Source organism: Phascolarctobacterium sp. (genome assembly GCF_030531065.1).
GTDB lineage: Bacteria > Bacillota > Negativicutes > Acidaminococcales > Acidaminococcaceae > Phascolarctobacterium_A.
This window is the reverse complement of record NZ_JAUNOQ010000005.1, coordinates 57672-115342: the sequence shown is the minus strand read 5'-3', so window position 1 is coordinate 115342 and position 57671 is coordinate 57672. Positions and strand designations below refer to the sequence as shown.

Sequence of the window (57671 nt, the reverse complement as noted above, 5' to 3'; positions counted from 1 at the left end):
CGGAAAATGAAAACGGCAAAGCTTCTTTGAGCAGCGAAGCGTTCCGCTTGAATAAACCAGACGGTGACAGCAGCGTCAACACCGTTTTAATTAACAACGACGGTACTGCCCGCTTCGGCGCTTTGACCGGAGAAAACGTGCGCATAGAAAACGGCGTGCTGACTGTCAACAGCGCATCTGAAAATGGCGAAATGACAATTTCTTCCGCAGGCATTGAAGCTGTAGGTTATGTTAATGCCGCTACTTACAACGATGTAACGCTTGCAAAAGATGACGATGCAAATATTCTGGTCGGCGGTATCAATCTCACTGCTATAGAGACGAATACTGCGGGTATTGTTCGCACCGGCGACGAAGAAAGCGGTTACGTGACTACTATCGAAGGCAACACCGCCATTTCCCAAGACGGCGTTAAGATAAGTGATGCTAACGGCTTTACTACAATTAACGGCGGCAAGATTACTACCGGTACGACTACTATTACCGGCGACAGCATTACTACCGATACGCTGAACGTAGACAAAATAGTTTTAGGCGATAAGATTACTGATGAGGATGGTAATGACGTCGGCAATTTGAATATCGGCGCGGACGGTTCCGTTAAACTGGTTGACAGCAAAGGTGTTACTACTTTTGAAGCGACTACGGAAAAGTTCAGTACGCATTACGGCAGCTATGAGCTGGATATGGACGCGGCAAACGGATTTAGCTTGGGCTACACCAACAGCGCTAAATTAACATTGACTGAAGCGGGATATGATTTCAGCGGCGCTTTGAATTTGGGAGCAGACGATTCATTAATCAGCTTTACGCATAACACCAGCAATCATAACGACGGCGTAGGGCGCATTTCTCTTGTCGATTCTACTGGCAGCTTAACCCTGCAAACATTGGTGGATAAGGTAGAAGAGCTGGATTACAGGACGCAGGGCATCAGCTATGACGGCGATACCGGTAGCACTACTATTGCCAGTGGCGACAGTATGCTGACGGTCGACAGTAACGGTACAACCTTCACTAACGGCGAAGTTAATGGCACTACCAATATCAACGGCGGCGTTATCAACGCCGACAGAAGCGAAATCGGCAATATGGTTCCGGGAGCTTCCGGCAGCGGCAGCAGCGTGATAGACGGCAGCGGAGTTGTCAGCGACGCCGACGCGCAGCAGGGGCACTTTGAGAAAAATGTTGACGGCGTAGTATCAAGCAGCTTTGAATTTACTGCGAACGCCGACGGTTATGTAAGCAACGCTCAAAGTACTGAAAATGATGTTACTTATACCAGCAATGTTACTAACAGTGCAAAGGAAAATTCTGTTTCCATGACCGACGGTAGCAGCTCCAGCCTGCGCGAGCAAACGGCAACTAGCATTACCGGTTCCGTAATCGAGGGCGATAAGGAAAACAGCTTTACGCAAACTGTCGACAGCACCATAAGCGGTATAAGCGACGGCACGAATACTAATACGCTGACGCAGACTGCTACGAATACGACTAGCAGCGTAAGCGACGGCACTAATACCAACACGCTGACGCAAAGCGCAACGGAAACTTCGAACAGCATCAGCGACGGCACGAATACTTACAGCAGCAGCCAGACTGCTACCGGATCGGTAACGAAGATAAGCGACGGTACGAACAGCAGCACCTTCGAGCAAAGCGCAACCGGTCATGTAATAACTACCACGGGCGAGGACGGAACCGAATATTCCGCCGTTATTACCGGTCAGGACGTAGTGATTAACCAAGGTACGGAAAGCGAAGTAAGCCTGGCTACTACCGAAAACAGGGTAACGAATCTGGAGGGCGAGGTAGCCGATTTGAACCGTCGCGTCGATAAGCTGGACGATCGCATCGATAAAGTGGGCGCTATGGCCGCGGCTATCGCTAACCTGCGCACCATGGGCTACGACCCGACAGCGCCGACGGAATTCGCTATTGGCATCGGCCAGTATAGAAGCGATACCGGCGTGGCTTTGGGCCTCTTCCATTATCCTAACCGCGACTTTATGCTGAGCCTGTCCGTATCCACCAGCGGCGACGAGGTGATGGGCGGCATCGGCGCTACCTGGAAATTCGGGCGTAAGAAACAACCCGTCGACCAGGCTAAAGTGAATAAAGCCGAAGAATTAAAGCTGGCAGCGCAAAAGGAAAAATAAATTTTTAGCCGCTGCGGCACATTAAAAACAGTAAAGGCGGGAGCGTCCCGCCTTTACTTGCCTATTTACGATATACGAGAAAGGAAACGAACATGAAAAAATATCTTTTGATACTGACGGCAATCTTCACCATGGCGTTCAGCGGTTGGGCATCGGCTGCCGACGGCGGCGATTTGAATAAGCAGCAGGCCGCGGCGCAAGTCTTTATCAACGCTTTCGGCGCGAGCGCTTCCGCTTATACCGACGTGACCCGCGGCTTCGGCGACGAATTGAAGAGCAAGGTGAACGCGGACGTTTACGCGCAACTGCAACAGCAGGTCGACGAACGTTTCGGCACTTTGCAGGAAAGTAAATTTTATTCTTTCCAGCGCTTCGACAATATGGACCAGGTTACCTATATTGCTTCCTTCAGCAAAGAAAAGCTGGTTTCTATCGTTATGGCCTTCGATAAGAAGAACAAGCTGACGGATTTCGCCTTGACGCCTATCCATCAGCAGGAAGAAAAGAAATAAGACGCGCTTATGAAACTGAAAAATTTATTGGCGGCGGTCGCCGCGGTCGCTATGTGCGTACTGCCGCTGCCCGTCTGGGCGCGCCAGCCCATCGAAGCCGGGCGGACGGATTGCGGCGTGCTATATATCGAACCTGATAGCGTCGACACGGTGAAGAAGGATGGGAAATATTATTTGGTGCTCATGGCGGAGGAACGTTATACTGACGAACAGTTCCTCAAAATTTTGCGGCAGGGAGAGCAGACCGCTAAGGCGGCTTCAATGCTGTACCTATATATGTTTAATACTTACGGTAGCGAATACTGCATCGGCGCAAGCTATTTGCTGGACGACGAGGGGCGGGTCTGCGCCGACTTGGGCAGCAGGCTGGAGCCGCAGGCCGTGGGCGGCAATAAAACCTTGCAGAACGCTTATACGTTGGCGTTAAAAATTTTAGAAAGAAAAAGCCAAAGCGCGAGCAATGGCTGATTGTCGCAGGCGTCCGCCCTTTGGGGCGGGCGTTTTTTACGTTTACGAATCGATTGCGTTGTAGTTTGTGTGTTTCGGCGCATGAAAAAAGCAGCCCGCGAGTGCGGACTGCGAATAAGCGGTGGTGGAGATAAGCGGGATCGAACCGCTGTAGTTTGGATGGTTAAGCGCATGAAAAAAGCAGCCCGCAAGTGCGGACTGCGAATAAGCGGTGGTGTAGATAAGCGGGATCGAACCGCTGTAGTTTGGATGGTTAAGCACATGAAAAAAGCAGCCCGTGAGTACGGACTGCGAATAAGCGGTGGTGGAGATAAGCGGGATCGAACCGCTGACCTCTTGAATGCCATTCAAGCGCTCTCCCAGCTGAGCTATACCCCCAAAATTATATTACTAATTATAAAGGCTGTCGCTCATTTTGTCAACAAAAAATTTGTGACTACTTTTGCACATATCCTTCTATTTTCGGCTCTTGCCATCGAAGGGATTTTTTCATACCCAATTTGCTGCGTGTATGATATAATATAATGATAATTTATCTATACGAGGTAAGCATGATAAAACGCTTTTTACGCTACTATTTTCCTTACAAAAAAATATTAGCCCTGACGCTGACGGGAGCGGTGCTTTCGGCCTTGGCCGAGCTGTTCTTCCCGATGTACTTGCGTTACCTTATGGACGAAGTGCTGCCCTTGGGCGATATTCCTTTGCTGCTGCGAGCCGCAGCAGTGCTTCTATTGCTGTACCTGCTGAACTGCTATATAAATTATCAGGTGATGTGCCATGGGCGCATGATTGGCGCGCGCATCGAGCAGGATATGCGGCGGGAGCTGTTCCGCCATGTGCAGTCCATGAGCTTCCGCTTTTTTGATAATCAGCGCGTGGGCCAGCTGGTGTCGCGCATTGTGGGCGATGTGGGCGAAATACGCGAGCTGATTTTTCTAGGGCCTAATTACCTGCTGGTATGCACAATTTTTATGCTGGGTACCGTGGGTATATTATTTTATATCAATTGGCAGCTGGCGTTGCTGGTTAATTTTTTGCTGCTGGCCAAGGCTTACGATTCCGTTACTATCAACCGCAAGCTGAAGCGGGCAGGGCGAGAGGCCCGCTCGCAGGTGGGCAACATGACGGCGCAGACGACGGAAAGCCTGAGCGCTGTGCGTTTGGTGCAGTCCTTTCATAATGAAGAATTGGAATGCGGCAAGCTGGACGCTGTGGCTGCTAAGCTGCTGGCGGCGCGCAAGAAATCCTTTTATCTTTTAGGTCATTCCAACACCAGCATGGTTTTCTTTTCCAATATTACTAATCTGGTGATTGTCGTGGCCGGCGGCGTGCTGATAACACTGGGGCGTATGCAAATCAGCGATTTGATCGCTTTTTTGCTGTATGTTTCTATTTTTGTGCGGCCTGTTTTGCGTTTGAACGCTTTGGCGGAAAACTATCAGAAGGGTATCGCCAGCTATCAGCGTTTTGAACAGTTGCTGCAAATCAAGCCAGAGATTGCCGACGCGGAAAACGCTGTGGACGCAGGCTGTTTAAAGGGCGATATTACCTTTGAAAACGTGACCTTCGCTTACGATGGCAAGGAGCCTGTGGTGCGCGATTTTTCGCTGCATATTAAAGCGGGCGAATCCGTGGCCTTTGTGGGCAGCACTGGCGTGGGCAAGAGTACCCTGTGCAATTTGCTGCCGCGTTTTTACGAGCTGCAGCAGGGCCGCATTTTAATCGATGGACGCGATATCAGAAGTATGACGCTGGCGTCCCTGCGCCGTAATATCGGCATTGTGCAGCAGGATATTTTTCTCTTTTCCGATTCTGTTACCAGCAATATTGCTTATGGCAGGCCGGAGGCCGGTGCGGCGGCAATCGAACGGGCGGCGAAGCTGGCGGAGGCCGACCGCTTTATCGAACAGCTGCCCCAGGGCTATGCTACGCCTTTGGGCGAGCGGGGCGTCAAGCTGAGCGGCGGTCAGAAGCAGCGTATCGCTATTGCCCGCGTCTTTTTGAAGAATCCGCCGATTTTGATTCTGGACGAGGCGACTTCGTCGCTGGATAACGAAACGGAGAAGAATATTCAGGGCGCGTTAAACGAGCTGTCCCATAACAGAACGACGCTGGTAGTCGCTCACCGTCTGGCGACGATCCGCCATGTGGATAGGATTATTGTGCTGTCCCGCAGCGGCGTGGTGGAGCAGGGCTCCCATGAATCGCTGATGGCGGCTAAGGGCGAATATTACAGATTATATATGGCGCAGTTTGATAAAAAGGACGGCGCTGATAATTGATGGATTAGGAGAATATCATGAAGATAGGTGAACGCTTGGAAACAATAGGCCGCCTGGTGCCTGCGGGCAGTGTGCTGGCTGACATCGGCACGGACCACGCTTACCTGCCGGTATGGCTGCTGCAGCAGGGGCGCATCAGCCGGGCGGTGGCCGGCGACATTGCGGCAGGTCCGTGCGAGGCAGCACGTACTACCATAGCCATGCACGGCTTGCAGGACAGGGTGGAGGTGCGCCAGGGCAGCGGGCTGGAGGTTTTGCAGCCGGGCGAGGCGGACTGTATTGTGATAGCCGGTATGGGCGGCAGTACGATCAGCAGTATTTTGGCTGCCGCGCCGGAAATTGCCCGTTCTGCCAAGCTGCTGGTGCTGCAGCCCATGGCGGGGGCCGCCGGGCTGCGCCAATGGCTGACGACCAACGGCTGGCAGCTGACGGACGAGGAGCTGGTGGACGATCCGCCGCATTTTTACGAAATTATCTGCGCTAAGCCGGGGCAGGACAAGGCTTATTCCGCCGCAGAGTACGCGGTGGGGCCGGTGCTGCTGCGCAAGGGGCACCGCCTGCTGGCACAGCAATTAGCAAGGCAGATTAATGGCTGCCGCTTGCTTTTACACAATATGGGGCGCAGCGAAAAAGCGCGCGCCAGCGCTAAATATCAGGAGCTGCAGGCTTTATTAGCCGCATTGGAGGTGCTGCAAAGGTGAAAACACAGGTTACGGTCAAGGATATGGTCAAGCTTCTGGAGGAAATAGCTCCGCCGCAGCTGGCCGATGATTGGGATAATATAGGCTTGATGCTGGGGCGCAGCGACAGGCCGGTGCGCAGGCTGCTGCTGGCTTTGGATATGACGGAGGAAACGGTGAAGCAGGCTGTCGAGTATAAAGCCGATATGCTGCTGACCCATCATCCGGCGATTTTCCATAAGCTGGGGCGCATTACGGACGCCGGTTGGCAGCAGGAGCTGCTTTTGCAGCTGGCGGAAAAGGGCGTTGCCGTGTACAGCGCGCATACCAATCTGGACTGCGTGGCGCAGGGCGTCAACGATTCGTTGGTTAAGCGTCTGCACATTGCCGACGACGACGTGCTGGACACTAATACCGGCTTGGGGCGGATAGGCGGCGTGGAGCCCTGCGGACTGAGCGAGTTCGCAGCCTTTGTCAAAGCGGCGCTGCGGGCCGATTACGTAGTCGTGGGCGACGCGGGGCGCACCGTTAAACGGGTGGCCGTCTGCGGCGGCGCGGGAGCGGATTTGGCGGAGTTGGCTTTGGCTAAGGGCGCCGATACGCTGGTAACGGGCGACGTTAAATATCATACGGCTCAGCAGGCTGTTTTCAGCGGACTGAATATTATCGACGCGGGGCACCAAGCTACGGAATGGCCGGTGCTGGAGGATTTGGCCGACAGGCTTTCGCTGCGCTTTGCGGAAAAGAATTGGAACGTAGTTTTAAAGGTGGCGCAGGAAACGCTGCTGCTGCGGCATGTTTAAGAATATAGAAGGTGAAGCAAGTGATAAGTAATTTTAAAGCAGGCACGAAAATCTGCCAGGCTGTTTTGGTGCGGGTACAGAAGGTGGGTAATTCCTCTAACGGCGGCGTATTTGCCCGCGGCCTGCTGGAGGACAACAGCGGGCGCATTCCCTTTATCTGCTTTGACGCCGTGCTGGTGGATAAAATGCGCGATTTGGAGGGGCCGGCCGCGTTTATGATAGGCGGCGCGGTGGATATCAATAAATTTGCCAACGATATGAGCTTGCAGGTTATTGTGCAGCGGTTGGAAAATCTGGTGCCGGAGGACGATATCAGCAATTTGCTGCCCCACGGCGATTTTGACGTGCAGGCTTATAAAAATAAGCTGGCCAATTATATTAAGGCGGTGCGTACTCCCGGACTGCGCATACTGCTGGAAACTATTTTCAGCGGCAATACCTACGAGGCCTTTGTCAACAATCCGGCAGGCACGCGCCTGCACCACGCTTATATCGGCGGCTTGCTGCAGCATTCCGTGGATGTTGCTGACTTGGCTGTAGCCTTGGCCGGGCAAATCGAAGGCGTGGATAAGGATTTGATTATTGCCGGAGCGCTGCTGCACGATTTAGGCAAGATCAGGGAGATTTCCTCGCAGATAGGCTTTCCTTATACCAACGAAGGACGCTTTATGGGGCATATAGCAATGACCAGCCTGATGGTGCAGGAGGCGGCGGCTAAGCTGCGTATTCCTGCCAGCCGTTTGGAGCAGCTACAGCATATTTTGCTGTCCCATCACGGCGATAACGAAAAGGGTTCGCCTGTAGCCTGCGCTACCCGCGAGGCATTTATCGTCCACTATGCCGACGAGATCAACGCCGTTATGAATCAGTTTGAGCAGCGCGAGGGCAAGGGCGCGTGGGAATACAACCGTATGCTGGGCCGTAACCTGCTGATGGAGAAGCTGTGAGCAGAATATATAAAGAAGAACGGGTAGGGCTGGCAGAATTTGCCGTGCTGGTGCAGTATAAGGACGTTAAAAATCTGACGCTGCGGCTGAAGCCTGACGGCAGCGTTTGCTTGTCGGTGCCTGCGGCTATTGACAAGCGTTCGGTTAAACGCTTTTTGGAGGAGCATCTGCCCTGGCTGCGGGAAAAGACCCAGGCTATGGAAGGTACGCCGCGCAGGCCGCCGCGCTATGATATGTCGCTGCCCTTTGACGGCGCTTCCCTGTATTTATGGGGGCGGCGTCTGCCGGTAAGGTTCATTGAGGATGCAGGGGCGCGAAGGATGCAGGTGCTGCCGGACAGAGTTAATTTATATGTGCGCCGTTCCTTGGACGGCGGGCAGCAGGCAGCGACGGTCAAGGACTTGTACAAGCGCTTAACGGAGCAGGCGGCGCTGCCGCTGCTGCATCAATGGCAGCAGCGTATGGGCGTGCGGTGTACGGAACTGCGCCTGCGCCAGATGAAAAGCCTGTGGGGCAGCTGCAACGTGCGGACGGGAGCGGTTACTCTGAATAGTTTGCTGGCCTGCTGGCCGCAGCCCTGTCTGGAGCTGATTGTGGTGCACGAGCTGGCGCATCTTTTAGTGCCCAATCACAGCCCGGCCTTTAAAAGGACGCTGGACGCCTACTTGCCTGACTGGAAGCGGCGCGAGCAGCTATTAAAAAGCTTTCGGCCCGTATTTTAATGGACAAAACTCATTCTTGACGTGAATTTTGATAAAATAGCCATATTTGTGTAAATCTTTTGTGAACGTGACTAAAGCTTACATCATTTTGTGTTATAATAAATAACAACATCATGTGGATGTCAGGAGTGATGATTATGGCAAAGCAAAAGATTTTAATTGCTGATGATGAAGCGCAGATCAGGGAGATCCTGCGCATATATTTTGAGAAGGAAGGCTTTGAGGTTATTGAAGCCGAGGACGGCGCCGCCGCTATATTGAAGGTGCAGTCTGAAAAGCCGGATATTCTGCTTTTAGATATTATGATGCCCGTTCTGGACGGTATCGAGGTGTGCAAGCAGGTGCGCAAAATGAGCGAGCTGCCGATCATTATGGTAACGGCCAAGGACGAGGACGACGACCGCATCGCCGGTTTGGAAATCGGCGCGGACGATTATATTACCAAGCCCTTTAACTCCCGCGAGGTAGTGGCCCGTGTGAAGGCCGTGCTGCGCCGCACCGGCACCCAGGAAAAGAACGGCGACGTTTCGCGCATTACTTACGACGGCTTGATTATCGACATGGACCAATATCAGGTTACTGCCTTTGGCAATAAGATGACATTTACCACGAAAGAAATGGAACTTTTATGGTGTCTGGCCTCCAATCCCGGCAAAGCCTTTTCCCGTAATCAGCTGCTGGAAACTATCTGGGGCTATTCCTACTACGGCGATACGCGCACGGTGGATACCCATATTAAACGCATCAGGCAAAAGTTGAACATTCCCCCAGATTCCACGTGGGACATTACCACTATTTGGGGCGTAGGCTATAAATTCGAGATCAAGGACAAATAGTTCATGAGCAAGTCACTTAGTACCCGCCTGATGTATAGCTTTATGGTTATCATCGTTATCATCGTTGTCGGTGTTACGGCAGGTATATCCTATCTGGTCGCAGATTATTTCTTTGAGATCAAGGAGCAGGAGCTGGCCGAAAAAGGTCACGAAATGGGCGAGACCATCGAGGCCTTTATCCGCATGGATGATAAGAATATGCTGTACCGCTATATTATTGCCGTCGACCGTCTGGTAGGCGCGCGTATTTGGCTGTATAATGATAAGTACGAGCTGATTGCCGCCTCCTATTACGACGGGCCGGAAAAGGCTGACGAAACCGATCCCCTGCGGCAGTATCTGAAATACGGTGCGCCGTCGGAAAGCGAATTGAAGCACAGCGCTATTAAGCTGGACCAGGATATTAAAGGCAGCAACATTTCTTATCGGGTAAAAATTATTCTGCACGATATTTATGCAGGAAAATCCTTTCAGTCGCAGATTTATCATCCCTATTACAAGGAGCAGGTTATTTTGGTAGGCGTCCCCTACAGAACCCCCGCGGGAAATGCGGGCGCTATTTTAATGATCGAGCCCTTGAGCGGCTTTGAAAAATTTCTGCGCAATGTTTATGTTTATATAATGATCGTGGGTATTATGGCGATTCTGCTGAGCCTGTTCCTCGTGAAGAAATTCTCGGAAAAAATTATCAAGCCGGTGCTGGAAATGAAGGACTGCGCTACGGCTATGGCTCTGGGCGATTATTCCCGCCGCCTTGTAGTGAAGGGCGAGGATGAAATCGCCGATTTAGCGAAGGCTCTGAACTCCTTAGGCAAGGATTTAAGCGATTATATCGCCAAAATGGAGCGCACAGAAAAAATCCGCCGCGACTTTGTCGCTAACGTATCCCACGAGCTGCGGACGCCGATTACGATTATCCGCGGCTATAACGAAGCTATCAGCGACGGTATGGTGACGGCGCCGGAGGTTTTGCAGCGTTACCGGGCGCTGATAAATGAAGAAACAGTGCGTCTGGAGCGCATGGTGCGAGAGCTGCTGGATATCAGCCGCCTGGAGTCCAGCGATCCGCTGACGACTAATAATATGGAGGAGCTGCCGTTGGCGGTTATCATCCGCAATGTCGCCGAAAAATTGAGCGTTAAGGCTATGAAGAAGCATGTGATTTTTAACATTCATGCCGACGAAAATATAAAAATTTTGGGCGACGGCGATCAAATGGTACAGTTAATTATGATTTTAGGCGATAATGCCTTGAAATATTCGCCAGAAAATGGTACTGTATCAATAGGAGCGAATAAGCTTGAGGATGGCAGTGTGCTGCTGACCGTTAAGGACCAGGGCAAGGGAATCCCCGAAGCCGATATTCCCTTTATTTGGGAAAGGTTTTATAAGGTGGAAAAATCCCATTGCCGCAGTACTCCGGGAACGGGGCTTGGCTTGGCCATCGCTAAGGAGATTATCCGCGTCCACGGCGCCAGCGCCGAAGTAATCAGCAAATGCGGGTCTGGTGCCGCATTTGAAATAAAATTTCCAAAGGATAAGGTAGTATGATTTTAGAGTATGTATGTCCAGATTACAGAGTAAAAAGTTTATTTGACATTTCTCCCAAATGGCTGAAGCGCAACGGCTATTTGAAAATTGTTGTCGATATTGACAACACTTTGCTGCCGCGCGACAAGAATTTAGTTGGCCCGCGCGCCATGACCTGGATTCGCCAGCTGCATCAAATGGGTATTAACGTGGCGTTGATTTCCAATAACGGCGGCGACCGTATTAAGGGTATTACCCGCCAGACCGGCCTGGGAACGATTATGCGCGCGGCTAAGCCGATGCCTATGGCCTATAAGCAGATTAGCAAGGCTATGGGCGGCGGCAAGATCCTGTTTATCGGCGATCAGCTGATGACGGACGTTTTAGGCGCTAAGATTGCCGGACATCCGGTTGTTTGGGTGGAATCCTTAGGCGGCAAAGAGCATTTTATCACGCGCTGCACACGCAAGCTGGAAAAATTCTTCGCAGGCCGTTTGCAAAGCAATAAAATGATGCCCAAGGAGCGCGTATTATGAAAATCGCCCTGCTGCAGCTAGAAATTCTGGAAAAGAATAAAGCGGCCAATGTGGCCCATGGCTTGCAGCTGGCGCATAGCGCTGCGACCGATCACGATCTGCTGGTGCTGCCGGAGGTATGGACAACCGGCTACAGCCTTGGCCATCTGGCGGAGGAGGCGGAGGAGCCTGCTTCTCCCGTTATCGGGGAGCTGCAGCGGCTGGCTGCGGAAAAGCAGTGCGCTATTATCGCCGGTTCGGTGCCCATGCGCCGCGGCGGTAAGATTTATAATACCTCCGTTGCCATTGCTAAGGATGGCGGCATTGTTAATATGTACGATAAGGCGCATCTTTTCGGGCTTTTTAACGAGGAAAGATTTTTTGCGCCCGGCAGTAATTTCCAGACTTTCGAGCTGGACGGGTTATGCTGCGGTTCGACGATTTGCTATGATTTGCGTTTCCCTGAGCTGTACCGCCATTTGGCGCTGCAGGGAGCGCAGCTCATCTTCTGCCCTGCGGAATGGCCCGAAGCCCGCGGCGATATCTGGCGTCTTTTAGCCCAGGCTAGGGCGGCGGAAAACCATATCTTTGTGGCTGCCGTAAACTGCGCCGGGTCCTTCAAGGGCGCGCCTTTTTACGGGCATTCCATGGTTATCGCTCCCAGCGGCAAAATCCTTGCGGAAGCGGGGATGGAGGAGGAAGTACTTTCCTGCACCATCGATTTGGCAGATATAGCCAAGGTGCGCGGCAGGCTGAACGCTTTAGCCGATGTACGCAAGGAGTTGATCCAATAATGAAGCTGAAATATTTTTTGACCGGTCTTGCCGCCGGTCTGCTTTTGTATGCCCAAACGGACTGCCTTAATGCGTCGGCTGCCGTGCCGCCGGATGCGCCCAAGGATGTGAAGCATATTCTGGGCTTTTATTACGGAAACGGCGAAAATATTTTGATTCGTGAAAACGAGGGCCGTCTGGAGCTGTTGTACCGCTTTTCCAGAAGCGATAAAGCATTTGGCGGCGCTAATATTTATCCGCTGGCTAAAGAGCATTTTGATTCCTACCTAATGACGGAGGCCGGGCCTATGAGCGGCACGGAAGCCAATGTGCGCTTTGAACGCGATCAGGACGGCTATGGCATTGCCTGCCGCGTAGGCGGTCATATTTACAGCCGTTACTTTTTCGGCCAGGGGACGGGCGAGCGCCCTAAGGAGTTCCGCTTTCCTGCCCATACGGACGAAGAGTGGCAGCAGCTGCGTGCGGAGGCCGCCGCTGCGGTGATGCCGGAAGCCCTGGCTGCGGGGCAGCAGGCAGCACTGGTGGACGCTGCGACGATTAAGGGCCTTAAGGTGGAATCGCGTTACGGCACAGCCGATAATTGCTTTGGCGCACCTCTGTACACTACGGATAAGCTGTGGCTGGGGCGGGAGGCCGCCGCCGCTTTGAGCAAGGTGCAGCAGCACTTGGCTGCTTACGGCTACGGCCTGGCGCTGTGGGATGCCTACCGGCCCTGGGCCGTGAGCAAGCTGGCGCATTTAGCATTGCCCGCCGACCAAAAGCAAATGCTGGAGGACCCGGATACCAAGGGCAGCGTTCATAATACGGGCAACGCTGTGGACGTCGGCTTATATAAGCTGGATACAGGCGAAACCGTGGAAATGATCAGCGGCTTTGACGAGCCGTCCGTGCGCCAGTTCGCCAGCTATGCCGGAGGCACTTCGCGTCAGCGCTATTTGCGCGCGCTGCTGCGGGACAGCATGGAGCTGTACGGCTTTCAGGGCATCGAGATGGAATGGTGGCATTTTGATTATCAGCCGTCCACCGCCTGGGCTCATTTAAACGTGCCTGTGCAGTGATGTGCCGAATTTAAAAAGAATAAAACGAGATTATTTTACGAGGTGACAAATAATGAACGTATATGATAACGCTAACGAGCTGGCCAAAGCTATGCGCGAAAGCCACGAGTTCAAAAAATTGAAGGAAGCTACCGCCGCTTTGGCTAAGGATGAAAACGCTAAGAAAATGGTGGATGAGTTTTTGCAGCTGAATCAGGAGGCGGAAATCGCTAAATATCAGGGCAAGGAGCCTGCTAAGGAAACTACGGAAAAAATCCAGAAGCTGTACGGCGTCCTTTCTTTAAACAGCGACGCTATGCAGTATCTTAATTCCTTTATGCGCTTTCAGATGATGCTGTCCGATATTACCAATTCCATTCAGGATGTGGTTAAGGAAGCAATGGGAGAAAAATAATGCCGGATTTGCAGGAGATTTTTGCAGGCTGTACGCAAAAGCCCTTGCTGCTGGCAGAGCCGATGAGCAGGCATACCTCCTTTCGCATTGGCGGGCCTGCCGACGCGCTGGCGCTGCCGCAGACGGAGGGCGAGCTGCAGGCTCTTCTGCTCAAAGCCAAAGCTTCTCAAACGCCGGTAACGCTGATTGGCAACGGCTCTAATCTGCTGGTGCGGGATAAGGGGATTCGCGGACTGGTCATTAAGCTGGGTAATATGCTGAACGATATAGAGGTAAAGGGCAGCAGCATTACCTTTGGCAGCGGCGTGTCCCTGGCGCTGGCGTCAAAAAAAGCTGCGTCTCTGGGGTTGAGCGGTCTGGAATTTGCCGTCGGCATTCCCGGCAGCATCGGCGGCGCAGTGTATATGAACGCCGGAGCCTATGACGGAGAAATGTCGAAGGTGGTAGCTGCGGTGCGCGTGATGAACGCGGCAGGCGAGAGCAAAACGCTGAACGCAGAGCAGCTGGACTTTTCCTACCGCCATACTGCCCTGCAGGGCAGCGGTTGGTTGGTAACGTCCGTAACGGTTGCCTTGCAGCCCGGCGAGCAGGAAGCGATAGACGCGAAAATGGCGGATTTCAGCCGACGGCGCATCAGCAAGCAGCCCTTGGAGCTGCCCAGCGCCGGCAGTATGTTCAAGCGCCCGCCGGGATATTTTGCCGGTACGCTGATCGACCAGACGGGGCTGAAGGGCTATACCGTGGGCGGCGCGCAGGTGTCGCGCAAGCATGCGGGCTTTGTGGTTAATATTGGCGGCGCGACGGCTGCCGACGTTTTGCAGCTGATTGCCGACGTGCAGGAGAAGGTATATGCGGCTCATGGAGTGCGTTTAGAGCCGGAGGTTTTGGTTTTAGGCGAGGAGTAAGGCTAAGGAAGTAGGTTGTGACAGTGGAAGATTTAATGAACGACCAGGAATTGCACCGGCTAGGTTTACAGGCTTTGGCGCCCTGGCTGGAAAGCCATAATTTTACGATTGATTTTATGCAGGAGGATAAGTATGTGGTGCCGCATATCTTTGCTCTGAGCGGTAAAATTATGACGGTCATCGTAGCGGCTTCAGATATGTATCCCAACAGAGGCGTAGTCAGCGAGAGCGATAAGGCCGCCGCGCTGAAGATTGCCGGCGAGCTGCACGCTTTGTGCGCCGTGGCTTCCATCGGGCTGGTGAATATCGACGTGCTGGAAACCGGTGACAAGGAATTGATGAGCAAACCTTTAAAGAGCGGTCATTATAAGGCCGATTTTCGCGGACTGGAATATATCCAATTTGAGGACTGAGGTGTTATTATGGATTTGTTAAAGGTTGATACTGACAAATGCCTGCGTTGCGGTATTTGTGTGGACTGCTGTCCTTCCTGTATCCTGAATTTGGGTGAAAACGGGCCCGAATGCCATTTTGACCGCGGCTGTATGAGCTGCGGCCAGTGCGTAGCTATTTGCCCTGTGGGCGCGTTGGATAATAAATATGCGCCGCTGGCGGAGCAGCGCCCTGTGACCATGCCCGTGCTGAAGCCGGAAACGGCGTATGAGTTTTTGCGTATGCGCCGCAGCGTGCGTAATTTCAAGCCCGTACCGCCGACTGACGAAGACCTTACGCAGCTGCTGGACGCGGCGCGGTACGCGCCTACGGCAGGCAATTCCCAGGGGCTGTACTATGTTGTTATTCGCGATGCGGAGAAGATTAAAGCCATTGCCGAGGCCGTGGCTGACTGGATGGAGGACGAGGTGGCCGCCGGTACGGAAAACAAGCGCTATTTTATGACGGTGCTGCGCGCTTACCGCGAGCGCGGGCAGGACATTATTGCCCGTCATGCGCCCTGCCTGGTATTCGCTTTGGCGCGCCGTTTGAACATTACCGGCGTCAGCAACGCGGAGCAAAGCTGGGCTTACGCCGAGCTGTTTGCGCCGACCATCGGCTTGGGTACGACTATTGCCGGCTTTATTCAAAGCTGCGGTATTGCGGGCTATCAGCCGCTGCTGGATTTAGTGGGCGTACCTGCCAAGCAGAATATCGTGGGTACGCTGATGGTGGGTTATCCTAAATATAAATACAAGCGGATGCCTGAACGCCAGCATTTAAAAATTGAATTCAGATAAGTTTTAGGGCGAATTTTATACAGTGAAGAACCAGAGTAACATGACGTTGCTCTGGTTTTATTTTTTATGCGAATGGGTCTTGTGGGGGGGTACAAGTATGATACAATAACGATATAGTGATGAAGTGCAGGTACAGACGTGGGTTTTATTGGGGTGTTCTACCAAAGGGCTTAATACTCCCTCAGTCTGCTCGCAAGCTCGCAGCCAGCTCCCTCTGAGAGGGAGCAAAATAGTAAAGCTTATGTTTGTGCCCCCTCTAAGAGGGGGCTGTCACCGAAGGTGGCTGGGGGAGTTTAATTATCTTTGCGGCAGCAGGCCGCACATATAAAAATTTTTATAATGAAAGGATTGGGTGTAAATGCAACGGAAACAAATTTTAGCGAAAGCGATTACTTTGGGCTTGCTGCTGGCGATGCCGTGCAGCGCATGGGCAGCGGAAGCTTTGAATAATGATTATACTTTAACTGGGGCAGAATCTTATAGTGATGGCTTAGTTGTGAATAGTGGAGTTACGTTGAATGGCGATGGAAATAATTTAGTTGTTACTGGAACTGCTGAAACTAAAAATGTTAAATTGTCTACTAATATATTTGAACAAGAAAGTGCAATACCTTTTGGTATTGTAAATAATGGCTCAATAAATAATGTTCTAAAACTAGAAGCAACAGCAATTTATAATACAGGAAAACTGGAAGTAGAAGATATAAAATTAACTTCACAAAAGCCGGATAATTTTCCTGGACGTTACGCTGTTTTGTGTAATTCAGGTGAGAATGCAGAGATTACATTAACAGGTAGCATTAGTGACGGAACTCTTTGGGGAAGTGTAATCAATACCGATAAAGCCGTATTAAATTTGAATGGCGTTGATTCAGAAATTTTGGTGGCAGAGAATGACGATGGTGCTATTCGTAGTTTCTTTGTTAATGTGAATGGTGCTGTTACTAATGTAAATGCAAACACTATATTCGGAAAACCAGTAAGTAATAGTAATGCTATTATAAAAGTTAAGGAAGGAGTTGCTTTAAAAGGATTTAGCTTTTCTAATGCCAATAGTGAATTTCATCTAGATGGTAATTTAGAAGCGGGTTTGTTTAGTCTATATAATTCTACTTTATATGTTGGAAATAATGCAACTATAAAAAGCAATAATAATGACAGATCAAATCCATTTGACAGTAGAGGTTCTACAATTTATGCAGCTACAGGAATTCTTAATATTGAATCTTTCGGAGTTCGTTTATCTGAAAATACAACTCTCAAAACAAATGAAACAGATAATTTAAAACAGCTTAACATAATTTCTGGTCAATTAGAGAATGATATAAATTTGATTGTAAATGATCAAATATCAGCAGACAGTATAACTAATACAAATGTTCTTGAAACTAACAATTTGATAATTAAGAAAGGTGGAATTGACGAGTCTGGGGATGAGATTCTTTCTGGGAATTCAGGCAATTTAATAGTGCATGACACACTGACTTTAGAGTCTGATGCTACTCTTGAAAATCTAGGTAATATTTTGCTTGACAACGATAATGCTTTAATTAAAGGACAAGGCTCCATAACGAATTACGTCCTTGCCTATGATGATTATCAATTTTTTGGTATTATTGCTAAAAGCGTAAAAGAGGATGGCAGTATTGAAAAGATAGAAAAATTAACTATCGAAGGCACATTGAATAACGAAAGTATTATTGCTGTTAAAACTTTAGATGTGGCCAATGGTGAAGATAATAGTGCGATTGAGGGAGTTAAAACTTTCGACGTTGATAATCTCAACATTCTTGATGAAGGCAGTTTTACTTTGAACGGCAGCAAGTATGAATTTACCAGTGTCGGCGTGGGAGAAAAAGCCACCTTTTATGCTGCCAATAGTGAAGTCACCGTTGAAGAAACCATTACTTTAGACAACACCGCAAGCTTTACGGCAAAAGATGTCAGCGGTACGGAAGCTGTCGCTTTAGGTGCAGCTGCTGTCTTTGACGCTGCTTCCCTGGCTATGGCCGAAGGCGGTGCGGTAGTCAGCAACGGCGGTTCTTTGACCGCTGATAAAATGAACGGCGAAGGCCTGACCTTTGACTTACAATCCAACAAGGAAAGACAGATTGACGTTGCCCAATTTACCGGTAATGATTTAAAAATCAATGTAACTTCGTTGACGCCGGAGCAGGTGGTTATTGACACAATGAACGGCAGCGGCGTGACCGTTACCGGCGACAGCCAGCTGACGGACACCTTTGAGGTTGATAATGTGGAAGCAGGCTTGCAGGCCTTGGCTTATACGGCATCTGTGAACAGCACGCAGAACGGCCAGCGCAAAACCGTTATTGCGCCTGCCGGTAAAATTTTGGGTGATTTGTACGGCGAAACCGACGGTGCTAACCATATTATTACTGCCAGCGTAAAAGAGGGCGTTAATAATTTCAACCAGGGCATCAGCGAGATGGCCAGCATCGCGCTCATGACCTGGCGGCAGGAAAACAACGATATGAATAAGCGCTTGGGCGAACTGCGCGACAGCGCAGGCGAGCACGGCGTGTGGGTGCGCATGACGCGCGGCGAAGCTAAGTACGGCAACCAGAATATCAAGAACCAGTACAACGCTTACCAGCTGGGCTACGATGAAAAATTGAGCGTTGATAAGCACTGGACCGTAGGCGCAGCGCTGACCTATACGGACGCAGAAAGCAGCTTTAGTTACGGCAAGGGCGAAAATAAGCACAAGGGTCTGGCTCTTTACGGCAGCCGTTTGAACGACGACGGCAGCTTTATCGATTTGATTGCCCGTTATGCGCGTCTGGAGCATGACTATGAAGTATACGGCGGCGCGGGCAAAGGCGACTTCGACACCAACGGCTACAGCCTGAGCGCGGAATACGGCAAACGCTTTACGCAAAAGAGCGGCTTGTGGATTGAGCCGCAGGTAGAGCTGACTTACGGCAGAGTAAGCAGCGGCGAGTATCTTACGAATAACGGCGTCAGAGTGCGGCAGGAGGGCATGGACAGCGTGGTAGGCCGATTGGGCTTCGCTTTAGGCAAAAATTTGGCGCAAGGCAAGGGCAACGTGTACCTGCGCGCGTCGTACCTGTACGATTTCGACGGCGAGACGGACGTGCGTTACAGCTATGGCATACAGAACAAACGCTTTGAGCAAGACCTCGGCGGCGGCTGGTGGGAGGTCGGCGTCGGTACGAACATCAACTTCAGCGAAGCGGCGCACTTGTATTTTGATATAGAAAAAACCTACGGCGGCAATGTGGCAACGCCGTGGCAATGGAACGCTGGCGTGCGCTGGAGTTTCTAAAGTTAGGGTTTTTCGTTTCCTTGTGAACAAATAAATATGTATAACCCGCGTTAGTCTTTCGCTTGACCGCAGCTGGCGGCCATGCAGGCTGACGCGGGTTCTTTATTGCAGGCGCGGCTTTCTGTTCAGACAATATTAAGGCTATAAGCGTATAGTAATAACCAAGTAAACCGGGCAGCGTATCAACGCTGCTCGCAGGAAAGAAGGGAAAAGCTTAACGTAGCGCTTATAACTGAATAACAGCAGCCTTGAATAAATTTTGTAAAATCTTTGTGAAAAGTATTATGATGAGGAAGCTTCTTGTGATATAATAATGCAGAATAAGAAAACTGCTTATAAATTAAGCAGCTTGCAAAATTTTATAGGGTTTCTCGAAAGCTTTTGTATATAAGTAGCCGTTGATGGTAGTTGCCTGTAAGAGCAAAAATCAGCGGCATTTATATAGCCATTTGAGTACGAAAGATAATCGCGGCTGGCTTTAAGCCAGATGAGGAAAGTCCGAGCTCCACAGGGCAGGATGCCGGATAACGTCCGGCGAGGGTAACCTCAGGGATAGTGCCACAGAAATGCGTACCGCCTGCTGCGGCAGGTAAGGGTGGAACGGTGCGGTAAGAGCGCACCAGCAGTCTGGCAACAGGCTGGCTAGGTAAACCCCATCCGGAGCAAGACCAAATAGGGGAGGGATGAAGCTGCCCGCTGAGCCTTCCGGGTTGTGTCGCTTGAGCTTGCAGGCAACTGTAAGCCTAGATAAATGATTATCGCCGCTTTGCGGAACAGAACTCGGCTTATTGAGTACTCAAACCTGATAGTTAGGCTGCCCTGGAGGCAGCCTTTTCTCATTAAAACGAACATAGTGGTGAACGAGATGCAGAAAATATCTATAGTTGTGCCTGTTTTTAACGAACAGGAGAATTTATGTGAATTTTATAAACGCGTAACGGCCGTAATGAGCGCGGAGACTTACGATTATAACATTATTTTCGTCGACGACGGCTCCAGCGATAGCAGCGCCGTGATTTTAAACGAGTTGTCCAAAAAAGACGGCCGCGTGGAGGCTTACCTGCTGAGCCGCAATTATGGGCACCAGATGGCGCTGACCTGCGGTTTGGATAACGCCGACGGGGACGCTGTGATTACCATGGACGGCGATTTGCAGCATCCGCCGGAGCTGCTGCCGCAGCTGCTGCGCTTGTGGGAGCAGGGGAACGAGATTGTTCAGACCAAAAGGCTGGCTACGCAGGACGCAGGCTTTTTTAAAAAATTTACCTCCAATGCCTATTATAAATTGATAAACGCTTTATCAGAGGTGGAAATCACTCCCGGCGGCAGCGACTTTCGCTTGATGGACCGCATTGCCGTGGACGCCTTTAAGCAGTACCGTGAGCGGGCCCGTTTTATCCGCGGCTTAGTGAATACCCTAGGCTTTAGGGTGACGGTACTGGAATTTGTGGCGCCGCCGCGCTTTGCCGGTCATTCCAAATTTAATCTGCATAAGATGCTGCACTTCGCATTGGACGGCATTACGGCCTTTTCTAATCTTCCGCTGCGCTGGGCTTTTTATGTAGGGTTGGTTTTTGGCGTCAGCAGTATTTTGCTTTTAGGCCATGTGTTTTACGTTAAATTTATCATCGACGACGCTGTGCCTGGTTGGGCTACTATGACTGTCAGCGTTTTATTTTTAGGCGGCATCCAGCTAGTGGGTATAGGCATTTTAGGCGAATACATAGGCCGCATTTTTGAAGAAATTAAGCATCGACCGCTATATTTAGTAGCGCGACGTATAAAAACGGACAAAAGCTTGGGAAATAAATAAAAAATAATGCCGATTTCACAATTTCAGCGGCTAATACGTTTTACAGATGAGGTAATTTGTGCTATAATAATTTTGTACTTAAATAAGGAAAGGATGTAGATGCTTTTGGTAAAACGAAGAATTCTTATATTTTGTCTTACCGTCATGTTTAGCCTGGCGGGTACAACGATAGCCTTTGCTTCCTTTCAACGCGGCGATGATGGGCAAGAAGTTTTAGCCATTCAAAAACGGCTTGTTGAATTGAGTTATAATATCGGTACTATAGACGGCGAATTTGGCCCTGCTACCGAAAGCGCGGTGAAGCGTTTTCAGGCGGATACCGGGCTGGAGGTAGACGGCGTTGTCGGCGAAGCTACCTATAAAGCGCTGATGAATAAAGAAATGCCACCTAACCGTAGTAATTCTATTGCGCGTAACGTAATGCGCGCAGCTTACAGCGTGATCGGCACACCGTATGTTTTTGGCGGCACTTCTCCTTACGGTTTTGATTGTTCCGGATTTACGCAGTATGCGTTCGCTCGTGCGGGAATTTCCCTGCCGCGTATGGCGGACAGCCAGTTTTATGCTGGCCGGAAAATTTCGATGAGCCAGCTGCGTCCCGGAGATTTGATTTTCTTTACGACTTATGAGCCGGGCGCTTCCCATGTAGGTATTTATGTGGGCAACGGCAATTTCATTCACGCTGGTACGAGTACGGGCGTAACCGTATCTTCCGCTTTTACTGGCTATTGGGGCGCACGCTATTACGGCGCTTGCAGAGTTTTGTAATTAAATAAGAGCTTTTAGGCAGACAGGCTTAGCTTGTCTGCCTTTTGTATATATTTGGCAAAAGCGGTTTTGCCTGCTGATTTTACCTCGCTTTTACATAGCCATAATATTTCCTTAACAATCCTCGTATATACTAATTGCAGAACCACAAAGATGGTTACTTGAAGGAGGAATAGTTAAGATGAAATTGAATAAGCTTGCATGCGTAGGTTTGGCTGCAGTTGTCGCTTTGGGCGCTATGGGTTGCGGCAGTGATAAAAAAGACGAGGGTAAGGCTGCTAGCGGCGGCAAAATCGTCGTAGTATCCCGCGAAGACGGCAGCGGTACCCGCGGCGCCTTCATTGAACTGTTCGGCATCGAGCAAAAGCAGGGCGACAAGAAGGTTGATATGACTACCGAAAGCGCTTCTATTACTAACAGCACCGCCGTTATGATGACTACGGTAGCAGGCAATAAGGATGCTATCGGCTATATTTCCCTGGGCTCTCTGAACGATACCGTTAAGGGTTTGAAAATCGACGGCGCAGAAGCTACCGCAGCTAATGTTAAGAGCGGCGCTTATAAAATCTCCCGTCCTTTTAATATCGTAACTAAAGGCGAACCCAACGCTATTACTAAAGACTTTATCAACTTTATCCTGTCCAAGCAGGGCCAGGAGGTAGTAAGCAAGGCCGGCTATATCGGCAACGAACAAGCCGCTAATTACGCAGCTAATAAGAAATCCGGCAAGATTGTTGTAGCAGGCTCTTCTTCCGTTACTCCCGCAATGGAAAAACTGAAAGAAGCTTACCAAAAGCTGAACCCCGACGTTAATATCGAGGTACAGCAAAGCGATTCCACTACCGGCGTAAAATCCGCTATCAGCGGCATCTGCAATATCGGTATGGCTTCCCGCGAACTGAAAAAGAGCGAGCTGGACGCAGGCGTTAAGGCTACTGTTATCGCTACCGACGGCATCGCAGTTATCGTCAATAAGGACAACAAGCTGGGCAATATGACTAAAGCCCAGGTTGCCGATATCTTTACCGGTAAGGTTACTTCCTGGGATAAATTAGCAAAATAAGCTGGGGCAGCGCTGCGGCGCGCGCTAAGCTAGTCGAAGGCCCGCTTTAACGGCGCGGCTTTAGCGGCGGAGAGGGCTTGCAGGCTGAACGCCTGGTTAAGCCCCTCTTTTTTATATAAAGGAATTGAAGAGATGGAGAATAAGAAAGAAGAAATTATGCAGCTGGTCTTTTTGGCGGCGGCCTGCGCGTCCATCGCTTTAGTAGCGATGATCTGCATCTTTTTGTTTGGCAGCGGCCTGCCGACCATTGCGCAGCTGGGCGTAAGCGATTTTCTGCTGGGAACCAAATGGCGGCCCAATAACGATATTTACGGCATTCTGCCGATGATTTTAGGCAGTATCTATGTTACCCTGGGCGCTATTCTTACAGGCGTTCCTATCGGCATCTTAACGGCTATTTTTATGGCGCGCTTTTGCCCCGCCGCAGCCTATAAGGCGCTGAAACCGGCGGTGGAGCTGCTGGCCGGTATACCGTCCGTTATTTACGGTTTTTTTGGCCTGGTGGTTTTGGTGCCCTTTATCCGCGAAACCTTCGGCGGTACCGGCAGCAGCATGCTGACGGCGTCGCTGCTGCTGGGCATGATGATTCTGCCGACGCTGATCAGCGTAGCGGAGGCGGCGCTGCGGGCTGTGCCGGACAGCTATTACGAGGGCGCGTTGGCGTTGGGCGCAGGACATGTGCGCAGCGTTTTCTTTACGGTAGTGCCTGCGGCCAAGTCCGGAATTATGGCGGCTGTGATTCTGGGGATTGGCCGCGCTATCGGCGAAACCATGGCGGTTATTATGGTAGCGGGCAATCAGGCGCGTATGCCCCAGGGCTTGCTGGAGGGCGTGCGCACGATGACGACGAATATCGTTATCGAAATGGGCTATGCCGCCGACTTACACCGCGATGCGCTTATCGCTACGGCGGTGGTGCTGTTTGTGTTTATTTTGGTCATTAACCTGACCTTTTCCTATCTGAAAGGAAAGGTGGTGCAGCAATGAATTTAAGCAAGGCTTTGTACCGCTACGGGCGCGACCCGCTGTCCGTGGCTTTACTGGTATGCGTATGGGTGGCGGCGGCGGTTACGTTTCTGTCGCTGGCGTTTTTGCTGTGCTACATTTTATGGCAGGGCTTGCCCAATATCAATCTGCGCTTGTTTGAGCTGAAATATACGACGGAAAACGTGTCCATGCTGCCGGCTATGCTAGATACGCTGATTATGGTGGTGCTGGCGCTACTTTTGGCCACGCCGCTGGGTATTGGCGCGGCGATTTATCTGGTGGAATACGCTAAACGCGGCAATAAGGTGGTCGGCATGGTTCGCGTAACGGCGGATACGCTGGCTGGCATTCCTTCCATTGTTTACGGCTTGTTCGGCATGCTCTTTTTCGTAACCTATTTGCACATGGGCTATTCTTTGCTGGCGGGGTCGTGTACGGTGGCGATTATGATTCTGCCGCTGATTATGCGCACGGCCGAGGAAGCGCTGAAGGCTGTCCCCGACAGCTACCGCGAGGGCAGCTATGGCCTGGGCGCGGGCAAGCTGCGCACGGTGTTCGCCGTGGTGCTGCCGTCGGCTATACCGGGCATTCTGGCAGGCGTTATTTTGGGCATTGGCCGTATTGTAGGCGAAACGGCGGCGCTTATTTATACCTCCGGTACGGTAGCCGCGCTGCCGGAAAATGTTATGTCCTCCGGGCGCACGCTGGCGGTGCATATGTATGTGCTGGCCAGCGAGGGCTTGTATATGAAGCAGGCCTACGCTACGGCGGTAGTGCTGGTGCTGCTGGTTATAGGTATTAACGCGGTCAGCGCACGTCTGGCGCGTAAACTGATGAAAGGAAATTGAGATGGAAGCAAGAACTAAGCTGTTAATAGACGATTTGCATTTATATTACGGAGATTTCCATGCGCTGCACGGCATCAATATGGATATCAAGGAAAAAGAAATAACCGCCTTCATCGGGCCTTCCGGCTGCGGCAAATCTACCTTGCTCAAGAGTTTGAACCGCATGAACGATTTAGTGGAGGGCTGCCGCATCGAAGGCAGGGTTTTGCTGGACGGCGCGGATGTTTTTGCCGACGACGATGTGAACGCTTTGCGCAAGCGCGTGGGCATGGTTTTTCAAAAGCCCAATCCGTTTCCCATGAGCGTATACGATAATATAGCTTTTGGCCCGCGCACGCACGGCGTCCGCGCTAAGAGCAGGCTGGACGAAATTGTGGAGCGTAGTCTGCGGCAGGCGGCGATTTGGGACGAGGTTAAGGACAGGCTGAATAAAAGCGCCTTGGGCTTCAGCGGCGGACAGCAGCAGCGCTTATGTATCGCGCGCGCGTTGGCCGTGCAGCCGGAGGTGTTGCTGATGGACGAGCCGACGTCGGCGCTCGATCCGATTTCCACGATGAAGATAGAAGATTTGGCGTTGGAATTGAAAGAGAATTATACCATCGTTATCGTTACGCATAATATGCAGCAGGCGGCGCGTATTTCCGATAAGACGGCGTTCTTCCTGTTGGGAGATTTGATTGAGTACGACGTAACGAGAAAGTTGTTTGCCAATCCTGCCAATAAAAAGACTGAGGATTATATTACGGGCCGTTTCGGTTGATGCGAAGGAGAAAAAAGATGGCTAGAACAAAATTTACTCAGGAGTTGGAGCTGCTGTTGAACAGCGTGCGCGTAATGGGCGTTAATCTTGAGGATACTCTCGATAAGGTAATTAAAAATTTACAGGATAAGGATGTGACGCTGGCGCAGGCTATTATCGGCGGCGACGACGATTTCGACAACAGCGAGGTGGATATCGAGCGTCAATGCCTGGAGCTGGTGCTGACGCAGACGCCGGTGGCTGCCGACTGGCGCGAAATTGCCAGCTGCCTGAAGCTGGTGGGAGATATGGAGCGCATTGCCGACCATTGCAGCGATATCAGCCAGTATACGTTGCGGCTGGCGGAAAAGGAGCCCGTGCCCATGCCCGAACATTTTGTAGAAATGCTGGGCGTAATGCGCCGTATGGTGTACGACAGCATTACCGCCACCAGCGAAAACGACGCCGGGCTGGCGCAGAAGGTTATCGCTACGGACGATGAGGTGGACGCTTATTTCCGCGAGATGCGGCAGAATTTAACCGCGCTGATGCAGCAGTATCCGCAGCTGGTACCGCAGTACGTGGATTATCTGATGATTGCCAAATACGTGGAGCGCATTGCCGACCACGCCACCAATATCGCCCAGTGGGTGCTTTTCGTAGTTAAAAACGAGCTTTCCTGTTAATTGCAAAGCGTAAGTAAGGGCGCAGGCCGTCGCTTCATTGTAAGCGGCGGCTGTTTTTATTTATGGGGCGGCGGATAATTTTATCAGCGTCAAAACTGTTACAGTAATTTTACTGTCAATTTTTTAGGGGATGTGTTAAAATAATGCTATACACTTATAAGGGGGTGTAATATTATGTCTGAAGTATCCCAGGAAACAATGATGTTTAAACGCCAGCCGGAAAAGCTGGATGTTGCAGAAACGATAAAAGAGGTTTACGCCGCTTTGGAGACTAAGGGCTATAACCCGGTGGACCAGCTGGCAGGCTATTTGTTGAGCGGGGACCCGACCTATATTACCAGCTATGACGACGCCCGCACCAAGCTGCGCCGTCACGAGCGCTACGAGCTGATTGAGGCTATGGTAATCAGCTATTTGAAGCAGATTGGCAAATAGTAAGGAGTTGACCTGATGCGAACAATGTCCCTGGACGTAGGAACAAGAACTATAGGCATCGCTGTCAGCGACCTTTTGGGCATGATTGCCAATGGTGTGGAAACCATTCACCGTACCTCGGAGGAGAGGGATTACGCACGTATTGCCCAGCTTATTAAGGAGCATGAGGTGGACACGCTGGTCGTGGGCTATCCCAAGAATATGAACGGCACTATCGGCGAGCGCGCGCAGGCCTGCGAAGCTATGGCCGCTAAGCTGCGGGAAACGTTCCCTGCGGTTAAGGTAGTGCTGTGGGACGAACGGCTGTCGACCGTAGCTGCGGAAAAGGTGCTGGTGGATGCGGATATGCGCCGCAAAAAGCGCAAGAAGGTTATCGATATGATGGCCGCCGTGGTGATTCTGCAAAATTATCTGGATAGCAAAAGCTTTAAAATTTGACAGAAGCATAGTTTATATTATAAAATATCGTGAGTAAGCAATTTTATGAAAAGAGGTGCGCTAATGACCGAGAAAGATATCAATAACGAAGAACTGGCGGCTATGCAGGAAGACGCCGAAGAGGTGGACGTAGTTGTCCTGACCGACGAGGACGGCAACGAAAGCTACTTTATGGAGGAAATGGTTATTCCTTACAATGGCAAGAACTTTGCCGTGCTGGTGGGCATCGACGACGACTGCTGCGAGGATGAGGAATGCGAGTGCCATCATCATGAAGAGGACGATGACGACGACGTAGCGATTATCGCCCGCATCGATTTCGACGAAAATGGCGAGGCCGTTTATGTTGGTCCGACCGACGAGGAATATGAAGCAGTTTCCGAGCTGTACGACCAATATTGTTCTGACGAAGAAGAATAAAAAATTGCCGGACTGCGGTCCGGTATTTTTTTGCGTCGGTGTAATTTAAGGGCGAGTGGTGAAGTTTTGCTGATGGATTTGGAAAAGCTGAAGGATTTTTTGCGCACGAAATGGTATTATGCCTTGGCCTGCTGCGCGGTAGTGGCGCTGCTGGGCTTTGTGGCGGTGATGCAGGCGCGCGGCAATAATAAGGATTTTGCTGCGCCGGGCTCCCATTTGATTATCGTTAAAGAAGGCATGACGACGGCGGATATCGCCCAACTGCTGCACGAAAAGCAGCTGGTACGCGACCCGGCTGCCTTTCGCTACGAGGCCAGCTTTAAGGGGCTGGCAACGAAGCTACAGGCGGGACCTTACCAGATAGAGGGCGGCCTGAGCAATAGTCAGATAGTGGACGTGATGGTCAAGGGACATATTACGCTGGTGCGCTTTACGGTGCCGGAGGGTTACACTATTGCCAGAATTGGGCGCAAGCTGGAAAGGGAAGGCCTGGGCAGCGCGGCTAAGTTCATGGCTGCGGCCAAGGATTACGCGCCTTACGCTTATATGCAGACCGAGAATACTGACGTGTTGTACAAGGCCGAAGGTTTTGTTTTCCCTGCGACGTATGATTTTCCGGTTGGAGCAAGCGAGGACAAGCTGTTGGAAATTATGGTGCGGCAGTTTGACGTCGAAATGAAAGAGTCCGGCGTCGCTAAGCAGGCGGCGGAGCAAGGGAGAAGCTTGCGTGACGTGGTGAATCTGGCGGCGATGGTGGAGCTGGAGGCGGTGTATGCCGACGAGCAGCCGCGCATTGCCGGGGTCTTTTTAAAGCGTTTGGCAATCGGCATGCCGATTCAGTCCGATACGACGATTCAATATATTCTGGGCGAGCAGAAGGAAATAGTTACCTTTGCCGATACCAGGATAGACAATCCTTATAATACCTATCAGCGGCAGGGCTTGCCGCCCGGCCCTATCGGCAGCCCCGGCCTGAGCGCCATTAAGGCGGCGCTGGCGCCGGAGCAGCACGACTATTTGTACTTTGTGGCGGAAAAGGATGGGCATCACCGCTTTACTAAATCCTATGCAGAGCATTTGCGGGCTATCGAGGAAATTGGCTGATGCTTAACGGAGGAGTTTCATGGCTAAATTAACACACAAGCCGGAGCTGCTGGCCCCGGCTGGCAATATGGAAAAAGGCAGGATGGCTCTTTTATACGGTGCGGACGCTATTTACTTAGGCGGTAAAATGTTCGGCCTGCGAGCCTTCGCCAATAATTTTGAGCTGGACGAAATTGCCGAAATGACGGCTTATGCCCACAGCCTGGGCAAAAAGGTGTATGTGACGGTGAATATCTTCGCCCATAACGACGACATTGCCAGGCTGCCGGATTATCTGCGCGGCTTGGAGCAGGCTAAGGTGGACGCGCTGCTGATCAGCGATATCGGCGTGTGGGCTACGGCGCGTCAGGTAGTGCCGAACATGGCGCTGCACGTCAGCACGCAGGCCAATACGACGAACTATGCCGCCGTACAAGCCTGGGAGCGGCTGGGAGCGGAGCGCGTAGTGCTGGCCCGCGAGCTGTCGCTGGGCGAGATAAAGGAAATCAGCGCTAAAACCTCGGTTGAGCTGGAAGCCTTTGTGCACGGCGCTATGTGTATTTCTTATTCGGGACGCTGCTTGCTCAGCAGCTACCTGACCGGGCGCGACGGCAACCGCGGCGCCTGCACGCAGGCCTGCCGCTGGGAATACGATATGTATAAGCTGGGCGAGGGCAAACGGCCCGGCGAATATTTTGACTTGGAAGAGGACGAGCGCGGGACCTATGTGATGAATTCCAAGGATTTGTGCCTTATAGAATACCTGCCGCAGCTGCTGGACGCAGGCGTATGCAGCCTGAAAATTGAAGGCCGCATGAAGAGCGTGCATTATGTGGCGACGGTGGTCAGCGTTTACCGACGGGCTATCGACGCCTGCTGGCAGGACAGGGAGCATTACAGCGTGCCCGGCGAATGGATAACCGAGCTGAACAAGGTGTCCCACCGCCAGTACACGACGGGCTTCGCCGTAAGCAAGCCCGACCATAACGCGCAGGTCTATACTTCTTCCAAATATGAGCAGACCCATGATTTTGTCGGCATTGTAACCGGCTATGACGCTGCCAATAAACGAGTATATTTTGAGCAGCGAAATAATGTTAAGGCGGGCGAGCCTTTGGAGCTGTTGCAGCCCGACGGTCGGCTGCTGTCCTTTGTCCTTACGGAAATGCAGGACGCGGACGGCGTCGCCATCGACTGCGCGCCCCACGCCCAGCAAAAATTTTCGGCATACAGCGCGAAGGAGCTGTTGCCCAATAGCTTATTACGCAGAAAGGTTGTCAAAGAATGAGCGATAACGACCCCGGACCTCACAGTATGATCTACGCACAGGTTGAGCCTGAGCATATTGCCGACGTGAACTGGATTATGGAGGGCTACGAGCATCTGGCGATGGTCAGCACCGTCGACAGCAGCAGCGGCCTGATTAAATTCCACGTAACGCCCGATACCTATTTTGATACGCTGGATATCATAGAAAATATGCCGTTTAAGGTTGAAATTCTTGAAAGTTTTGCCAATGAGTGGTAAAATAAAAAGGCAGTGCCTAGCTTTAGGCTGCGACTATAAGGAAAAGAGGTATGGTTAATGACGCGCATCAATAAGGTTTTGGAAATCATGGCCAGGATGCAGGTGGACAGTGTCATTATCAAGGATGTTACCACCATCCGTTATCTCACCGGCTTTACCGGCGATTCCAGCCTTTTGTATTTAGACCGGCAGCAGGGCGTGCTGATTACCGACGGACGCTATACGGAGCAGGCCAAGCATGAAATGAAGCTGTTCAAGGTGCTGGAATATACGCCTGTGAATGGAAGAAGCATTTGGGAGGCGGCAGCCGGACTGACGCATAAGGCGGGTTCCTTAGTGATTGGCTTTGACGGCGCCTGCTACAGCTATAACGAGTACGTTACCTTGCAGGAGCTGGTCGGGGAAACGCCTTTGGAAAGCATCGATTTGAGCGCTATCCGCATGATTAAGGATAAGAAGGAGCTGGACCTTCTGGTTAAAGCGGCCAGCATTGCCGACGAGGCCTTTAACAAGCTTTTGGACGATATTCAGCCGGGGCGCACGGAGCGCAGCCTGGCCGGGCGTTTGGAATATTATATGCGGGCCCTGGGCAGCGAAAAAACTTCCTTTGATACCATTGTGGCCAGCGGCGCGCGCAGCGCTTTGCCGCACGGCATGGCGTCGGATAAGGTAGTGGAAATAGGCGATTTTATTACGTTCGACTTCGGCGCCGTGTACCAGGGCTATCATTCCGATATGACAAGGACGCTGGTTTTAGGCATGGCTAATTCCTGGCAGAAGGAAATTTACACCATTGTCGAAGAAGCGCAGCTGAAAGGCTTGAAGGCGGCTCGGACCGGGATGACCGGCAGGGAGCTGGACGCAGTTGTGCGCAAGGTTATCACCGACTGCGGCTATGGCGATTATTACGTCCACGGCACGGGGCACGGCGTGGGCCTGGAGATTCACGAAATGCCCAATATCAACAAACAGGGCGCAACGGTGCTGCAAACCGGCATGATTTTTACTATTGAACCAGGTATATACATTCCCGGCAAAGGCGGGGTTCGTATAGAAGATACTGTTGTTTTGACTGAGGAAGGGGCGCGTGCCTTAAACGGCGTCAAAAAGCAGCTTATTGAAATTGTCTAATTTTTAAATTTATAGGAGGGCTTCCAATGATTTCTACCAACGAATTTAAAACTAACGTAACCGTAACCATCGATGGCGACGCCTGGCAGGTTGTTGAGTTCCAACACGTAAAACCGGGTAAGGGCGCCGCTTTCGTTCGCGCTAAAATGCGTAACCTGTGCACCGGCGCAGTTGTTGAGCGTACCTTCAACGCCGGCGAGCGTATGCCTAAGGCTCGCATCGACCGCCGCGAAATGCAATACCTCTATGAATCCGACGGCATGTACGTATTCATGGACAACGAAACCTACGAGCAAACCGAGCTGAGCAAGGAAACCCTTGGCACCGCTCTGAACTTCCTGAAAGAAAACATGGACGTTAAGATTATGATTTACGAAGGCCGCGTACTGGGCGTTGACCTGCCGAACACCGTAGAGCTGACCGTTGTAGAAACCGAGCCCGGCATTAAAGGCGATACCGCAACCGGCGGCAGCAAGAACGCTACCATGGACACCGGCTATGTCGTTAAGGTTCCTCTGTTCATTAACGAAGGCGACGTGCTGGCTATCGATACCCGCACCGGCGACTATATTTCCCGCGCGTAAGCTTTGCTGTAAGGCTGCGTGCGCCGCGAGGCGCGCGGCCTGATAACTGCATATTGTAAATTGGCGTAAACCCCGAACTTTTGAAGTGCTTATACTTCCGGAGTTCGGGTTTTTCTTATGCTGTCGCTTAGAGAATCGTTAAATTTTTGCGCTCCTTTTTATACAATTTATGCATACAGAATGTATAAACTGTGCTATAATATTAGAATAAAATAAAAATGGAGTACTGTTTGTATTTTACCATATGAGTCTTGGAGGTGCTGCGTATGGAACGCAAGTTGACGGAAATAGAAGACGCTCACAAGCATAAAGCGGCAGAGGCCGATAACGAATTGGACGAGGATAATAATTTAGAGGACTTTGGCGATATCCGTATTGCCGACGAGGTTATCTGTATTGTAGCCAGCCTGGCGGCGCAGGAGGTGCCGGGCGTGGTGAGTATGAGCGGCGGCCTGACAGACGGCATCAATCGCTTTTTGGGCAAGGAAAACGCTTCTAAGGGCGTGCGCCTGAAATTTGAAGGCAAGATGGTCAACGCCAGCGTTTATATCAACGTGGAATACGGCTGCTGCATTCCCGAAATCGCTTTGGAGGTGCAGGAAAAGGTTAAATCCGCTATCGAGGCTATGACCGGCTATGAGGTGCAGTTTGTGGACGTTAATGTGGAGGGCGTCGCTCAGCGCAAAGCCACGGAGCTGGAAAAGGAGGCTTCGTCGGAGGAAGCTATGGCTGATATCCTGCGGGCGCAGGCCCGGCGGGCGGAAGCCAACGAAAGTAATTCCTTTGAACAGCAGCTGGCCAAGCTGCGAGGCGACGAGGACTTTGACCTGCCGCCGGAGGAGGAAATGGACGACCGGCAGAAAAGATTTTTTGAGGAGGATTAAGTAATGGGTATTGCCGACAGAATTATTCTTACGTTATACACGTTTTTAATGGCTGTTGTTTCGGTGCTGGCAGTGCTGTGCAGCCTGGGCGTATTTTCCCGCGACGGCATGATCGCTTTAGTCGACCATATTCCCGGCAACTGGATTTACGCCGTGGGCGGCGTCATTATGCTGCTGGTCAGTCTGCGGCTTTTGATTACCGGCCTGGGTTTAACCGGCATGAGCTCATTGAAGCTCAGCGAAAGCGACAAGGGCAAGGTACTAGTGGGCAAGGGGGCCTTGGAGGATTATATCGCCGTGCTGTCCCAGGAAATTTACGGTATTCACAATGTTAAGGTTATTGTGAAGCTGAACGACGACGGCATCGCCGTGCGCATTAACACTTCTATCGAGCCCGGCATAAATATTCCGGAAACCTCGGACGAAATCCGCAGCAATGTTAAGGAAAGCATTAAGAAGGTTACGGGCATTGATGTTAAGGACATGGAGCTGTTCTTTAAGCAGATTAAGGCTAAGGAAGAATAGGAGGCTGTGTGATGTTAAGCGAAATTATCAACGACATCTGGAACAACTATCGCGGCCGTCTGCTGTGCTCGCTGTTCGGCCTGTTTATCGGCGTGGTCGTTTTGTGGCTGGGATTTTTTCAGGCTTTGTTTTTGATGCTGTGCATTGGCATAGGCTTTTTTATCGGGCATAAGCTGGATAAAAAAGAGGATTTGCTGGAATGGCTGGACAGGCTGTTGCCGCCCGGCTATCATAGATAAATATTAGGAGAGTGACAAGATGAGTGAAAAGACTATTCGCAGAATTGCCAGAGAGGCAGCGTTGCAAAGCTTATTTCAGATAGATTTTAACAGCTGCGAGGCGGTGGCTGCCGTGGAGGCCGCTCTTGCCGAGCATGAGGAGCCCGGCGCAGACAGGGCGCAGGCTTATGCGCTGCAGCTGGTTGAGGGTGTTTTGACCCACGAGCAGGAAATCGATGCGCGTTTGAGCAAGTACGCTATTGATTGGACTATTGAGCGTATGCCTGCTACCGACAGGAATATTCTGCGCGTAGCGGCCTTTGAAATGCTGTTCGCCGAGCCTGCGGTGGCTGCCGGTATAGCCATCAACGAGGCGGTGGAAATTGCCAAGGAATACGGCACGGAGGAATCTCCGCGCTTTGTCAACGGTGTCTTGGGCAAGCTGGCGCAGGAATGAGCCGGAAAGTTTATTTAGGGCTGGACACCAGCTGCTATACTACATCTGTCGCCGTGCTGGCTGAGGACGGCGGCCTGCTGGGCGAGGCCCGCAGGATTTTAAGCGTCAAGCCGGGGCGCTGCGGTTTGCAACAGTCGGAAATGGTCTTTCAGCATACGCGCAATCTGCCGGAGCTGGTGGAAAGCGTGCTGCAAGGGAAGGATTATGAGCTGGCTGCTATCGGCGTCAGCGGCTATCCCCGCCCGCTGGAAAATTCCTATATGCCGGCGTTTCTGGCGGGGTTGAGCGTGGCGCGCAGTTTGGCTGCCTTGACGGGTGCTAAGCTGGAAATTATCAGCCATCAGGAAAATCATCTGGAGGCAGGCGTTTGGTCTGCGGGCGGCCCTTGGGTGCAGCGCTTTTTGCTGCTGCACGCCAGCGGCGGCACTACGGATTTACTTTTGGCGGAGCGTCAGGACAATGGCCGCTGCCGGATTACGCAGGTGGGCGGCAGCATCGATTTGCACGCCGGTCAGTTCGTGGATAGAGTGGGCGTGGCTTTGGGGCTGCAGTTCCCTGCGGGGCGGGCCTTGGAGCGAGTGGCCGCCGGTGCGGAAGCAAGGGCGGAGCTGCCCGTGTCCGTGCGTAAGCTTAACGTCAGCCTTTCGGGGCCCTGTACCGCCGCCTTGAGGGCGTTGGAGCGGGGAACGGACGGCGCGGCTTTGGCCTTGGGCGTGGAATATGCCTTGGGAGAAACCTTTGCCAGGTTGCTGCGCAACGGCGCTGCCGCCTATGACGTGCAGGACGCGCTGCTGGTGGGCGGTGTCGGCTCTAATCAATATATTCGCCAACATGTGGAAGCTAAGCTGGCTAAGCGCGGCGTAAGGCTGTGGGTGCCGGAAGGGCGCTTCAGCTGCGACAACGCGGCAGGCTGCGCCGCTTTGGCATGGAGAATGAATTGCAAGCATGAGTGAAAATGTTTATTCCGTTAGTGAAATCAATAGCTTCTTAAAAAGGCTGCTGGATAAAGAGGATACCCTGCGCAATGTGCAGGTGGTGGGAGAGATAAGCAATTTTAAGCGCTATCCTTCCGGGCACGCCTATTTTACTTTGAAGGACGCAGGCGCGGTGCTGAAATGCGTGATGTTCCGTTCCAGGGCGTTGAACCTGCGCTTTGAACCGCGCAACGGCGACACGGTGATTGCCGTGGGCCGCATTGCCGTGTACGAACGGGACGGCGTTTATCAGCTGTATACCGACCTGTTGCTGCAGCAGGGCGTGGGCGATTTAATGCAGGCCTACGAAATGCTCAAGAGCAAGCTGTTGCAGGAGGGCTTGTTTGACCAGGAGCGCAAGCAGCCCTTGCCGGTGAATCCGCAGCGCGTGGGCATTATTACTTCGCCTGCCGGTGCGGCGGTACGCGATATTATTACTGTAGCCCGACGCCGGAATCCGGGCGTAAAGCTTTTGCTGTATCCTGTGCAGGTGCAGGGCGAGAGCGCTTCGGCGGAAATTGCCGCCGCCATACGCTTTTTTAATGAGAAGAAGCTGGCGGATGTGCTCATCGTAGGCCGCGGCGGCGGCTCCATCGAGGATTTATGGGCCTTTAATGAGGAACGGACGGTGCGCGCCGTGGCGGCCTCCCGCATTCCGCTGGTCAGCGCCGTAGGCCATGAAACTGATTTTACTTTATGTGATTTCGCCGCCGACCAAAGAGCGGCTACGCCTTCGCAGGCTGCCGAAATGGCGGTGGCCGATATCGTTAGTTACCGGCAGCGGGTGCGTTTTCTGCTGGAACGCTGCCGCAGCCTGATGACGGCGCGGCTGGCAGGCGAGCGGCGCACGCTGGAAGCCCTGGCGTCCTCGTGGGCGCTGCGGGACCCGCAGCGTTTAGTGGCTGATAAGGCCTTGCGGGCGGACGGCGCTTATGCCAGACTGGTGCAGAATATGCAGCGCAGGGCGCAGCAGGCGCAGCACGCCTTGGCCTTGCAGGCCGCCAGATTGGACAGCATGAGCCCGCTGGCTGTGCTGGGACGCGGCTACAGCGTGACCCAAAGCCGCGATTATAAGCTCATCAGCTCCGTAGAGCAGGTGCAGTGGGGCGACGAGCTGGTTACTACAGTCCGCGACGGACAGATTATTTCCGTAGTACAGCAGGTGGAAGGACGGTAAAGATGGCAGTAAAGAAAATACCTAAGAATATTAAATTTGAAGAAGCTCTCTCCGAGCTGGAAGAGCAGGTACGCCTGCTGGAAAGCGGCGAGCTGCCGCTGGAGCAAAGCCTGGAGGTTTTTAAATATGGCGTGGAGCTGAGCAAGCTGTGCGCCGGCAAGCTGGAAACAGTAAAGCAGGAAGTGGAAAAAATCGTCGTTGACAGCAGCGACGATGGCTATAGATTGGAAGCGTTCCAGGATTTGGAGGTAAAGTAATGGATTTTGCAGCTTATTATGAGAACCAACGCAAATTAGTGGAAAATTATCTCAAAAACAGAATTGCCAAAAAGGGTATTTCCAAGGTGGACGACGCCATGGAGTACAGCCTGATGGCAGGCGGCAAACGCATTCGTCCGATTTTGTTGATGGCTGCGGCCGAAGCGGTAGGCAGCAAGGGTTATAATTATTTGCCTGTGGCCTGCGGCCTGGAAATGATTCATACCTATTCCTTAATTCACGACGACCTGCCCTGTATGGACAACGACGATTACCGCCGCGGCCGTTTGACCAACCATAAGGTATACGGCGAGGCCATGGCCGTTTTAGCGGGCGACGGCCTGCTGACGCTGGCCTTCGAGGTTATGCTGGAGCAAAAGAATGTGGAACCCAGGGCTTTGATTGAAACCGTGCGCGAAATGGCTATGTGCGCCGGTAATTTCGGCATGGTAGGCGGGCAAGGATTGGACATAGAATTTGAGGGCAAGCAGATTACGCCGGAGCAGCTGCGCAAGCTGCACGCCGGCAAAACGGGCGCTTTGTTTATTGCGGCTATTCGCGGCGGCGCTCATTTGGCCGGCGCTACGGACGAGGAGCTGCTGGCCTTGACGAAGTTTGCCGACCTGTTGGGACTGGCCTTCCAGATTACCGACGATATTCTGGACGTGGAGGGTATGGCCGAGGAATTGGGCAAGCCCGTCGGCAGCGACGAAAAGAACCACAAATCCACCTATGTAAGCTTATATGGTTTAAAGGCCGCGCACGAGCTGGCAGAAAAAACGGTGAACGAGGCTTTGGAATGTCTGGCTGGCTTTGGGGAGAAGGCCGAGCCTCTGCGCCAGATTACGAAAATGATGACTAAAAGAAAGAATTAAGCGATGGATAGCAAAAAAGAACTGACGAACAGAATACTCGATACGATAAATTCGCCGGAGGACGTCAAGCGGCTGACGATGCCGCAGCTTTTGCAGCTGGCCGAGGAAATAAGACAGTTTTTGATTGAAGTAATTTCGCGTACCGGCGGTCATTTAGCGCCTAATTTGGGCGTGGTGGAGCTGACCTTGGCTTTGCACCGCATTTTTTCCACGCCGCAGGATAAAATTATCTTTGACGTAGGGCACCAGGCGTACATTCATAAGATTATTACCGGGCGCAGGGAGCAGTTTCCTACGCTGCGCCAGTATGGCGGCCTGTCCGGCTTCCCCAAGCGCAGTGAAAGCGAGCACGATGCCTTTGGCACCGGCCATTCCAGCACCTCTATTTCAGCGGCGGTGGGTATGGCGGCAGCCCGCGATCTGCAGGGCAAGGATTATAACGTAGTAGCCGTTATCGGCGACGGCTCCATGACCGGCGGCATGGCCTACGAAGCGCTGAATAACGCCGGTATGCTGCACAAAAAGCTGATTGTAGTGCTGAACGATAACGAAATGTCCATTTCTAAAAACGTAGGCGCTATAAGCGATTATCTTTACCATCTGCGCACCGGGGAAACCTACAATAAAATTAAAAACGATATCGAGGGCTGGCTGAAAAATATGGAATTCGGCACTGATGTGCTGAAGGCCATCCGCCGTTTGAAGGGCAGCGTAAAATATTTAATTGTGCCGCAGTCTATTTTTGAGGAGCTGGGCTTTACCTATTTGGGGCCTGTGGACGGCCACGACCTGCCGGGCCTGCTAGAGGTTCTGCAGGCGGCGACTAAGGTGGACGGCCCCGTGCTGGTGCATGTGCTGACGAAAAAGGGCAAGGGCTACAAGCCCGCCGAGGATTGCCCCAATAAATTCCATGGGACGGGACCCTTTGAAATCGCTACAGGCAAAAAAATCACCAAGCCCGGCGCGCCCGTTACCTATACGGAGGTGTTTGGCGAAACGCTGAGCCGTTTGGCCGATACTGACGAAAAGATTGTGGGCATTACGGCGGCTATGCCGGACGGCACCGGCTTGAACATTTTTGCCAAAGAACACCCGGAGCGCTTCTTTGACGTGGGTATTGCCGAGCAGCATGCCGTTACGGCGGCGGCAGGCATGGCGGCGGCAGGCATGAAGCCGGTGACAGCTATTTACAGCACCTTTATGCAGCGAGCCTATGATTCGGTGCTGCACGATATCTGCATGCAGAAGCTGCATGTTACCATTTGCCTTGACCGTGCGGGACTGGTGGGCGACGACGGCTATACGCATCACGGCGTTTTTGACTTCGCTTATCTGCGCAGCATTCCCAATATGACGGTTATGGCTCCTAAGGACGAAAACGAGCTGCGCCAGATGCTGAAAACGGCGCTGGACTTCGACGGCCCTGTCAGCGTGCGTTATCCTCGCGGCAGCGGCGTGGGCGTGGATATTTCCGGCCCTGTGGCATCCTTGCCCATCGGCAAAGCCGAGGTGCTGCGCGAGGGTCGGGACGTGTGCTTCTGGGCTATCGGCAGCATGGTGCAGAGCGCTCTGGAGGCTGCGGATATACTGGCGCAGCAGGGCGTCAGCGCGGGCGTGGTGAATATGCGCTTTGCCAAGCCTTTGGATAGGGAGCTGCTGCTGGAGCATGCGCGGCGCTATGGACGGCTGGTAACGCTGGAGGAAGGCGTTTTGGCAGGCGGCGTCGGCAGCGCCGTTTTGGAAACGCTGAATGGCGCAGGCTTGCTGGAGCAGTGTCGCGTGCTGACGCTGGGCATTCCCGACAAGTTTGTACCGCATGGAGATAAAAAGCTGCTGCTGCGCGATATTAAGCTGGACGTTCCCAGCATTGTCAGCCGGACGGCAGACCTGGTAAAGGGTGAATAAGTTGAAAAAGGAACGCTTGGACGCGCTGCTGATGAACAGAGCGCTCTTTGAAAGCAGGGCCAAGGCGCAGGCCGCTATTATGGCGGGCCAGGTTTTGGTCAACGAACAGAAAATAGATAAGCCGGGTACGCCGGTAGCGCCGGACGTGCAGATACGGCTTTTGGGCAATAAGCTTCCCTTTGTCAGCCGCGGCGGCTTAAAGCTGGCCAAAGCGCTGCAAATTTTTCCCATCAGCGTGGCTGGTAAGGTGGTGGCCGATATCGGCGCTTCTACCGGCGGCTTTACGGACTGCGCCCTGCAAAACGGCGCGGCTAAGGTTTACGCCATCGACGTGGGCTACGGCCAGCTGGCGTGGAAGCTGCGCAACGACGAACGGGTGGTGAATATGGAGCGCACCAATGTGCGTTATCTGGAGGCCGACAGCCTGCCGGAGCAGGTGGACGCCGCTACCATCGACGTAGCCTTTATTTCGCTGGATAAGATTCTGCCGGCCGTGCATAAAATCCTCAAGCCCGACGGCTTTGTGGTGGCTTTGATTAAGCCCCAGTTTGAAGCGGGCAAGGAGAATGTTGGTAAAAAAGGCGTGGTGCGCGACGCCCGCGTCCACGAGCAGGTTATCAATAATGTTATTGCCTTTGCCAAGGAGGAGGGCTTCGGCGTTGCCGGGCTGGATTTTTCGCCGATTAAAGGGCCAGAGGGCAATATAGAATATTTGCTGCACCTGACGCTGGGCGGCGATGACGCGGTAAGCGCAGAGCTTGTAGCGCAGCTGGTAGGCCGCAGCCACGGTGATTTGGATAAAAAGGATGCGGCGCAGTCAGCCGGGGCGGAGTATGAAAGCTAGACGTTTAGGTATTTTTCCCAATTTAAGCAAAGAAAATGTATGTATAGCTTTGCCGGAATTTATTACGCTGTGCCGGGACTGGGGCCTGGAGCCCTTGCTGCCGAACGCGGCGGCGCGGCAGTACGGCTGCGAGGGCTATGATACGGCTAAGCCGGATACGCTTAAAGCGCTGGACGCGGCGGTCAGCCTGGGCGGCGACGGCACGCTGCTGCAAATGGCACGTTATGTGGTTCCCGCAGAGGTGCCGGCCTTCGGCATCAATTTCGGCAAGCTGGGCTTTTTGGCAGAAATCGATTTGCAGGGCATGGGCAAGGCCATCAGCAAGCTGGCTCAGGGCAATTACGCCGTCGAGGAGCGCAAAATGCTGCGGGCCGGCGTTTGGCGCGGCGGCAGGGTGATAGCCGAAAGCCATGCCTTGAACGATTTGGTGCTGGCCAAGGGCATGTTCAGCAAGCTGGCGCATTTGACGCTGTTTATTAACGGCAAACCTTCCGGACGTTATGCGGCGGACGGCTTGATTGTTGCCACGGCTACGGGTTCGACGGCCTATTCACTGTCGGCGGGGGGGCCGCTGGTAATGCCGGAGCTGGACGTCAGCGTTATTACGCCGGTCTGCGCGCATTCTCTGGCGGCGCGGGCGCTGGTTATTCCCTTATCCGAGCGCATCGAGCTGAAAGCTGTGCCAGGCAGCGAGGAAATGATGCTGGCCTGCGACGGCGTGAACGTGTCCGAGGTGGACTGCGATACCTGCGTGCGCATTGAAAAGAGCCCCTATACCATGAAGCTGATTCGTTTGACCAGCCGCGATTATTACCAGACCTGGCAGCAGAAGCTGATGCGCAATATTTAATCATATAAGCTTTTTAGATTGAGGTGATCGACTATGAAAATGACCAGACATGCGAAAATCAAGGAAATAATTGATAATCATAAAATAGAAACGCAGGAGGATTTGGCGGCCGCGCTGCGCAGCGAGGGCATCGACGTAACCCAGGCCACCGTATCCCGCGATATTAAGGAGCTGATGCTGGTCAAGGTACCTGACGCCAACGGCCACTATCATTATGCCTATCCCAAGGATCACGGCATGCTGCTGACCATGGAGCGTCTGGAGCGCACCTTTCACGATTCCATCGTCAGCATTCGTTCCTCCGACTGCATGGTGGTCATCCGCACGATGCCGGGAACGGCGCAGGCCGTAGCCTTCGCTTTGGATTATATGAAATGGCCAGAAATTTTGGGAACTATCGCCGGCGACGACACGGTGTTTGTCGCTTTGGAAAATAAAGAGGGCGTATTGTCGCTGCTCAAGCGCTTAAAAGAGTATAAATAAGCAGAGGTGCTAGAATGCTGCAATCACTGCATGTTCATAATTTTGCATTATTAGAAGACGCCCGTGCCGATTTCACTAAGGGCTTTAACGTATTTACCGGCGAAACGGGCGCAGGCAAGTCTATTTTAATTGACGCCTTTGGCGTGGTATTGGGCGGACGCGCATCGGCGGACTATGTGCGCAGCGGTACGGACGGCTTGTGGGTGCAGGCTGTTTTTGATGTGAGCGGTCAGCAGGACATCAAAGACATTCTGACGGAGCAGGGCATCGAAGCCGAGGACGAGCTGTTTTTGAAGCGGCAGGTCAGCGCCGCAGGCAAAAGTCGCGCTTTGGTCAACGGCGTACAGGTGCCCCTGGCTGTTTTGAAGCAGCTGGGCGCAAGGCTGGTGGATATCCACGGTCAGCACGAAAATCAGGCTTTGCTGAAAGCGGACGCGCCGCTGCTTGTTACGGACGCCTTTGGCGGCGGGGAGCTGCATAAGGCGCTGGCAGCCTATAAGGAGCTGTACGCCGTTTATATGGCGGCCAAGGAGCAGGTGGAGCGGTTGGTGTGTGATAACGCGCAGCAGGATTTGCTTTTAGACCGCTATAATTGGGAAATCAATGAAATTACCGCCGCTAATCTGGCCGTGGGCGAGGAGGAAGCCTTGGAGGACGAGGCGCGGCTTTTGCAGAACGGCGAGCGCATTATGCGGGCCGTCAGCTCCGCGTACAGCGGTCTGGACGAGGACAACGCCGTGCTGGAACTTTTGGCGCGGGTGCGCGGGGAATTGCAGTACGCTGCTCGTTACGACAATAAGCTGGCAGGCTATGCCGAAGCGGTGGACAGCGCCTGGATAAGTCTGGACGACTGCCGCACGGAATTAAGCGATTATCTGAGCCGCAGCGATTTTAACGAGGAACGGGCGGCGCAGGTGCAGGAGCGCCTGGATATGATATATCGCCTGCAAAAGAAGTACGGCGGTTCGACGGCGGCTGCGCTGGCCTATTTAGCGGAAGCACAGCAACGGCTGGAGCAGCTGCAGAATATTGCCGACGCTGTGGCTAAGGCGCGCAAGGAGCTGGCGCAGGCAGAAGCCCGTTTGGAAAAGGCCGCCGCCCTGCTGACAAAAGAGCGTCAAAAAAGCGGCGCGGCGCTGGCCCGGCAGATTACGGAGCATATCCATGATTTGGCTATGCCCAGCGGTATTTTTGAGATCAGCCTTGCGCCTTTGGCAAAATTTACGCCTGCGGGCAAGGATCAGGTGCGCTTTTTGTTCAGCGCTAATCTGGGCGAGCCCCTGAACGATTTGGAGAAGGTGGCTTCCGGCGGCGAGCTGAGCCGTATCGCGCTGGCGCTGAAAACCGTGCTCATGGATAAGGGGCAGGTAGGCTCCATGGTCTTCGACGAAATCGATACGGGCGTGGGCGGCGTAACGGCGCAGAAAATGGCCGAAAAAATTGCGGCTATCGCTACGGTGGGGCAGGTGTTGTGCATTACCCACCTGCCGCAGATTGCCGCTTTTGCCGATAATCACATTCATATTGAAAAGCAAAGCGCCAACGGTCGCACTGCTACCGTATTGACGGCGCTGGATTACAACGGGCGTTTGCAGGAGCTGGTGCGCATGACGGCGGGCGACAGTACGTCGCGGGCCGCTTATGAAAGCGCTGCGGAGCTGCTGCTGGCAGCGGAAGCCGTTAAACAGAAGTTGCAAGGCTGAACGAGGTGAGAAGATGCTAAAGAAATTTTACGATCCGCAATTAGACGAGGTTTATATTGAGGGCAGCAACGAGGAGGTTTTCAGCGGGCGTCTGCTCAAGGTACAGCGCGACCATGTGCGCCTGCCCAACGGTCACGATACTACCCGCGAGTACATTCGCCATCCGGGGGCCGTGGCTATTGTGCCGGTGCTGGACGACGGACGCATCGTTCTGGTGAAGCAGTGCCGCTATCCTTTAGGCACGCTGCTGTGGGAAATCCCCGCAGGCAAGCTGGACCACGGCGAGGACGAGGATAAGGACGAATGCGCCCGCCGCGAGCTGAGCGAGGAAACAGGCTATGAGGCGGAGCATTGGCAAAGGCTGCTGAGCATCGCTACTACTCCCGGTTTTTCCAACGAAATTATTCACTTGTATAAGGCCTGGGGATTAAAAAAATACGCCCAGCATACGGACGAGGACGAGTTTATCGGCGTGCGGGCCTTTACGCCGCAGGAGCTGCGGGAAATGGTAGCCAGGGGCGAGCTGTACGATTCCAAATCGCTGTGCGCTCTTTATGCGGCGGGAATATTGTAAAAAGCGAGAAGGGAGAGTGCATTATGAAGCAGCAATATCTTCGCGGCCTGGCCGCAGCCGTACTTCTGGCCAGCAGCTTTAGCGCAGCGGTGGAAGCGGCAGTGTTTGGCAACCAGGTAAAGACGGAGCAGGGCGTTGTAACAGGCGCTTATGACGACAAGCATCAGGTAGTGGAATGGCTGGGAGTGCCTTACGCGCAGCCCGCTGTGGGCGCCAACCGCTGGCGCGGGCCGCAGAAGGCCAAAAGCTATAAGGGCGCGCTGGACTGCACCCAGAAGGCCGCGGCTAATATCCAGTTCAACGGCAAGCAGGTCATCGGCCGGGAGGGCGTGCTGACGCTGGATATTGTGCGGCCTGATACGGAAGAAAGGGATTTGCCCGTTATGGTTTTCGTTCATGGCGGCAATAATCAAACCAGCAACAGCCATCTGTGGGAGGGCAACCAGTTCGCACAGCAGGCCAATGTGGTTTATGTGTCGCTGCAATATCGTTTAGGCTTGCTGGGCTTTAATAATCTACCTGCCCTGCAGCGGGGCAGCGGTTTGGAGGAAAGCGGCAATTATGGTCTTTTGGATCAGGCCGAGGCTTTGGATTGGGTGAAGCAGAATATTAAGCGCTTTGGCGGCGACCCGAAGAATATTACTGTTTCCGGCTTTTCCGCAGGCGGACGCGACGTGCTGGCTATGCTGATTTCGCCTGTCTTTAAAGGCAAATTTGACAAGGCTGTTTCCTTCAGCGGCGGCCTGACGGTAGCCGACGCCGCCGCCAGCCAAAAGGTTATTGCTAAAAAGCTGGCGCCCTTGGCCGTGGAGGACGGGCAGGCTACCGATATGATTACCGCTGAAAAATGGCTGTTGAGCGAGAAGGGCAGCGAGCAAAAGGCCGTGCGCAACTATCTGCATAATATGAAGGCAGAGCGGCTGGCTCCTGTCATGGCGGGCGCGGTCATTCGCATGAGCGCCTTCCCACATCTTTACGGCGACGGCGAGCTGCTGCCGCAGGACGGCTTCGCTACGAAAAAATATAACAGCGTGCCGCTGCTGCTGCTCGGCAGCTCCGACGAGTTCAGTTCCTTTGCCGCCCGCGACCCTTATTTTAAGGACAGGCTGGATAAAATAAATACGGACGAGAAGACAACGCAGGAGTTCCGCTTTGCCAATAAATACGGCAGCAAGCTGTACGGCTTGTTTAACGGCCAGGAGGCGGCGCAGAATATTTATCCTCATTATAAGGACGATATTTATGTCTGCACCTTCGACTTTGGTCACAGCAGCGATGTGGTGGGCGAAGCCTATAAGACGCGCAATGGCGCTTTCCACGGCGTATTTTTACCCTTTATCACCGACCAGCCCTATCCCTTTACGAAGAATACCGACGCTTTTGAGCAGCCGGGAGCTAAGGAGCTGAGCAAAGCCTTTATCGCTTCGCTTGCCGCCTTTATGCGCACCGGTAATCCTAATACGACGCTTTTAGGCAATACCTGGAATAAGTGGAACCCGGAGTACCGTCCGGAGCTGGTTTTCGACGCTAACCGTATGCAGGCCCGTATTTACAGCGTCAACAGCCGCGCGACCTACGAAGGCGTACTGGCAGAAATGGATAATGATAAAACCATCAGCCAGGAAAGCAAAGATTATATTATCCGCAAGGTGCTTAACGGACGCTGGTTCAGCGGCAGGCTGGATAAAAAATACGGCAACGAGAATTTGTGGGAGCTGTAAAGATGCAGTAAAAATAGTTTTTAAATAATAAAAATAGGAGCATAAAAGTCCTGATTCTGGTAGTAGACCGGCGGTCAGGGCTTTTTTATTGACGTGCCGCTATTGCTGCAGCAACGCCAGAAATAAGTTTTTTGTCAGGAATGTGCATAAAGCAGTTTACGCTTTATAAAATATATGGTACAATATTTGTGTTATTGGAATTTTACAAATTCTTGAGGGTGTATGCTAATGCGTAAGGAATTGATTATGGCGCAGCTGCCCACGGCTTTTTGCCACGCGTCGACTATAGCGGCTTTGCCGGACGGACAGCTGTTGTGCTGCTGGTTCGGCGGCAGCCATGAGGGCGAGCCGGATGTGGCCGTTTACGCCAGCAGGCGCGGCGATAAAGGGTGGAGCAGACCTGTAAAGCTGGCGGACGGGGCGGCGGCTAACTGGAACCCGGTGCTGTTTGGCAGGCGGGACGGTACGTTGCAGCTTTTTTATAAGCAGGGGCAAAAAATTGCCTCCTGGCAGACGCTGACCATGCTGTCCAACGATAACGGGTTGACATGGAGCGAACCGGTGGAGCTGGCGCCGGGAGATACCAGCGGTGGGCGCGGTCCGGTGCGTAATAAGCCGGTGCGTTTAGCCAATGGCCGGGTGCTGGCAGGAGCGTCAACGGAGCAGGGGCTATGGCAGGCTTTTGCCGATATCAGCGACGACGACGGCAGAACCTGGCGCAAATCCTCCATAGTGGGAATTAAAGACCTGCGCTACCGTCAGGGCGAAAAGACTGCGGAAAGCGATATTGCCGTCAGCCAGCAGTCTTTTTACGGTCGCGGCGTGATTCAGCCCAGCCTGTGGCAGAGCGGCGACGGCAGCGTGCATATGTTGCTGCGCAGCAGCGAGGGCTTTGTCTACCGCAGCGACAGCAGCGACGGCGGCGCAACCTGGAGCGAAGCTTACGCCACGGAGCTGCCTAATAATAACAGCGGCCTGGATTTAGTGCGCACGGAGCGCGGCGTTTTATTTTTAGTCTGCAATCCTGTGGCAACCAACTGGGGCTTGCGTTCTCCCTTGAGCCTGTTAAGGTCGGACGACGACGGCGGCAGCTGGCGCAAAGTGTTGGACTTGGAAACGGAGCCTGCGGAATTTTCCTATCCGGCTATTATAGCTCAGGGCGATACGCTTTACATTACCTATACTTGGAAGCGGCAGAACATTGCCTGCGTCCGGCTCGATAGCGTTATTTTATAAAAATTATATAAATAGAGGAGATGTTCATGATGAAAAAGATTTTAGTTGTGCTCATGGCGGTTCTGACCATGGCTATGATGCTGACAGGCTGCGGCGGCGACAGTAAAAAGGCCGCTTATCCTGCCGACGGAGATATTTCCGTTATCATTCCCAAGGCTCCCGGCGGCGGCACCGATACCTCTGCTAGAGGCTTGATTCAGATGATGGAAAAGGAGCTGCCGGGCAGCAAGTTCGTACCTGTCAACAAGCCTGACGGCGGCGGCGTGACCGGTATGGTGGAAACTGCCAACGCTAAGCCCGACGGACATACCTTGGGCATGGTTACGGTAGAGCTGGCTATGTTCCCACATCAGGGAAAATGTAAAAATACCTATAAGGATTATGCCGCTATCTGCGCTCCTATTGCCGCTCCGGCCGCTTTGATCGTGCCGAAGGAGGCGCCCTATAATAGCTTGGATGAGTTTGCAGCTTATGCCAAGGCTAATCCGGGCAAGGTAAAAATGGGTAATTCCGGCGTGGGCGCTATCTGGCATATTGCCGCTCTGTCCTTTGAGGACGAATTTGGCGTGCAATTCAAGCACGTTCCTTATCCGAAAGGCTCCGCCGATATTGCCGCTGCTTTAGCCGGTAAGCATATTGACGCTACCTTGGCCGATCCTTCCGTATTCAAGAGCCAGGTTGACGCAGGCAATTTGAAGATACTGGCTACCATGTCCGCTTCCCGCAGCGAAATTTATCCTGATGTGCCTACCTTTAAGGAGCTGGGGCATAATATGACCGTACGCGCCTGGGCTGCGCTGGTAGCTCCGAAAAATACTCCTAAGGAAAAGCTGGAGGTTCTGCGCGCCGCCGCTAAAAAGGTGTGCGAATCCAAGGAGTTCAAGGATTACTTTATGAAGCAGGGCATCGACCCATCCTGCATCATCGGCGACGACGCTGATAAGATGATGGCCGAGGACCACGAAATGTATGGTAAGTTTTTGACCAAGGCTAACTAAAATAAAAATTGAGTAATTGGAGGTTTTCTCAATGCAAAAAATCGATCAGGCTTGCGTAAACACTCTGCGCTTTTTAGCGGCAGACCAGGTAGAAAAGGCTAAGTCCGGCCATCCTGGCTTCCCTTTGGGAACCGCGCCTTTAATGTATACTATTTGGGACCGCTTTATGAGCTATAATCCCGCCGACCCTAACTGGTTCAACCGCGACCGCTTTATTCTTTCTCCGGGGCATGGCAGCGCACTGCTGTACGCCATGCTGCATCTGGCTGGCTACGACCTGCCTATGGAGGAGCTGCAAAACTTCCGTCAATGGGGCAGCAAGACTCCCGGCCATCCGGAATACGGTCTGACTCCCGGCGTTGACGTTTCTACCGGCCCCTTGGGCCACGGCTTTTCCATGGGCGTAGGCTTCGCTATTGCCGAAGCTATGCTGGGCGCTAAGTACAATAAGCCGGATTTCCCCATTGTGGACCATTACACCTTCGGCTTGACCTCCGACGGCGACCTGATGGAGGGCGTTGCTTCCGAAGCCGCGTCTTTGGCTGGCACTCTGGGCTTAGGCAAGCTGATTTATTTGTATGACGATAATAAAATTACCATTGAAGGCAGTACCGACATTGCCTTTACCGAGGACGTGGAAGCCCGCTTCAAGGCTTACGGCTGGCAGGTGCTGCGCGTAGGCGACAGCGAGGACGTGGAGGCTATGGCCGAGGCTATTAAAGAGGCTAAGGCAGATACCCTGCATCCGTCCTTAATCATTGTGCGTACTCACATCGGCTTTGGCAGTCCCAAACAGGACAACGCTTCCTGCCACGGCGAGCCTTTGGGTGCCGACGCTTTGGCCGCTACTAAGGAAAAGGCCGGCTGGCCGCAGGAAATGTTCTATGTTCCGACGGAGGTTAAGGAGCATTTTGCCGCTAAGCTGGCAGGCTGCGCCGCTGCCGAGAACGCCTGGAACGCTTTAATGGAGGATTATAAAGTAGTATATCCGGAGCTGGCTAAGGAGCTGACCGATCGCATTGCAGGCAATACGCTGGTTAATTTGTCCGCTTTGGAGGCTATTTTCAAGGATACCTCCAAGAACGCTACCCGCGAAGCCTCCGGCGATATTATTCAGGTGCTGGCCGCGCAGCTGCCGGAATTGGTAGGCGGCAGCGCCGACTTGGGTCCCTCCAATAAAACCATTATGAAGGCCGGCGGCTTCTTCTCCAAGCTGGATCGCACCGGTCGCAATATTCACTTCGGCGTGCGCGAGCATGCTATGGGCACTGTGCTGAACGGCATTTCCCTGCACGGCGGCTTTATTCCCTTCGGCGGTACCTTCCTGGTATTTGCCGACTTCTTGCGTCCGACCATTCGTATGGCGGCGCTCATGGGCATTCAGGCTATTTTCGTGCTGACCCATGACAGCATCGCTTTGGGTGAGGACGGCCCGACCCATCAGCCTATCGAAACTACTATGGGCCTGCGCTTGATTCCCAATGTCAGCGTTATCCGTCCGGCCGACGCTCTGGAAACCGCTGCCGCCTGGCAGCAGGCCTGCATGAACAAGCATAAGCCTACCTGCCTGCTGCTCAGCCGTCAAAAGCTGAACGTGCTGCACGCTTATGCCGACGTTATCCACGAAAACGCAGCTAAGGGCGCTTACGTTCTGAGCCCGGCAAAAGGCGAGGCCAGGGTTATTTTAATCGGTACCGGCAGCGAGGTGCAGCTGGCGTTGGAGGCGCAGGCTAAGCTGGAGGCCGAGGGCATTGGCGCTACCGTGGTGTCCATGCCCAGCTGGGACGCTTTCGACAGACAGAGCGAGGAATACAAGGCCAGCGTACTGCCTGAGGGTGTAGTGAAATTTGCCGTAGAAGCCGGCGTACCTTACGGTTGGAGCCGTTATACCGGCAGCGAAAAGAATGTTTTGGGCATTACTACCTTCGGCGCGTCTGCTCCCGGCGGTGTAATGATGGAAAAATACGGCTTTACGGCCGATAATCTGGTGGCTAAGGTTAAAGAAGTTCTGTAAGCTGTTATTGACAAAAGACCGGGGAGCAGTCCTCGGTCTTTTCCTAAGTAAGCGCAAGAGTATAAGGTTGTGTACAAAATTACTCCCTCAGTCGTTTTGCAAAGCAAAACGCCAGCTCCCTCAACGAGGGAGCAAAAGTAAAATATTAGAAGGACATTTTGCCCCCTCTTAGAGGGGGCTGTCACCAATGGTGACTGGGGGAGTATAATAATATAAAACATGAGGTAGATAGATATGTTGAAGCATTTATTGACGATTGCCGGCAGCGATTCCAGCGGCGGCGCGGGCATTCAGGCCGATCTCAAGACCTTTGCCGCTCACGGTACCTTCGGCATGAGCGTAATTACGGCGGTTACGGCACAGAATACCTGCGGCGTGACCAAGGTGCAGGATATCGACTGCGATGTGGTGCAGGCTCAAATCGAAGCCGTCTTTGACGATATCCGCGTGGACGCGGTAAAGATAGGTATGGTATCCCGACCGCAGATTATTAAGACTATAGCGGACTGCCTGCACCGTTATGCGCCACCCATCGTAGTAGTGGACCCTGTGATGATTTCTAAAAGCGGCTATCCGCTACTGGCGCCGGAGGCCTGCGCTACGCTGATCAGCGAGCTGCTGCCGCTGGCGACGCTGGTAACGCCCAATCTGCCGGAGGCGGAGGCCATCACCGGCATGAAGGTGGAGCGCAGGGAGCAGATGCGCCCGGTAGCGGAAAAAATTATCGCTTTGGGAGCTAAGGCCGTGCTGGTGAAGGGCGGGCATTTGCAGGATACGGCGGACGATTTGCTGTTTGACGGGCAGACGGAACGCTGGTTTACCGGCCTGCGCATCGCTACAAAAAATACCCATGGCACTGGCTGTACTCTGTCCAGCAGCTTAGCTGCTAATCTGGCTAAAGGAATGAGCTTGGAAGATGCAGTGCAGGCCTCCAAGGACTACGTTACGCAAGCCATCGCTCACGGTATCGCCCTGGGCAGCGGCTGCGGGCCTACGCATCATTTTGTGGATTTATACAGAAAGGCTGGAATATTGGAATAATGGATCTGAAAAATACCTTTGGCGAGCTGGTGGATAAGCTACGTAAGCAAAGACCGGTAGTGCATGAAATAACTAATTACGTGACGGCGGAAAGTTGCGCCGACGTGGCCCTGGCGGCTGGCGCTTCTCCCGTAATGGCGGACGAGCCGGAGGAGGTAGAAGAGATTACCGCCGGAGCTAACGCTTTGGTGCTGAATTTAGGCACCATCAGCTTTAATAAGCAAATCGCTATGGAGCGTTCGGCTGCCATAGCCAAAAAGCTGGGGATTCCGGTTATTCTGGACCCGGTAGGCGTAATGACCTCCACCATGCGGCTGAATTTTGCTTTAAAGCTGCTGCATAAGGGCTGCATCAGCATTGTGCGCGGCAATTTCAGCGAATGCCGGGCGCTGCTCTTAGGAACGACCGGCGGCCACGGCGTGGATAATCTGGACGAAAATACCCAGGAGGGCGAAGCGTTAAAGGTGGCTAAGGACGCCGCCGCTAAATTTAACTGCGTGTTTGCCGTGACCGGCGCTATCGACAATATCAGCAACGGCAAGCAGGCGGTGGTGTTGAATAACGGCCACCCGCTGTTGCAGGATATCACCGGCAGCGGCTGCATGACCAGCACGCTGGTGGCCTGCTGCGCCGCCGTAACGAAGGATATGCTGGTGGCGGCGGCTCTGGGCGTTGTCATCATGGGGCAGAGCGCGGAGCTGGCGGCTAACTTTTTGGAAAAGAAGGACGGCCCCGGTATGTTTAAGGCGCGCCTGCTGGACTGCGTATACCACGTAACGACGAAATGGAATTTAGTAAACCTCAAGCCGGAAGAGAAAGTATCATGAAGCCGCAGATAGATTACAGCGTTTATCTTGTTACGGACGCCAGCTGGCTGCGTGGGCGGACGCTGGCGGACTGCGTGCGGCAGGCTTTAGAGGGCGGCGTAACGCTGGTGCAGTACCGCAGCAAGCATAACGACGGCGGCCCCATGTATGCGGAGGCCATAGAACTGAAAGCCGTGTGCGACAGCTGCGGCGTACCGCTGATTATTAACGACCGGGTGGATTTGGCCATGGCGATAGGAGCGGCAGGCGTGCATTTGGGGCAGGACGATCTGCCCTGCGCCGTCGCCCGTAAGCTTATGGGAAATGATTACGTTATCGGCGTTTCTGCCCACAATCCCAAGGAAGCATTGCAGGCCATTGCCGACGGCGCCGATTACCTGGGCTGCGGCGCGGTTTTTGGCAGCGCCACCAAGCAGGACGTACAGGAGCTGGGCCTGGCTAACCTGCGGGCTATCCGTCAGGTTAGTAAAGTACCTATGGTGGGCATTGGCGGCGTTACGGCTGCTAATTACGAGCAGGTGCTGCAGACGGGAGCCGACGGAGCGGCGCTTATCAGCGGCATTCTGGCGGCGGACGATATTACAGCAAGAGTGCGTCAAATAGCGGCCATACGCGATTTGTACCGCAAATAAATTATGCCAGACTGCCTGGCTTAAAGGCTTTATATCTTGTGAATTGATTTAACGTATAATTTTTACAAAAATCCCTGCAGTATGGCAGGGGTTTTTGCATTCCTGCTGCTTTTAGCGTAAGGCCCGGTTAATATTCTTTAGGCATGATATTGGATATGCTGCGGAAATATGCTACAATATAGTATACGAAACGATAAGTATGAACCTCGAAATTTTTGATTGGAGGCTGTGTATATGAGTAATATCAGAAGAATTTTTGTGGAGAAAAAGGACGCTTTTGCCGTTGAGGCCCATGGTTTGCTGGCAGACCTGCGCAATAATCTGGGAATGAGCGGCCTGCAGAATATCCGCATTGTTAATCGCTACGATGTGATGGGCTTGAGCGACGAGGAATTTGCCATGGCTAAGGCTTTAGTGCTGTCCGAGCCGCCGGTGGATACGGTAATGGAGGAGGAGCTGCCCCTGGCGGAAGGCGAGCAGGCCTTTGCCGTGGAGCTGCTGCCCGGTCAGTACGACCAGCGAGAGGATTTTGCCGAGCAGTGCATACAGCTGATTACCCAAAAGGAACGCCCGACGGTAGCCGCCGCCAAGGTATATATTTTGCAAGGACAACTGGACGCGGACGCTGTGGCTAAAATTAAGGCTTACTGCATTAACCCTATCGAAGCACGCGAAGCTGAGCAGGTTAAGCCGGAGACCTTAATCAGCGCCTGCGAGGAGCCAGCCCGGGTAAAGAGCGTGGCAGGCTTTTTGACCATGACCAGGGAAGAAGCAGAGGGACTGCGCAAGGAAATGGGCCTGGCTATGAGTTTGGAGGATTTGCTGTGGTGTCAGAAATATTTTAATGAAGAACGCCGCGAGCCTACCATTACGGAGATTCGCGTTTTGGATACCTATTGGTCCGACCACTGCCGTCATACTACCTTTATGACCCAAATAGAGGATGTGGAAATTATTCCCGGAACCTATACCAAGCCGGTTCAGGAGGCTTATGATAAATACATGGCTGCCCGCGACGAGGTTTACGGCGAAAATACCGAACGCCCTGTAACGCTGATGGATATTGCCGTTATCGGCATGAAAAAGCTGCGTAAAGAGGGCAAGCTGGACGATCTTGACCAATCCGAGGAAATTAACGCCTGCTCCATCGTCGTTCCCATTGAGGTGGACGGTAAGCAGGAGGATTGGCTGGTGATGTTTAAGAACGAAACCCATAACCATCCTACGGAAATAGAACCCTTTGGCGGCGCCGCTACCTGCTTGGGCGGCGCAATCCGCGATCCGCTGTCCGGTCGTTCCTACGTTTATCAGGCTATGCGCGTAACGGGCTGCTCCGATCCGCGTACTCCCGTCAGCGAAACCTTGCCGGGCAAGCTGCCGCAGCGTAAAATTACTATCGGCGCCGCCGCGGGTTACAGCTCCTACGGCAACCAGATTGGCCTGGCTACCGGCCACGTACAGGAATATTACCACGAAAAATTCGTCGCTAAGCGTATGGAAATCGGCGGCGTTATGGGTGCGGCTCCGCGCAGCGCCGTGCGCCGTGAACGTCCCGCCGCCGGCGATATTGTAGTGCTGTTGGGCGGCAAAACCGGCCGCGACGGCTGCGGCGGCGCAACCGGTTCCTCTAAAGAGCATACCGTAGATTCCCTGATGAGCTGCGGCGCAGAGGTACAGAAGGGCAATCCGCCGACGGAGCGCAAGATTCAGCGCTTGTTCCGCAATTCTGCCGTTACGGCTATGATTAAACGCTGCAACGACTTTGGCGCAGGCGGCGTATCCGTGGCTATCGGCGAGCTGACCGACGGCCTGGTAATCGACCTGGATAAGGTGCCGAAGAAGTACGAGGGTCTGGACGGTACCGAGCTGGCTATTTCCGAATCTCAGGAGCGCATGGCGGTGGTTATCGAAGCCGCTAATCGCGACGCCTTTATAAAATATGCCGATGAGGAAAACCTTGAGGCTACCGTTGTAGCCGAGGTTACTGCCGACCCGCGTCTGGTGATGTACTGGCGCGGCGATAAAATCGTTGATTTGTCCCGCGCTTTCCTAGATACCAACGGCGTGGCGCAGCATACCAATGTGGTCGTAAGCGAGGAGCGGCAGGATAACGTCTTTGAGCATGTGCCGGAAGAAGCGCAGAAGGCAAAAGATTTGGAAGCTGCCTGGCTCAATAATTTGGGCCGCCTGAACGTGTGCAGCCAAAAGGGTCTGTCCGAGCGCTTTGACAGCACTATCGGCCGCGGTACTGTACTGATGCCCTTCGGCGGCAAAACACAGCTTACGCCCAGCGAGGGCATGGTAGGACGCATTCCGGTGCTGCACGGCAATACTTGCGCCGCTACGGTTATGGCCTGCGGCTATAATCCTGCCGTGGCCTGCTGGAGCCCCTTCCACAGCGCAATGTACGCGGTAACGGAATCCGTAGTCCGTGCCGTAGCTTTGGGCGCAGACCCGGCTAAGCTGCGCCTGACCTTGCAGGAGTATTTCCCGAAGCTGCACGATGCTAACAGCTGGGGTCAGCCCTTCAGCGCTTTGCTTGGCGCGTTCACTACGCTGGACGCCCTGGATCTGCCTGCCATCGGCGGCAAGGATTCCATGAGCGGTACCTTTATGGATAAGACGGTGCCGCCGACGCTGGTATCCTTTGCCGTAGGCGTAATCGACGGCAATAAGGCCGTGTCCGCAGAATTTAAGGCGGCGGGGCATAAGGTCGTATTCCTGTCCTGCCCGCGCGATAATGCGGAGGTGTTGGATTTTGCCGCTCTGCGCAAAAATTTAGCGGCCGTGCATACGGCTATGGAAAACGGCAGAATCGCCGCAGCCGCAGCCGTAAAAGAGGGCGGTATCGCGGCGCTGGTAACGACCATGGCTATGGGCAACGAGCTGGGCTTTGAGTTTATTAAGCCCTTCCACGATACGGACAGCCTGTTTACGCTGCAGCCCGGCGGTATGGTTTTGGAGCTGGCCGACGACGCGGAGCCTGAGGAGCTGTTTGACGGCCTGGACTATATGCTCTTAGGTCATACGACGGAGCGGGCCGGTATTGCCATCAACGATACGGTTATCGCCGCAGATAGGGCTCTGGCCGCTTACCGCGCGCCGTTGCAGACTATTTTCCCGGACCGCCTGCCGGAAGCAGAGGAGCCTGCCGATATCGATATGCCTCTGTATAAAGCGGAGCTGTCGTTGACTGCGCCGGTAAATATTGCTAAACCGCGGGTATTTATTCCGGTGTTCCCCGGCAACAACTGCGAATATGACAGCGCCCGCGCTTTTGAAGCGGCCGGCGCAGTGGCCGATACCTTTATTGTACGCAATCTGACTGCGGCTGCTATCGAAGAATCCGTAGAAGCCATGGTTAAATATATCGAGAACGCGCAAATCGTGATGATTCCCGGCGGCTTCAGCGCTGGGGACGAGCCCGACGGCAGCGGTAAATTTATCGCTACCATGTTCCGCAATCCGCGCATTAAAGAAGCCATTAGCGACCTGCTGGAAAATCGCGACGGCCTGATGCTGGGCATCTGCAACGGCTTCCAGGCGTTAATTAAGCTGGGTCTGGTGCCTTACGGCGAAGTCCGCGATTTGTCCGCCGCATCGCCTACGCTGACCTTTAACAATATCGGCCGTCATGTTTCGCAAATCGTGACGACCAGAGTCGTTTCCAATAAATCCCCGTGGCTCAGCTGCTGCGAGCCGGGCGAGGAGCACGCTATTGCCGTATCCCACGGCGAGGGCCGCTTCTATGCGCCGGAAAGCGTTATCAAGGAGCTGTTTGCCAACGGTCAGGTGGCGACCCAGTATGTAAATATGCAGGGCGTTCCCACTATGAACACGCCGTATAATCCTAACGGCAGCCTGTACGCCATCGAAGGCATCACCAGCCCCGACGGACGCATTCTGGGCAAGATGGGCCACAGCGAGCGCTTTGCGCCCGGCCTGTTCCGCAATATTTGCGGCGAAAAGGACCAGAAGCTGTTCAAGAGCGGCGTAAATTATTTTAAATAAACAGTAAAGTAAAAAGCCATCGCTTCCGTAAAGAGGCGATGGCTTTTTTATGGCAAGCGTCTTGCCGCGGGCAAATCCGTCCATATATGCTTTATTCCAGCAGCTTTGCAATGTCTGGCAGGGGCGCGACGGTGCGCTTTAAGATGCCGTGCATATAGGCTATGGCAATGCCGTAGTTTGTCATGGGAACGTTCTGCTCCAAGGCTGTTTTATTGCGGTACTGCATCTCCTTTTCGTTAAGCATGCAGGCGCCGCAGTGAACTACCAGCTTGTAAGGGCTGAGGTCCCTGGGGAATTCTGTACCGCTGGTAAAAACAAATTGAGGCTCTGCCTTGGTGTAGGCGCGTATCCAGTTGGGCATTTTCACGGTGCCGATATCCTGGCACTGGCGGTGGTGGGTACAGCCTTCGCTGATGAGGATTGTGTCGCCGTCGGCAATACTGTCCAGCGCCCGGACTGCCTTGACGGCGTTATGCAGGCTGCCCTTATAGCGAGCCATAAGTATGGAAAAGGAGGTGAGGGGAACGCTGGGAGGCACGATCTGGCTGACCTTGGCAAAGGCCTGACTGTCGGTAATTACCAGGCGCGGCGGCTCTGTCAGCTTGAGCAGCGCCTGAGCCAGCTCCGTTTCCTGTACGACCATGGCGACGCCGTTATTGTCCAGAACATTGCGCAGCACCTGCTGCTGTGGCAGTATCAGGCGGCCTTTGGGCGCGGCGCTGTCGATAGGCGTTACCAGGATTACTGTATCGAGGGGCTTTAGCAAATCGCCTACCAGCTGGCGTTCCGTTTCCCTAGGCTTGAGGGCGGCGATGGCTTCTTTCAGCTCGCGGATGTTCTGGCCTGTTTTGGCGCTGACCAGAAAGCAGCTTTTGGTCAGCGTAAGGGCGCTGGCGGTGACGATAGCCTGCTGCATTTCTTCCAGCGCTTCCATTTTATTGAGTACCAAAATTGCAGGCAGGCACTTGCGTTGTATTTGCTGCCACAGCTCCTTATCTTCCCGGGCCAGGCCTGCGGCGGCGTCGACTACCAACAGAGCGATATCGGTTTTGTTAAGCACCTGATAAGCCTTGTCGATGCGCTGGCGGCCCAGCTGGCCTTCGTCGTCGATACCCGGAGTGTCGATTAGCATAACGGGTCCTAAGGGCAAAAGCTCCATAGCTTTATAAACAGGGTCGGTGGTAGTGCCCTTTTGCTCGCTGACTATGGCCAGATCCTGACTGGTAAGAGCGTTTATAAGGCTGGATTTGCCTGCGTTGCGCCGTCCGAAGATGCCGATATGGGTACGTTCCGCAGTGGGAGTAGTATTCAAGCTCATAAGATTACCTCCTTCAAAGAGCCGTATAGACAAAAAGCACTGAGGAACAAGCCCCAGTGCTTAAAATTCCTGAATTCCTGATAAACGCGGAAGTAGGCGAAAGCTTGCGCAACGGCAGGTTTTAATCCACCAATTCCAGTTTGGGATTGGGATTATACTTGCGGCCTGCTTTAGCGCATTCCTTGCCGTTGACCTTTACGATATCGGCGGTAAAATTGATATTGCCGTCGAAGAAGGAGGAGCCTACGGCGTAGGTGTCTACGGGTACGCCCAGCTCTTCAAAGGCCGCTACGCGGGCAGCGTCAAAACCGCCGGATACGATAATTTTAACGTGGTTGAAGCCTTCCGCATCCAAGGCCCTGCGCACGTTGCAGACTAGCTCCTTGCAGACGCCGGTGGGCTTAAAGGTGCCGATTTGGGTCCACAGGCTTTTATCCACCATGCTGCCGGAAGTATCAAGGCGCACGCCTGCCAG

57 protein-coding genes, 1 tRNA gene and 1 other RNA gene (2 of these 59 cut by a window edge) are annotated in these 57671 nt (G+C 53.1%); 56 read left to right on the top strand and 3 right to left on the bottom strand.

What is annotated here, in order from left to right; translation table 11 throughout:
* The 3 genes from Q4E64_RS04935 to Q4E64_RS04925 form a co-directional block, all read left to right on the top strand.
* Window positions 1-2159: the end of a YadA C-terminal domain-containing protein gene (locus Q4E64_RS04935; RefSeq protein ID WP_303166621.1), read on the top strand. The gene continues 2968 nt to the left of window position 1, outside the view; only the last 2159 of its 5127 coding nucleotides appear in the window; its start codon lies beyond the left edge, outside the window; it ends in the stop codon at window positions 2157-2159.
* A 92-nt stretch (window positions 2160-2251) separates the two neighbouring features.
* Window positions 2252-2671, top strand: a complete 420-nt coding sequence (locus tag Q4E64_RS04930; protein ID WP_303166620.1) for a DUF3887 domain-containing protein — start codon at window positions 2252-2254, stop codon at window positions 2669-2671.
* 9 nt (window positions 2672-2680) lie between these two features.
* Window positions 2681-3139: a hypothetical protein gene (locus Q4E64_RS04925; RefSeq protein ID WP_303166618.1), complete on the top strand. Its 459-nt coding sequence runs from the start codon at window positions 2681-2683 to the stop codon at window positions 3137-3139.
* Between the two features lie 302 nt (window positions 3140-3441).
* Here the strand turns inward: Q4E64_RS04925 and Q4E64_RS04920 are convergent.
* Window positions 3442-3517, bottom strand: a tRNA-Ala gene (locus tag Q4E64_RS04920).
* A gap of 173 nt (window positions 3518-3690) precedes the next feature.
* Here Q4E64_RS04920 and Q4E64_RS04915 point away from each other — a divergent pair.
* The 53 genes from Q4E64_RS04915 (at window position 3691) to Q4E64_RS04655 (ending at window position 55878) form a co-directional block, all read left to right on the top strand.
* Window positions 3691-5424, top strand: a complete 1734-nt coding sequence (locus Q4E64_RS04915) for an ABC transporter ATP-binding protein (protein ID WP_303166616.1) — start codon at window positions 3691-3693, stop codon at window positions 5422-5424.
* Window positions 5425-5441: 17 nt separating this feature from the next.
* Window positions 5442-6125, top strand: a complete 684-nt coding sequence (locus Q4E64_RS04910) for a class I SAM-dependent methyltransferase (protein WP_303166614.1) — start codon at window positions 5442-5444, stop codon at window positions 6123-6125.
* Window positions 6122-6907, top strand: a complete 786-nt coding sequence (locus tag Q4E64_RS04905; protein ID WP_303166612.1) for a Nif3-like dinuclear metal center hexameric protein — start codon at window positions 6122-6124, stop codon at window positions 6905-6907. The genes Q4E64_RS04910 and Q4E64_RS04905 overlap by 4 nt, the downstream gene beginning before the upstream one ends.
* An 11-nt stretch (window positions 6908-6918) precedes the next feature.
* Complete coding sequence (locus tag Q4E64_RS04900) at window positions 6919-7854, top strand: 3'-5' exoribonuclease YhaM family protein (protein ID WP_303166610.1); 936 nt, start codon at window positions 6919-6921, stop codon at window positions 7852-7854.
* Window positions 7851-8576, top strand: coding sequence for a M48 family metallopeptidase (locus Q4E64_RS04895; RefSeq protein WP_303166609.1), 726 nt, complete (start codon window positions 7851-7853; stop codon window positions 8574-8576). The genes Q4E64_RS04900 and Q4E64_RS04895 overlap by 4 nt, the downstream gene beginning before the upstream one ends.
* A 131-nt stretch (window positions 8577-8707) precedes the next feature.
* Complete coding sequence (locus Q4E64_RS04890; protein WP_293728495.1) at window positions 8708-9412, top strand: response regulator transcription factor; 705 nt, start codon at window positions 8708-8710, stop codon at window positions 9410-9412.
* Between the two features lie 3 nt (window positions 9413-9415).
* Window positions 9416-10963, top strand: coding sequence for a cell wall metabolism sensor histidine kinase WalK (locus Q4E64_RS04885; RefSeq protein WP_303166608.1), 1548 nt, complete (start codon window positions 9416-9418; stop codon window positions 10961-10963).
* Window positions 10960-11478: a YqeG family HAD IIIA-type phosphatase gene (locus tag Q4E64_RS04880; RefSeq protein WP_303166606.1), complete on the top strand. Its 519-nt coding sequence runs from the start codon at window positions 10960-10962 to the stop codon at window positions 11476-11478. The genes Q4E64_RS04885 and Q4E64_RS04880 overlap by 4 nt, the downstream gene beginning before the upstream one ends.
* Window positions 11475-12251 carry a carbon-nitrogen family hydrolase gene (locus Q4E64_RS04875; RefSeq protein WP_303166604.1) on the top strand — a complete coding sequence of 259 codons (777 nt, stop codon included), beginning with the start codon at window positions 11475-11477 and terminating at the stop codon, window positions 12249-12251. The genes Q4E64_RS04880 and Q4E64_RS04875 overlap by 4 nt, the downstream gene beginning before the upstream one ends.
* A complete protein-coding gene (locus Q4E64_RS04870; protein WP_303166602.1) occupies window positions 12251-13309 on the top strand; it encodes a M15 family metallopeptidase in 1059 nt (352 codons plus the stop codon). Before Q4E64_RS04875 ends, Q4E64_RS04870 begins: the two co-directional genes overlap by 1 nt.
* A 52-nt stretch (window positions 13310-13361) precedes the next feature.
* Window positions 13362-13703, top strand: a complete 342-nt coding sequence (locus Q4E64_RS04865; RefSeq protein ID WP_303166601.1) for a YlbF family regulator — start codon at window positions 13362-13364, stop codon at window positions 13701-13703.
* Window positions 13703-14608: a UDP-N-acetylmuramate dehydrogenase gene (gene murB / locus Q4E64_RS04860; RefSeq protein ID WP_303166600.1), complete on the top strand. Its 906-nt coding sequence runs from the start codon at window positions 13703-13705 to the stop codon at window positions 14606-14608. Before Q4E64_RS04865 ends, murB begins: the two co-directional genes overlap by 1 nt.
* A gap of 23 nt (window positions 14609-14631) precedes the next feature.
* A complete protein-coding gene (locus Q4E64_RS04855; protein ID WP_303166599.1) occupies window positions 14632-15021 on the top strand; it encodes a hypothetical protein in 390 nt (129 codons plus the stop codon).
* A 9-nt stretch (window positions 15022-15030) separates the two neighbouring features.
* Window positions 15031-15840, top strand: a complete 810-nt coding sequence (locus Q4E64_RS04850) for a nitroreductase family protein (RefSeq protein WP_303166597.1) — start codon at window positions 15031-15033, stop codon at window positions 15838-15840.
* A gap of 1468 nt (window positions 15841-17308) precedes the next feature.
* Window positions 17309-19150, top strand: coding sequence for an autotransporter outer membrane beta-barrel domain-containing protein (locus tag Q4E64_RS04845; protein ID WP_303166596.1), 1842 nt, complete (start codon window positions 17309-17311; stop codon window positions 19148-19150).
* 450 nt (window positions 19151-19600) lie between these two features.
* An RNA gene (gene rnpB, locus Q4E64_RS04840) (RNase P RNA component class A) lies at window positions 19601-19953 on the top strand.
* 62 nt (window positions 19954-20015) lie between these two features.
* Window positions 20016-20963: a glycosyltransferase family 2 protein gene (locus tag Q4E64_RS04835; protein WP_303166595.1), complete on the top strand. Its 948-nt coding sequence runs from the start codon at window positions 20016-20018 to the stop codon at window positions 20961-20963.
* A gap of 144 nt (window positions 20964-21107) precedes the next feature.
* Window positions 21108-21731, top strand: a complete 624-nt coding sequence (locus tag Q4E64_RS04830) for an NlpC/P60 family protein (RefSeq protein ID WP_303166594.1) — start codon at window positions 21108-21110, stop codon at window positions 21729-21731.
* A gap of 181 nt (window positions 21732-21912) precedes the next feature.
* On the top strand, window positions 21913-22794 hold the full coding sequence (locus Q4E64_RS04825) for a substrate-binding domain-containing protein (protein ID WP_303166593.1): 882 nt from the start codon (window positions 21913-21915) through the stop codon (window positions 22792-22794).
* A gap of 132 nt (window positions 22795-22926) precedes the next feature.
* Window positions 22927-23781 (top strand): phosphate ABC transporter permease subunit PstC, encoded by an 855-nt coding sequence (pstC, locus tag Q4E64_RS04820; RefSeq protein WP_303166592.1) that lies wholly within the window; start codon window positions 22927-22929, stop codon window positions 23779-23781.
* A complete protein-coding gene (pstA, locus tag Q4E64_RS04815) occupies window positions 23778-24629 on the top strand; it encodes a phosphate ABC transporter permease PstA (RefSeq protein WP_303166591.1) in 852 nt (283 codons plus the stop codon). Before pstC ends, pstA begins: the two co-directional genes overlap by 4 nt.
* Before the next feature lies 1 nt (window position 24630).
* The gene (gene pstB / locus Q4E64_RS04810) at window positions 24631-25389 is read left to right on the top strand and encodes a phosphate ABC transporter ATP-binding protein PstB (protein WP_303166590.1); all 759 of its coding nucleotides are present in this window, start codon (window positions 24631-24633) and stop codon (window positions 25387-25389) included.
* A 17-nt stretch (window positions 25390-25406) separates the two neighbouring features.
* Window positions 25407-26054, top strand: a complete 648-nt coding sequence (gene phoU, locus Q4E64_RS04805) for a phosphate signaling complex protein PhoU (RefSeq protein ID WP_303166589.1) — start codon at window positions 25407-25409, stop codon at window positions 26052-26054.
* A gap of 174 nt (window positions 26055-26228) precedes the next feature.
* On the top strand, window positions 26229-26489 hold the full coding sequence (locus Q4E64_RS04800; protein WP_303166587.1) for an IreB family regulatory phosphoprotein: 261 nt from the start codon (window positions 26229-26231) through the stop codon (window positions 26487-26489).
* 15 nt (window positions 26490-26504) lie between these two features.
* Complete coding sequence (gene ruvX / locus Q4E64_RS04795) at window positions 26505-26927, top strand: Holliday junction resolvase RuvX (RefSeq protein ID WP_303166586.1); 423 nt, start codon at window positions 26505-26507, stop codon at window positions 26925-26927.
* Window positions 26928-26990: 63 nt separating this feature from the next.
* Window positions 26991-27347 (top strand): DUF1292 domain-containing protein, encoded by a 357-nt coding sequence (locus tag Q4E64_RS04790; RefSeq protein WP_303166585.1) that lies wholly within the window; start codon window positions 26991-26993, stop codon window positions 27345-27347.
* Between the two features lie 72 nt (window positions 27348-27419).
* Window positions 27420-28451 carry an endolytic transglycosylase MltG gene (gene mltG / locus Q4E64_RS04785; RefSeq protein WP_303166584.1) on the top strand — a complete coding sequence of 344 codons (1032 nt, stop codon included), beginning with the start codon at window positions 27420-27422 and terminating at the stop codon, window positions 28449-28451.
* A 19-nt stretch (window positions 28452-28470) separates the two neighbouring features.
* A complete protein-coding gene (locus tag Q4E64_RS04780; RefSeq protein WP_303166583.1) occupies window positions 28471-29718 on the top strand; it encodes a U32 family peptidase in 1248 nt (415 codons plus the stop codon).
* Window positions 29719-29744: 26 nt separating this feature from the next.
* On the top strand, window positions 29745-29957 hold the full coding sequence (locus Q4E64_RS04775) for a DUF4911 domain-containing protein (protein WP_303166582.1): 213 nt from the start codon (window positions 29745-29747) through the stop codon (window positions 29955-29957).
* 57 nt (window positions 29958-30014) lie between these two features.
* Window positions 30015-31088: an aminopeptidase P family protein gene (locus Q4E64_RS04770; protein ID WP_303166580.1), complete on the top strand. Its 1074-nt coding sequence runs from the start codon at window positions 30015-30017 to the stop codon at window positions 31086-31088.
* Between the two features lie 26 nt (window positions 31089-31114).
* Window positions 31115-31672: an elongation factor P gene (gene efp, locus Q4E64_RS04765; RefSeq protein ID WP_293728981.1), complete on the top strand. Its 558-nt coding sequence runs from the start codon at window positions 31115-31117 to the stop codon at window positions 31670-31672.
* A gap of 266 nt (window positions 31673-31938) precedes the next feature.
* Window positions 31939-32556, top strand: coding sequence for an Asp23/Gls24 family envelope stress response protein (locus Q4E64_RS04760; protein ID WP_303166578.1), 618 nt, complete (start codon window positions 31939-31941; stop codon window positions 32554-32556).
* Between the two features lie 3 nt (window positions 32557-32559).
* Window positions 32560-33081 (top strand): alkaline shock response membrane anchor protein AmaP, encoded by a 522-nt coding sequence (amaP, locus tag Q4E64_RS04755; RefSeq protein ID WP_303166577.1) that lies wholly within the window; start codon window positions 32560-32562, stop codon window positions 33079-33081.
* An 11-nt stretch (window positions 33082-33092) separates the two neighbouring features.
* Window positions 33093-33320, top strand: coding sequence for a DUF2273 domain-containing protein (locus Q4E64_RS04750; protein ID WP_293729484.1), 228 nt, complete (start codon window positions 33093-33095; stop codon window positions 33318-33320).
* Between the two features lie 19 nt (window positions 33321-33339).
* Window positions 33340-33756, top strand: a complete 417-nt coding sequence (gene nusB, locus Q4E64_RS04745) for a transcription antitermination factor NusB (protein WP_303166570.1) — start codon at window positions 33340-33342, stop codon at window positions 33754-33756.
* Window positions 33753-34709 carry an O-sialoglycoprotein endopeptidase gene (locus Q4E64_RS04740; RefSeq protein WP_303166569.1) on the top strand — a complete coding sequence of 319 codons (957 nt, stop codon included), beginning with the start codon at window positions 33753-33755 and terminating at the stop codon, window positions 34707-34709. The genes nusB and Q4E64_RS04740 overlap by 4 nt, the downstream gene beginning before the upstream one ends.
* On the top strand, window positions 34702-35907 hold the full coding sequence (xseA, locus tag Q4E64_RS04735; protein ID WP_303166568.1) for an exodeoxyribonuclease VII large subunit: 1206 nt from the start codon (window positions 34702-34704) through the stop codon (window positions 35905-35907). Before Q4E64_RS04740 ends, xseA begins: the two co-directional genes overlap by 8 nt.
* Before the next feature lie 2 nt (window positions 35908-35909).
* On the top strand, window positions 35910-36164 hold the full coding sequence (gene xseB / locus Q4E64_RS04730; RefSeq protein WP_303166567.1) for an exodeoxyribonuclease VII small subunit: 255 nt from the start codon (window positions 35910-35912) through the stop codon (window positions 36162-36164).
* The gene (locus Q4E64_RS04725) at window positions 36164-37039 is read left to right on the top strand and encodes a polyprenyl synthetase family protein (protein ID WP_303166566.1); all 876 of its coding nucleotides are present in this window, start codon (window positions 36164-36166) and stop codon (window positions 37037-37039) included. Before xseB ends, Q4E64_RS04725 begins: the two co-directional genes overlap by 1 nt.
* A gap of 3 nt (window positions 37040-37042) precedes the next feature.
* Window positions 37043-38944 carry a 1-deoxy-D-xylulose-5-phosphate synthase gene (gene dxs / locus Q4E64_RS04720; RefSeq protein ID WP_303166565.1) on the top strand — a complete coding sequence of 634 codons (1902 nt, stop codon included), beginning with the start codon at window positions 37043-37045 and terminating at the stop codon, window positions 38942-38944.
* 1 nt (window position 38945) lies between these two features.
* Window positions 38946-39788, top strand: coding sequence for a TlyA family RNA methyltransferase (locus Q4E64_RS04715; RefSeq protein ID WP_368501516.1), 843 nt, complete (start codon window positions 38946-38948; stop codon window positions 39786-39788).
* Window positions 39778-40638 carry an NAD(+)/NADH kinase gene (locus Q4E64_RS04710; protein WP_303166562.1) on the top strand — a complete coding sequence of 287 codons (861 nt, stop codon included), beginning with the start codon at window positions 39778-39780 and terminating at the stop codon, window positions 40636-40638. The genes Q4E64_RS04715 and Q4E64_RS04710 overlap by 11 nt, the downstream gene beginning before the upstream one ends.
* 33 nt (window positions 40639-40671) lie before the next feature.
* Complete coding sequence (gene argR, locus Q4E64_RS04705; RefSeq protein WP_303166561.1) at window positions 40672-41121, top strand: arginine repressor; 450 nt, start codon at window positions 40672-40674, stop codon at window positions 41119-41121.
* 14 nt (window positions 41122-41135) lie between these two features.
* Window positions 41136-42824, top strand: a complete 1689-nt coding sequence (gene recN, locus Q4E64_RS04700; RefSeq protein ID WP_303166560.1) for a DNA repair protein RecN — start codon at window positions 41136-41138, stop codon at window positions 42822-42824.
* A gap of 13 nt (window positions 42825-42837) precedes the next feature.
* On the top strand, window positions 42838-43398 hold the full coding sequence (locus Q4E64_RS04695) for an NUDIX domain-containing protein (RefSeq protein ID WP_303166558.1): 561 nt from the start codon (window positions 42838-42840) through the stop codon (window positions 43396-43398).
* Window positions 43399-43421: 23 nt separating this feature from the next.
* Window positions 43422-45119 carry a carboxylesterase family protein gene (locus tag Q4E64_RS04690; protein ID WP_303166557.1) on the top strand — a complete coding sequence of 566 codons (1698 nt, stop codon included), beginning with the start codon at window positions 43422-43424 and terminating at the stop codon, window positions 45117-45119.
* Window positions 45120-45347: 228 nt separating this feature from the next.
* Complete coding sequence (locus tag Q4E64_RS04685; protein WP_303166556.1) at window positions 45348-46355, top strand: exo-alpha-sialidase; 1008 nt, start codon at window positions 45348-45350, stop codon at window positions 46353-46355.
* A 26-nt stretch (window positions 46356-46381) separates the two neighbouring features.
* Window positions 46382-47353, top strand: coding sequence for a tripartite tricarboxylate transporter substrate binding protein (locus Q4E64_RS04680; RefSeq protein WP_303166555.1), 972 nt, complete (start codon window positions 46382-46384; stop codon window positions 47351-47353).
* A 31-nt stretch (window positions 47354-47384) separates the two neighbouring features.
* Window positions 47385-49367, top strand: coding sequence for a transketolase (gene tkt / locus Q4E64_RS04675; protein ID WP_303166553.1), 1983 nt, complete (start codon window positions 47385-47387; stop codon window positions 49365-49367).
* A 237-nt stretch (window positions 49368-49604) separates the two neighbouring features.
* Window positions 49605-50408 carry a bifunctional hydroxymethylpyrimidine kinase/phosphomethylpyrimidine kinase gene (gene thiD / locus Q4E64_RS04670; protein WP_303166695.1) on the top strand — a complete coding sequence of 268 codons (804 nt, stop codon included), beginning with the start codon at window positions 49605-49607 and terminating at the stop codon, window positions 50406-50408.
* Window positions 50408-51235 (top strand): hydroxyethylthiazole kinase, encoded by an 828-nt coding sequence (gene thiM, locus Q4E64_RS04665; protein ID WP_303166552.1) that lies wholly within the window; start codon window positions 50408-50410, stop codon window positions 51233-51235. The genes thiD and thiM overlap by 1 nt, the downstream gene beginning before the upstream one ends.
* Window positions 51232-51867: a thiamine phosphate synthase gene (gene thiE, locus Q4E64_RS04660; protein WP_303166550.1), complete on the top strand. Its 636-nt coding sequence runs from the start codon at window positions 51232-51234 to the stop codon at window positions 51865-51867. The genes thiM and thiE overlap by 4 nt, the downstream gene beginning before the upstream one ends.
* A gap of 234 nt (window positions 51868-52101) precedes the next feature.
* Complete coding sequence (locus tag Q4E64_RS04655; RefSeq protein ID WP_303166549.1) at window positions 52102-55878, top strand: phosphoribosylformylglycinamidine synthase; 3777 nt, start codon at window positions 52102-52104, stop codon at window positions 55876-55878.
* A 91-nt stretch (window positions 55879-55969) separates the two neighbouring features.
* Here the strand turns inward: Q4E64_RS04655 and hydF are convergent, their stop codons facing one another.
* Both hydF and Q4E64_RS04645 read right to left on the bottom strand, forming a co-directional pair.
* Window positions 55970-57196 carry a [FeFe] hydrogenase H-cluster maturation GTPase HydF gene (gene hydF, locus Q4E64_RS04650; protein ID WP_303166548.1) on the bottom strand — a complete coding sequence of 409 codons (1227 nt, stop codon included), beginning with the start codon at window positions 57194-57196 and terminating at the stop codon, window positions 55970-55972.
* Between the two features lie 121 nt (window positions 57197-57317).
* Window positions 57318-57671 carry the final stretch of a nicotinate phosphoribosyltransferase gene (locus Q4E64_RS04645; RefSeq protein WP_303166547.1) on the bottom strand. It continues 699 nt past the right edge of the window, so the window shows 354 of its 1053 coding nt (coding positions 700-1053); the start codon falls outside the window, past its right edge — the gene reads right to left on this strand; it ends in the stop codon at window positions 57318-57320.

Coding starts and splice junctions, on each gene's coding strand:
- Q4E64_RS04930 (WP_303166620.1), top strand. CDS start 2,252: ATGAAAAAATATCTTTTGATACTGACGGCAATCTTCACCATGGCGTTC.
- Q4E64_RS04925 (WP_303166618.1), top strand. CDS start 2,681: ATGAAACTGAAAAATTTATTGGCGGCGGTCGCCGCGGTCGCTATGTGC.
- Q4E64_RS04915 (WP_303166616.1), top strand. CDS start 3,691: ATGATAAAACGCTTTTTACGCTACTATTTTCCTTACAAAAAAATATTA.
- Q4E64_RS04910 (WP_303166614.1), top strand. CDS start 5,442: ATGAAGATAGGTGAACGCTTGGAAACAATAGGCCGCCTGGTGCCTGCG.
- Q4E64_RS04890 (WP_293728495.1), top strand. CDS start 8,708: ATGATTATGGCAAAGCAAAAGATTTTAATTGCTGATGATGAAGCGCAG.
- Q4E64_RS04885 (WP_303166608.1), top strand. CDS start 9,416: ATGAGCAAGTCACTTAGTACCCGCCTGATGTATAGCTTTATGGTTATC.
- Q4E64_RS04880 (WP_303166606.1), top strand. CDS start 10,960: ATGATTTTAGAGTATGTATGTCCAGATTACAGAGTAAAAAGTTTATTT.
- Q4E64_RS04875 (WP_303166604.1), top strand. CDS start 11,475: ATGAAAATCGCCCTGCTGCAGCTAGAAATTCTGGAAAAGAATAAAGCG.
- Q4E64_RS04870 (WP_303166602.1), top strand. CDS start 12,251: ATGAAGCTGAAATATTTTTTGACCGGTCTTGCCGCCGGTCTGCTTTTG.
- Q4E64_RS04865 (WP_303166601.1), top strand. CDS start 13,362: ATGAACGTATATGATAACGCTAACGAGCTGGCCAAAGCTATGCGCGAA.
- murB (WP_303166600.1), top strand. CDS start 13,703: ATGCCGGATTTGCAGGAGATTTTTGCAGGCTGTACGCAAAAGCCCTTG.
- Q4E64_RS04850 (WP_303166597.1), top strand. CDS start 15,031: ATGGATTTGTTAAAGGTTGATACTGACAAATGCCTGCGTTGCGGTATT.
- Q4E64_RS04835 (WP_303166595.1), top strand. CDS start 20,016: ATGCAGAAAATATCTATAGTTGTGCCTGTTTTTAACGAACAGGAGAAT.
- Q4E64_RS04830 (WP_303166594.1), top strand. CDS start 21,108: ATGTTTAGCCTGGCGGGTACAACGATAGCCTTTGCTTCCTTTCAACGC.
- Q4E64_RS04825 (WP_303166593.1), top strand. CDS start 21,913: ATGAAATTGAATAAGCTTGCATGCGTAGGTTTGGCTGCAGTTGTCGCT.
- pstC (WP_303166592.1), top strand. CDS start 22,927: ATGGAGAATAAGAAAGAAGAAATTATGCAGCTGGTCTTTTTGGCGGCG.
- pstA (WP_303166591.1), top strand. CDS start 23,778: ATGAATTTAAGCAAGGCTTTGTACCGCTACGGGCGCGACCCGCTGTCC.
- pstB (WP_303166590.1), top strand. CDS start 24,631: ATGGAAGCAAGAACTAAGCTGTTAATAGACGATTTGCATTTATATTAC.
- phoU (WP_303166589.1), top strand. CDS start 25,407: ATGGCTAGAACAAAATTTACTCAGGAGTTGGAGCTGCTGTTGAACAGC.
- Q4E64_RS04800 (WP_303166587.1), top strand. CDS start 26,229: ATGTCTGAAGTATCCCAGGAAACAATGATGTTTAAACGCCAGCCGGAA.
- ruvX (WP_303166586.1), top strand. CDS start 26,505: ATGCGAACAATGTCCCTGGACGTAGGAACAAGAACTATAGGCATCGCT.
- Q4E64_RS04790 (WP_303166585.1), top strand. CDS start 26,991: ATGACCGAGAAAGATATCAATAACGAAGAACTGGCGGCTATGCAGGAA.
- mltG (WP_303166584.1), top strand. CDS start 27,420: ATGGATTTGGAAAAGCTGAAGGATTTTTTGCGCACGAAATGGTATTAT.
- Q4E64_RS04780 (WP_303166583.1), top strand. CDS start 28,471: ATGGCTAAATTAACACACAAGCCGGAGCTGCTGGCCCCGGCTGGCAAT.
- Q4E64_RS04775 (WP_303166582.1), top strand. CDS start 29,745: ATGATCTACGCACAGGTTGAGCCTGAGCATATTGCCGACGTGAACTGG.
- Q4E64_RS04770 (WP_303166580.1), top strand. CDS start 30,015: ATGACGCGCATCAATAAGGTTTTGGAAATCATGGCCAGGATGCAGGTG.
- efp (WP_293728981.1), top strand. CDS start 31,115: ATGATTTCTACCAACGAATTTAAAACTAACGTAACCGTAACCATCGAT.
- Q4E64_RS04760 (WP_303166578.1), top strand. CDS start 31,939: ATGGAACGCAAGTTGACGGAAATAGAAGACGCTCACAAGCATAAAGCG.
- amaP (WP_303166577.1), top strand. CDS start 32,560: ATGGGTATTGCCGACAGAATTATTCTTACGTTATACACGTTTTTAATG.
- Q4E64_RS04750 (WP_293729484.1), top strand. CDS start 33,093: ATGTTAAGCGAAATTATCAACGACATCTGGAACAACTATCGCGGCCGT.
- nusB (WP_303166570.1), top strand. CDS start 33,340: ATGAGTGAAAAGACTATTCGCAGAATTGCCAGAGAGGCAGCGTTGCAA.
- Q4E64_RS04740 (WP_303166569.1), top strand. CDS start 33,753: ATGAGCCGGAAAGTTTATTTAGGGCTGGACACCAGCTGCTATACTACA.
- xseA (WP_303166568.1), top strand. CDS start 34,702: ATGAGTGAAAATGTTTATTCCGTTAGTGAAATCAATAGCTTCTTAAAA.
- xseB (WP_303166567.1), top strand. CDS start 35,910: ATGGCAGTAAAGAAAATACCTAAGAATATTAAATTTGAAGAAGCTCTC.
- Q4E64_RS04725 (WP_303166566.1), top strand. CDS start 36,164: ATGGATTTTGCAGCTTATTATGAGAACCAACGCAAATTAGTGGAAAAT.
- dxs (WP_303166565.1), top strand. CDS start 37,043: ATGGATAGCAAAAAAGAACTGACGAACAGAATACTCGATACGATAAAT.
- Q4E64_RS04710 (WP_303166562.1), top strand. CDS start 39,778: ATGAAAGCTAGACGTTTAGGTATTTTTCCCAATTTAAGCAAAGAAAAT.
- argR (WP_303166561.1), top strand. CDS start 40,672: ATGAAAATGACCAGACATGCGAAAATCAAGGAAATAATTGATAATCAT.
- recN (WP_303166560.1), top strand. CDS start 41,136: ATGCTGCAATCACTGCATGTTCATAATTTTGCATTATTAGAAGACGCC.
- Q4E64_RS04695 (WP_303166558.1), top strand. CDS start 42,838: ATGCTAAAGAAATTTTACGATCCGCAATTAGACGAGGTTTATATTGAG.
- Q4E64_RS04690 (WP_303166557.1), top strand. CDS start 43,422: ATGAAGCAGCAATATCTTCGCGGCCTGGCCGCAGCCGTACTTCTGGCC.
- Q4E64_RS04685 (WP_303166556.1), top strand. CDS start 45,348: ATGCGTAAGGAATTGATTATGGCGCAGCTGCCCACGGCTTTTTGCCAC.
- Q4E64_RS04680 (WP_303166555.1), top strand. CDS start 46,382: ATGATGAAAAAGATTTTAGTTGTGCTCATGGCGGTTCTGACCATGGCT.
- tkt (WP_303166553.1), top strand. CDS start 47,385: ATGCAAAAAATCGATCAGGCTTGCGTAAACACTCTGCGCTTTTTAGCG.
- thiM (WP_303166552.1), top strand. CDS start 50,408: ATGGATCTGAAAAATACCTTTGGCGAGCTGGTGGATAAGCTACGTAAG.
- thiE (WP_303166550.1), top strand. CDS start 51,232: ATGAAGCCGCAGATAGATTACAGCGTTTATCTTGTTACGGACGCCAGC.
- Q4E64_RS04655 (WP_303166549.1), top strand. CDS start 52,102: ATGAGTAATATCAGAAGAATTTTTGTGGAGAAAAAGGACGCTTTTGCC.
- hydF (WP_303166548.1), bottom strand. CDS start 57,196: ATGAGCTTGAATACTACTCCCACTGCGGAACGTACCCATATCGGCATC.